The 57,671-nt window shown below is 32.1% G+C and carries 47 protein-coding genes, 1 tRNA gene, 1 rRNA gene and 1 pseudogene; 33 read left to right on the top strand and 17 right to left on the bottom strand.

The features are described from left to right. Nucleotides 1-169 precede the first annotated feature (169 nt). The 10 genes from AC8GF4_RS06015 to AC8GF4_RS05970 all read left to right on the top strand — a co-directional run bounded on the left by AC8GF4_RS06015 (nt 170) and on the right by AC8GF4_RS05970 (nt 15,542). Nucleotides 170-1,189, top strand: coding sequence for a LacI family DNA-binding transcriptional regulator (locus tag AC8GF4_RS06015; RefSeq protein ID WP_506593343.1), 1,020 nt, complete (start codon nt 170-172; stop codon nt 1,187-1,189). Nucleotides 1,190-1,933: 744 nt separating this feature from the next. Beyond that, nucleotides 1,934-3,268, top strand: a complete 1,335-nt coding sequence (locus tag AC8GF4_RS06010) for an MFS transporter (RefSeq protein WP_506593342.1) — start codon at nt 1,934-1,936, stop codon at nt 3,266-3,268. Between the two features lie 14 nt (nt 3,269-3,282). After that, nucleotides 3,283-3,942, top strand: coding sequence for a beta-phosphoglucomutase (gene pgmB, locus AC8GF4_RS06005; protein WP_506593341.1), 660 nt, complete (start codon nt 3,283-3,285; stop codon nt 3,940-3,942). Nucleotides 3,943-4,028: 86 nt separating this feature from the next. After that, entirely contained in the window at nt 4,029-6,335 is a 2,307-nt protein-coding gene (mdxK, locus tag AC8GF4_RS06000) for a maltose phosphorylase MdxK (RefSeq protein ID WP_506593339.1), read from the top strand. Between the two features lie 187 nt (nt 6,336-6,522). Then, nucleotides 6,523-8,361, top strand: a complete 1,839-nt coding sequence (locus AC8GF4_RS05995; protein WP_506593338.1) for a glycoside hydrolase family 13 protein — start codon at nt 6,523-6,525, stop codon at nt 8,359-8,361. Nucleotides 8,362-8,454: 93 nt separating this feature from the next. After that, the gene (locus AC8GF4_RS05990) at nt 8,455-8,856 is read left to right on the top strand and encodes a GxxExxY protein (protein ID WP_506593390.1); all 402 of its coding nucleotides are present in this window, start codon (nt 8,455-8,457) and stop codon (nt 8,854-8,856) included. 232 nt (nt 8,857-9,088) lie between these two features. Continuing rightward, the gene (locus tag AC8GF4_RS05985) at nt 9,089-11,476 is read left to right on the top strand and encodes a glycoside hydrolase family 31 protein (protein ID WP_506593337.1); all 2,388 of its coding nucleotides are present in this window, start codon (nt 9,089-9,091) and stop codon (nt 11,474-11,476) included. 1 nt (nt 11,477) lies between these two features. Further along, entirely contained in the window at nt 11,478-13,145 is a 1,668-nt protein-coding gene (locus tag AC8GF4_RS05980; protein WP_506593336.1) for an alpha-amylase family glycosyl hydrolase, read from the top strand. A 206-nt stretch (nt 13,146-13,351) separates the two neighbouring features. Beyond that, entirely contained in the window at nt 13,352-14,038 is a 687-nt protein-coding gene (locus AC8GF4_RS05975) for a glycerophosphodiester phosphodiesterase (RefSeq protein ID WP_506593334.1), read from the top strand. A gap of 295 nt (nt 14,039-14,333) precedes the next feature. Further along, the gene (locus AC8GF4_RS05970) at nt 14,334-15,542 is read left to right on the top strand and encodes a BaiN/RdsA family NAD(P)/FAD-dependent oxidoreductase (protein ID WP_506593389.1); all 1,209 of its coding nucleotides are present in this window, start codon (nt 14,334-14,336) and stop codon (nt 15,540-15,542) included. 234 nt (nt 15,543-15,776) lie between these two features. On the opposite strand, the gene AC8GF4_RS05965 is transcribed toward AC8GF4_RS05970, so the two are convergent. The 4 genes from AC8GF4_RS05965 to AC8GF4_RS05950 all read right to left on the bottom strand — a co-directional run bounded on the left by AC8GF4_RS05965 (nt 15,777) and on the right by AC8GF4_RS05950 (nt 18,284). Next, entirely contained in the window at nt 15,777-16,226 is a 450-nt protein-coding gene (locus tag AC8GF4_RS05965) for a peptidase associated/transthyretin-like domain-containing protein (protein WP_506593333.1), read from the bottom strand. 21 nt (nt 16,227-16,247) lie between these two features. After that, the gene (locus AC8GF4_RS05960) at nt 16,248-16,946 is read right to left on the bottom strand and encodes a hypothetical protein (RefSeq protein WP_506593332.1); all 699 of its coding nucleotides are present in this window, start codon (nt 16,944-16,946) and stop codon (nt 16,248-16,250) included. Between the two features lie 19 nt (nt 16,947-16,965). Then, nucleotides 16,966-17,685: a hypothetical protein gene (locus AC8GF4_RS05955; protein ID WP_506593331.1), complete on the bottom strand. Its 720-nt coding sequence runs from the start codon at nt 17,683-17,685 to the stop codon at nt 16,966-16,968. A gap of 161 nt (nt 17,686-17,846) precedes the next feature. Next, nucleotides 17,847-18,284 carry a hypothetical protein gene (locus AC8GF4_RS05950; RefSeq protein ID WP_506593330.1) on the bottom strand — a complete coding sequence of 146 codons (438 nt, stop codon included), beginning with the start codon at nt 18,282-18,284 and terminating at the stop codon, nt 17,847-17,849. Between the two features lie 769 nt (nt 18,285-19,053). Here AC8GF4_RS05950 and AC8GF4_RS05945 point away from each other — a divergent pair. The 3 genes and pseudogenes from AC8GF4_RS05945 to AC8GF4_RS05935 all read left to right on the top strand — a co-directional run. Continuing rightward, nucleotides 19,054-19,194, top strand: a pseudogene (locus AC8GF4_RS05945) (NAD(P)/FAD-dependent oxidoreductase); the annotation flags it as partial. A gap of 89 nt (nt 19,195-19,283) precedes the next feature. Next, nucleotides 19,284-20,033: a BamP family beta-assembly machinery protein gene (locus tag AC8GF4_RS05940; protein ID WP_506593329.1), complete on the top strand. Its 750-nt coding sequence runs from the start codon at nt 19,284-19,286 to the stop codon at nt 20,031-20,033. Nucleotides 20,034-20,042: 9 nt separating this feature from the next. After that, a complete protein-coding gene (locus tag AC8GF4_RS05935; protein WP_506593328.1) occupies nt 20,043-20,792 on the top strand; it encodes a BamP family beta-assembly machinery protein in 750 nt (249 codons plus the stop codon). Between the two features lie 58 nt (nt 20,793-20,850). On the opposite strand, the gene AC8GF4_RS05930 is transcribed toward AC8GF4_RS05935, so the two are convergent. After that, nucleotides 20,851-21,327: a TspO/MBR family protein gene (locus AC8GF4_RS05930; RefSeq protein WP_506593327.1), complete on the bottom strand. Its 477-nt coding sequence runs from the start codon at nt 21,325-21,327 to the stop codon at nt 20,851-20,853. Nucleotides 21,328-21,437: 110 nt separating this feature from the next. Between AC8GF4_RS05930 and AC8GF4_RS05925 the strand changes: the two genes are divergently transcribed. The 8 genes from AC8GF4_RS05925 (at nt 21,438) to AC8GF4_RS05890 (ending at nt 30,619) form a co-directional block, all read left to right on the top strand. Continuing rightward, nucleotides 21,438-22,520 carry a diphosphomevalonate decarboxylase gene (locus AC8GF4_RS05925; RefSeq protein ID WP_506593325.1) on the top strand — a complete coding sequence of 361 codons (1,083 nt, stop codon included), beginning with the start codon at nt 21,438-21,440 and terminating at the stop codon, nt 22,518-22,520. 40 nt (nt 22,521-22,560) lie between these two features. After that, nucleotides 22,561-22,755, top strand: a complete 195-nt coding sequence (locus AC8GF4_RS05920; protein ID WP_506593324.1) for a hypothetical protein — start codon at nt 22,561-22,563, stop codon at nt 22,753-22,755. Nucleotides 22,756-22,806: 51 nt separating this feature from the next. Continuing rightward, nucleotides 22,807-23,745, top strand: coding sequence for a mevalonate kinase family protein (locus AC8GF4_RS05915; RefSeq protein WP_506593322.1), 939 nt, complete (start codon nt 22,807-22,809; stop codon nt 23,743-23,745). 51 nt (nt 23,746-23,796) lie between these two features. Continuing rightward, nucleotides 23,797-24,756: a geranylgeranylglycerol-phosphate geranylgeranyltransferase gene (locus tag AC8GF4_RS05910; protein WP_506593321.1), complete on the top strand. Its 960-nt coding sequence runs from the start codon at nt 23,797-23,799 to the stop codon at nt 24,754-24,756. Between the two features lie 140 nt (nt 24,757-24,896). Next, a complete protein-coding gene (locus tag AC8GF4_RS05905; RefSeq protein ID WP_506593320.1) occupies nt 24,897-25,802 on the top strand; it encodes a pseudouridine synthase in 906 nt (301 codons plus the stop codon). A gap of 75 nt (nt 25,803-25,877) precedes the next feature. Then, entirely contained in the window at nt 25,878-26,240 is a 363-nt protein-coding gene (locus tag AC8GF4_RS05900; RefSeq protein ID WP_506593319.1) for a nuclear transport factor 2 family protein, read from the top strand. Between the two features lie 70 nt (nt 26,241-26,310). Further along, a complete protein-coding gene (locus AC8GF4_RS05895; RefSeq protein ID WP_506593318.1) occupies nt 26,311-28,074 on the top strand; it encodes a DUF885 domain-containing protein in 1,764 nt (587 codons plus the stop codon). A gap of 286 nt (nt 28,075-28,360) precedes the next feature. Beyond that, nucleotides 28,361-30,619, top strand: a complete 2,259-nt coding sequence (locus tag AC8GF4_RS05890) for a glycoside hydrolase family 3 N-terminal domain-containing protein (protein ID WP_506593317.1) — start codon at nt 28,361-28,363, stop codon at nt 30,617-30,619. A gap of 81 nt (nt 30,620-30,700) precedes the next feature. Here AC8GF4_RS05890 and AC8GF4_RS05885 read toward each other — a convergent pair whose 3' ends face one another. The 3 genes from AC8GF4_RS05885 to AC8GF4_RS05875 form a co-directional block, all read right to left on the bottom strand. Beyond that, entirely contained in the window at nt 30,701-31,309 is a 609-nt protein-coding gene (locus AC8GF4_RS05885) for a DUF937 domain-containing protein (protein WP_506593316.1), read from the bottom strand. Between the two features lie 211 nt (nt 31,310-31,520). After that, nucleotides 31,521-31,946: a response regulator gene (locus tag AC8GF4_RS05880; protein WP_506593315.1), complete on the bottom strand. Its 426-nt coding sequence runs from the start codon at nt 31,944-31,946 to the stop codon at nt 31,521-31,523. Nucleotides 31,947-32,052: 106 nt separating this feature from the next. Next, nucleotides 32,053-32,125: transfer RNA gene (locus AC8GF4_RS05875), tRNA-Phe, on the bottom strand. A 99-nt stretch (nt 32,126-32,224) separates the two neighbouring features. Between AC8GF4_RS05875 and AC8GF4_RS05870 the strand changes: the two genes are divergently transcribed. From AC8GF4_RS05870 to AC8GF4_RS05845, 6 genes are all read left to right on the top strand, one after another. Continuing rightward, complete coding sequence (locus AC8GF4_RS05870) at nt 32,225-32,959, top strand: type III pantothenate kinase (RefSeq protein WP_506593313.1); 735 nt, start codon at nt 32,225-32,227, stop codon at nt 32,957-32,959. After that, nucleotides 32,952-34,202, top strand: coding sequence for a BamG family beta-barrel-assembly machinery protein (gene bamG, locus AC8GF4_RS05865; RefSeq protein ID WP_506593312.1), 1,251 nt, complete (start codon nt 32,952-32,954; stop codon nt 34,200-34,202). Before AC8GF4_RS05870 ends, bamG begins: the two co-directional genes overlap by 8 nt. A gap of 39 nt (nt 34,203-34,241) precedes the next feature. Beyond that, on the top strand, nt 34,242-34,796 hold the full coding sequence (lptC, locus tag AC8GF4_RS05860; protein ID WP_506593311.1) for an LPS export ABC transporter periplasmic protein LptC: 555 nt from the start codon (nt 34,242-34,244) through the stop codon (nt 34,794-34,796). Between the two features lie 13 nt (nt 34,797-34,809). Beyond that, nucleotides 34,810-35,001 carry a hypothetical protein gene (locus tag AC8GF4_RS05855; RefSeq protein ID WP_506593310.1) on the top strand — a complete coding sequence of 64 codons (192 nt, stop codon included), beginning with the start codon at nt 34,810-34,812 and terminating at the stop codon, nt 34,999-35,001. Between the two features lie 2 nt (nt 35,002-35,003). After that, nucleotides 35,004-36,263, top strand: a complete 1,260-nt coding sequence (locus AC8GF4_RS05850) for a hemolysin family protein (protein ID WP_506593309.1) — start codon at nt 35,004-35,006, stop codon at nt 36,261-36,263. A gap of 110 nt (nt 36,264-36,373) precedes the next feature. Continuing rightward, nucleotides 36,374-38,473: a peptidylprolyl isomerase gene (locus AC8GF4_RS05845; protein ID WP_506593307.1), complete on the top strand. Its 2,100-nt coding sequence runs from the start codon at nt 36,374-36,376 to the stop codon at nt 38,471-38,473. A gap of 92 nt (nt 38,474-38,565) precedes the next feature. Here AC8GF4_RS05845 and AC8GF4_RS05840 read toward each other — a convergent pair whose 3' ends face one another. Together AC8GF4_RS05840 and AC8GF4_RS05835 are read right to left on the bottom strand one after the other, a co-directional pair. Further along, nucleotides 38,566-39,477 carry a GYDIA family GHMP kinase gene (locus AC8GF4_RS05840; RefSeq protein WP_506593306.1) on the bottom strand — a complete coding sequence of 304 codons (912 nt, stop codon included), beginning with the start codon at nt 39,475-39,477 and terminating at the stop codon, nt 38,566-38,568. A 60-nt stretch (nt 39,478-39,537) separates the two neighbouring features. Then, complete coding sequence (locus tag AC8GF4_RS05835) at nt 39,538-40,854, bottom strand: hydroxymethylglutaryl-CoA reductase, degradative (RefSeq protein WP_506593305.1); 1,317 nt, start codon at nt 40,852-40,854, stop codon at nt 39,538-39,540. A gap of 335 nt (nt 40,855-41,189) precedes the next feature. Between AC8GF4_RS05835 and AC8GF4_RS05830 the strand changes: the two genes are divergently transcribed. The 5 genes from AC8GF4_RS05830 to AC8GF4_RS05810 all read left to right on the top strand — a co-directional run bounded on the left by AC8GF4_RS05830 (nt 41,190) and on the right by AC8GF4_RS05810 (nt 48,901). Continuing rightward, nucleotides 41,190-43,361, top strand: a complete 2,172-nt coding sequence (locus tag AC8GF4_RS05830; RefSeq protein ID WP_506593304.1) for a S9 family peptidase — start codon at nt 41,190-41,192, stop codon at nt 43,359-43,361. 38 nt (nt 43,362-43,399) lie between these two features. Further along, nucleotides 43,400-45,091, top strand: a complete 1,692-nt coding sequence (locus AC8GF4_RS05825; protein WP_506593303.1) for a peptide MFS transporter — start codon at nt 43,400-43,402, stop codon at nt 45,089-45,091. A gap of 69 nt (nt 45,092-45,160) precedes the next feature. Beyond that, nucleotides 45,161-46,819 carry a peptide MFS transporter gene (locus AC8GF4_RS05820; protein ID WP_506593302.1) on the top strand — a complete coding sequence of 553 codons (1,659 nt, stop codon included), beginning with the start codon at nt 45,161-45,163 and terminating at the stop codon, nt 46,817-46,819. 17 nt (nt 46,820-46,836) lie between these two features. Then, complete coding sequence (locus tag AC8GF4_RS05815) at nt 46,837-48,321, top strand: peptide MFS transporter (RefSeq protein WP_506593301.1); 1,485 nt, start codon at nt 46,837-46,839, stop codon at nt 48,319-48,321. Nucleotides 48,322-48,415: 94 nt separating this feature from the next. Then, nucleotides 48,416-48,901, top strand: coding sequence for a thioredoxin family protein (locus AC8GF4_RS05810; protein WP_506593300.1), 486 nt, complete (start codon nt 48,416-48,418; stop codon nt 48,899-48,901). Between the two features lie 9 nt (nt 48,902-48,910). On the opposite strand, the gene AC8GF4_RS05805 is transcribed toward AC8GF4_RS05810, so the two are convergent. From AC8GF4_RS05805 to surE, 4 genes are all read right to left on the bottom strand, one after another. Then, entirely contained in the window at nt 48,911-50,947 is a 2,037-nt protein-coding gene (locus AC8GF4_RS05805; protein WP_506593299.1) for a ComEC/Rec2 family competence protein, read from the bottom strand. A 209-nt stretch (nt 50,948-51,156) separates the two neighbouring features. Beyond that, the gene (gene lpxB, locus AC8GF4_RS05800) at nt 51,157-52,269 is read right to left on the bottom strand and encodes a lipid-A-disaccharide synthase (RefSeq protein WP_506593298.1); all 1,113 of its coding nucleotides are present in this window, start codon (nt 52,267-52,269) and stop codon (nt 51,157-51,159) included. A gap of 132 nt (nt 52,270-52,401) precedes the next feature. Continuing rightward, nucleotides 52,402-52,674, bottom strand: a complete 273-nt coding sequence (locus AC8GF4_RS05795; protein WP_506593297.1) for a hypothetical protein — start codon at nt 52,672-52,674, stop codon at nt 52,402-52,404. After that, nucleotides 52,667-53,446, bottom strand: coding sequence for a 5'/3'-nucleotidase SurE (gene surE / locus AC8GF4_RS05790; RefSeq protein ID WP_506593296.1), 780 nt, complete (start codon nt 53,444-53,446; stop codon nt 52,667-52,669). The genes AC8GF4_RS05795 and surE overlap by 8 nt, the downstream gene beginning before the upstream one ends. Nucleotides 53,447-53,657: 211 nt before the next feature. Between surE and AC8GF4_RS05785 the strand changes: the two genes are divergently transcribed. Beyond that, nucleotides 53,658-55,832: a carboxy terminal-processing peptidase gene (locus AC8GF4_RS05785; protein ID WP_506593295.1), complete on the top strand. Its 2,175-nt coding sequence runs from the start codon at nt 53,658-53,660 to the stop codon at nt 55,830-55,832. Between the two features lie 73 nt (nt 55,833-55,905). On the opposite strand, the gene AC8GF4_RS05780 is transcribed toward AC8GF4_RS05785, so the two are convergent. The 3 genes from AC8GF4_RS05780 to rrf form a co-directional block, all read right to left on the bottom strand. Beyond that, entirely contained in the window at nt 55,906-56,520 is a 615-nt protein-coding gene (locus AC8GF4_RS05780; protein ID WP_506593294.1) for a deoxynucleoside kinase, read from the bottom strand. A gap of 229 nt (nt 56,521-56,749) precedes the next feature. After that, the gene (locus AC8GF4_RS05775) at nt 56,750-57,154 is read right to left on the bottom strand and encodes a T9SS type A sorting domain-containing protein (RefSeq protein ID WP_506593292.1); all 405 of its coding nucleotides are present in this window, start codon (nt 57,152-57,154) and stop codon (nt 56,750-56,752) included. Nucleotides 57,155-57,483: 329 nt separating this feature from the next. After that, nucleotides 57,484-57,593 (bottom strand): 5S ribosomal RNA (gene rrf, locus AC8GF4_RS05770). Nucleotides 57,594-57,671 lie beyond the last annotated feature (78 nt).

Genomic DNA, 57,671 nt, shown 5'->3' with positions numbered 1-57,671 from the left:
GGATTTATTAACACGCCCGACATGACATAAATCAAACCGGGTTACGAAAACGTGATAGTGTTGAAAACTTTGCTTTTTATATTTATTTTTATGGGAATAATTACAATAAATAAAAAATTATGTTACCTTTATTATGAATTAATTAGATTAAGAATCTAGGAATGCCACTATGAAGAAAAAAATTACTTTAAAACAAATTGCCAAAGAGCTTGACGTTTCCATCTCAACTGTCTCTAAATCATTACGTAACAGCCCTGAAATAGGAGAAGAAACAAGACTCAAAGTTCAAGCTTTTGCCAAATTCTATCATTACAAACCAAATAACATAGCACTAAGTCTTAAAAACAGAAAAACAAAAACAATAGGTATAATTATCCCAGAAATTGTTCATCATTTTTTCTCCACTGTTATTAATGGAATAGAACAAATTGCCAATGAAAACGGCTATAGTGTAGTCATCTGTTTATCCGACGATTCTTTTGACAAAGAGGTACTTAATATGGAATTATTAGCCAATGGAAGTATCGATGGATTTATTATGTCTCTGTCTAAAGAGACCCAATTCAAAGGTGATTTTCATCATATTACCGAAGTTATCAATCAAGGAATGCCAGTAGTTATGTTTGACCGAGTTACCAACGAGGTACTTTGTGACAAAGTAATTATTGACGATAAAATGGCAGCCTACGAAGCCGTACAAAGCTTAATAGACAAAGGCAGAAAGAAAATTGCACTTGTAACTACTGTTGATTATGTAAGTGTTGGCAAATTAAGAACCGATGGCTATACCAAAGCTTTACTAGACAATGGGTTGTTATTCGATGAGAGCTTAATTATAAAAATTGAAGACATTGATACTTGCGAAATCATTATAGGAAAACTACTAGAAGACAAAGCAATCGATGCTGTTTTGGCCGTAAATGAAATTTTTGCAGTTACTTGTATTAAAACTGCCAATAAAATAGGATTGAACGTACCCAAAGATTTAGCCGTTATTGCTTTTACAGACGGAATGATTTCCAAATACTCTACTCCTACTATTACTACGGTAAGTCAAAGCGGTGTAAAAATGGGCAACAGAGCCGCCAAAATCATTATAGACAGATTGGAATCTGAAGATGATGACGAAGAAAACTACAGTACTGAAGTTATCGAAACATATCTTGTAGAAAGAGAATCTACAGATTAATTTTTTTACAAATTAACACTACTTAAGAGTTCAATTTTAGGATAAAATATCTAATATTATCTTGAACCATTTGTATTAAAATTTCAGAAAAATAATTCTTTTTTGTTTCGTTTTTTTTTAATGAAATCTATTTGAAACTGAAAAGTAAAACTATAAAGTAAAAACTTGCATTAAAAAAAAACAAAACTGGAGGCGTAATACCCATCCAGTTTTTTTTTACAAAACAATTTGTACAATCAAGAAAAATTATCCTATTAAACATGTATTTAATTAATAACTACAACCTTGTAGTTACAAAAATTGATTTTTTTTAGATTTTAATAAAAAATAACTCAATTTAATTTTATACATTTACTTCCCGTTTATGGCTTTTCTTTTACTTCGAAAACAAGATGAGTTTTTTTAAAACGATTATGTATTTGTAACAGTTTGTTAAAATACGACAATATCAAATAATTAAGATTCATAAAATAGCAAGAAATTTTAGTGAATTTCAAAACTGAATAGTAGATTATAACGAAAACGAAATGTCGCTTTTAGATTATATCCTAAACTATTTAAATTACGATACATTTAAATTATTTAAAAAGTTTTTTTTAGAGATGTAAATTATTTTATTTATAAAATAGTACAGAGCTGAAAAATACTTGTCAATAAGCGTGTATAATCAAATTCATTTTATAAAATCTGAAACTAGTTGATAAGCATCGTGTTTATCAAGCTTAATTACATAAATAAGTAATAATGGAAAAACCGAAATTAAGTTTTTGGCAAATTTGGAATTTAAGCTTTGGATTCTTAGGAGTTCAAATTGGCTATTCATTGCAAAATGGAAATACAAGTAGAATTTTAGAAGCACTAGGAGCAGATGTTCATAGTATCGGTTATTTTTGGTTGGCTGCCCCATTAGCTGGATTAGTTGTACAACCTATTATTGGCCTTTCAAGTGATAAAACTTGGACCAAATTAGGGCGTCGTATTCCTTTTATCTTTTTTGGAGCGATTGTGTCTGCGTTAGCAATGTTTTTTATGCCAAATGCAGAATATTTTACTTTCTTGTTACCTCCTTTAGTTTTTGGAGCTGTAATGTTGTTGCTGATGGACACATCCTTTAATGTTACTATGCAACCTTTTCGGGCTTTAGTTGGAGATATGGTTAACGATGACCAACGCAATTTGGGGTATTCTCTTCAAAGTGCACTTATCAATTTCGGAGCCGTTTTTGGATCTTTATTACCTTGGATTCTTGTAAAAATTGGAATGTCGAATGTGCCTGCAGCAGGAGAAAAAGTAGCCGAATCGGTTATTTGGTCTTTTTATATAGGAGGTGCAATTTTGTTGGGAACTGTACTTTGGACCGTTTTTAGAACCAAAGAATATGCACCAAAAGAACATGCTGAATACAATAAAATTGACTTAAATGCCTCTGATATTAAGGAAAAAACTAGCATTTTTAAATTAATTGGAGATGCCCCTAAAATATTTTGGCAATTAGGAGTTGTTCAATTTTTTTCATGGTTTGCTTTGTTTTTGATGTGGGTTTACACAACAAGAGCCATTGCCGATCAAATCTGGGGAAATGGAGTTGCACTAGATGCAAAATCAATTGGATTTAACGAAGCAGGAGATTGGACAGGAGTAATGTTTGCTTTTTACAGTGGAGTTGCTGCACTATTCTCTTTACTGATTCCAACAATCGCAAAAGCAATTGGAAGAAAAAAAACCTACAGTTTTTCACTCCTTTTAGGAGGATTAGGATTGATTTCAATGTTTGTAGTTGAAGACAAAAACATGTTATTACTTTCCATTTCTGGAGTGGGACTAGCTTGGGCTGCAATATTAGCTATGCCATATGCCATGTTATCTGGTTCTTTACCCGCAGATAAAATGGGAGTATATATGGGATTGTTTAATGCAACAATAACAATACCGCAAATAGCAGCAGGTGTATTAGGTAGTACTTTGATTGCTCTTTTTGGAGGTAATCCAATGGCGATTATTGTAATAGCAGGTGCATCATTTTTAATAGCTGGAACTGCTGTGTTTTTTGTAAAAGAGAAAATAGAAACGATTAAATAATAAAGAAGAATATAATGGAAAAGAGAAAAGGGTTTATTTTTGATTTGGACGGTGTCATTGTAGATACGGCCAAATACCATTTTTTAGCATGGAAAAAAATTGCCGCTTCATTGGGCATAGATTTCACATTAGAACATAATGAATTATTAAAAGGTGTGAGTCGAGTTCGATCTTTAGATATAATATTAGAATTAGGTAAAGTAGAAGCTTCTCAAGAAGATAAAGACAAATGGTTAATTCAAAAAAATGAAGATTATCTCTCTTATTTAGTAGATATGAACGAAACAGAAATACTTCCTGGAGTAATGACTGTTTTAAAATTTTTGAAAAAAAACAATCAACCTATTGCTTTGGGATCTGCCAGTAAAAACGCTAGACCAATACTAGAAAAAACAGGTACTTTAGCTTACTTTGATGCCATCGTAGACGGAAATGACGTTGTCAATGCAAAGCCAGACCCAGAAGTTTTTCTTCATGCAGCACGATTATTAAACGTAGCCAATGAAGATGCAATCGTCTTTGAAGACTCGGTAGCAGGTGTACAAGCAGCCAATATAGCCAAAATGTTAAGTATTGGAGTTGGAGAAGAATCAACCCTTCATGAAGCAGAATATATTTTTAAAGATTTCACTCAAATAAGTCCCACTTTTTTAGAATTATTAATAAACAATTAAAACAAAAAGATAAGGTGAATGAGGAATGAAGCAAAGAGGTGTTTTATTCTTGAACTTCAAACCTTACTCCTTAAATTTAAATAAAAATGAATCAAGATTATATTAAACCAGACAATTGGTCTATCATTGAAGAAGGATTTGATAGAGAAAGCGTAAAATCATCTGAAAGTCTTTTTAGCATTGGAAACGGTGCAATGGGACAAAGAGCCAATTTTGAAGAAAATTATACAGGTGAAACTTTTCAAGGAAGTTATATTGCAGGAATTTATTATCCAGACAAAACGAAAGTAGGATGGTGGAAAAATGGATACCCTGAATATTTTGCTAAAGTATTGAATGCACCAAACTGGATCGGAATTAACATCGAAATTAACGGTGAAGATTTTGATTTAAACACCTGTACTGAAGTTGCAAATTTTCGCCGTGAATTGAATATGAAAGAAGGTTGGTACCATCGTTCTTTTCAAGCCACTTTGAAAAATGGAACTCAAGTCGCAGTTGATATTCGTCGCTTTCTTTCTATAAATTTAGATGAAGTGGGTGTTATCAACTATGAAATTACACCATTAAATAAAGATGCAAAAATAATATACAAACCTTATATTGATGCTGGTGTAACCAATGAAGATGCCAACTGGGAAGAAAAATTCTGGGAGCCTATAGATGTTAGGAAATCAGGAAATGAAGCTTTTGTAACGGCTCAAACCTTCAAAACGCATTTCAAAGTGACTACTTTCATGCAAAATACCATATTTGCAAAAGGAGAAAAACAAAATCTTTCTCCAACTTCTGTAGATACTATCGCTGATAAAATTTTATTTTATTACGATGTAATTGTTGCCAAAGGCGAAAAATCAAGTATTCAAAAAATTGGTGGTTACACGGTTTCATTAAACCATGCTGATACTATTGTTGCTGCAGAAAACACAATTCAAGTAGCATTAGCAAAAGGATACGATCAATTATTGCAAGATCAAATTGATGCCTGGGCAAAAATATGGGAAATGTCAGATATCACTATCGACGGAGATGTAAAAGCACAACAAGGAATTCGTTTCAATATTTTCCAATTGAATCAAACCTATTTAGGGAAAGATTCTCGTTTGAATATTGGTCCAAAAGGATTCACAGGAGAGAAATACGGAGGATCAACTTACTGGGACACAGAAGCGTATTGTATTCCATTTTATATGGCTACAAAAGACCAACAAGTAGCTCGTAATTTGTTGACGTATCGTTACAATCAATTGGACAAGGCTATTGAAAATGCGGAGAAAAACTTAGGTTTTAAAAACGGAGCTGCTTTATATCCAATGGTTACAATGAACGGTGAGGAATGTCATAACGAATGGGAAATCACTCATGAAGAAATTCATAGAAATGGAGCTATTGCTTTTGCGATTTTCAACTACTATCGTTTTACAGGTGATTACTCTTATATTCCTGAAAAAGGATTGGAAGTATTAATTGGTATTGCTCGTTTTTGGCACCAAAGAGCTTCGTTTTCTAAAAACAAAAATCAGTATATGATTTTGGGAGTAACTGGGCCAAACGAATATGAAAATAATATCAATAATAATTTTTACACCAATTATATTGCTAAATGGTGTATCGATTATGCATACGAGCAAATTCAAAAAGTTTCTTTAGAATATCCTTCGGACCATAAACGTATTATGGAAAAAGTGAAATTATCTGAAACAGAATTGACAGAGTGGAATAAAGTAGCAGGTAATATGTATTTTCCAAAATCGGAAGAGATGGGTATTTACTTGCAACAAGACGGCTTCTTGGACAAAGATTTGGTTCCGGTAAAAGATTTAGATCGTTCACAAAGACCAATTAACCAGAAATGGTCATGGGATCGTGTTTTACGCTCTCCATATATTAAACAAGCCGATGTTTTGCAATGCTTCTACTTTTTTGAAGATCATTTTTCTAAAGAACAATTGGAACGTAATTTCGATTTCTACGAATCATTTACAGTGCATGAAAGTTCTCTTTCTCCATGTGTACACTCGATTCAAGCTGCATTGTTAGACAAAATGGATATGGCATATGCGTTTTATTTAAGAACGTCTCGTTTGGATCTTGATGATTATAATAAAGAAGTAGAGGAAGGCTGTCACATTACATCAATGGCAGGAACTTGGATGAGTATTGTGGAAGGATTTGGAGGTATGAGAGTAAAAGGAGACACCCTTCACTTCTCCCCAAAAATTCCAAAAGAGTGGACTGGCTATTCCTTTAAAATTAATTTCAGAAATCAAATTTTGAAAATTGCAGTTGATCATAAAGAAACCAAATTATCCCTTGAAGGCACTAATGAATTAACCGTTTTCGTAAATGGAACAGCTGTTTTAGTGCAACCAATTGGTTTAACTACAGTATAACTTTAAAAACAAAACCATATAAGGTCATATAAGCTCATTTAAGTTTTTCTTACATTTTCTTATATGGCCTTATTTTGTTAAAAGAACTAGGTTTAAACTTTAGATTTTAAAAATCAAACTATAAAAAGTTATTTAAGTTCTTCTTACATTTTCTTAAAAGCCTTATATGGTTAAAAAAAAAGATTCCATGAGAAAAATAATCTTCCTTTTCTTTTTTATCTCGACATCAATTTTCGCTCAAATTGACAGAGTCGAACCTCCTTTTTGGTATGCCGGAATGCACAACCCTGAGTTACAAATTATGTTTTACGGCAAAAATATTGCCCAAAATGAAGTGACAGTATCCAATGCTATTGTTATAAAAGAAGTCAAAAAAACAGAGAATCCAAATTACCTTTTCGTTACTATTGACACTAAAAACACAACGGCACAAGATTTTATCTTTTCATTTTCGAATGATAAAAAAGTCGTGTTCACGAAAAAATATAGCTTAAAGCAAAGAAGGGAAAATTCGGCTCAACGCAAAAGTTATGATGCTTCTGATTTGATTTATTTAATTATGTCCGATCGTTTTGCCAATGGTAATCCTAAAAATGACAGCGAAAAATCGGTTGTTGAAAAAGGAAACAGGGCACTTCCCGGCGGGAGACACGGTGGAGATATTGCGGGAATGATTCAACATTTGGATTACATTAAAGAATTGGGAGCTACAGCACTTTGGCCAACACCACTTTGCGAAGACAACGACAAAGCCTACTCCTACCATACTTATGGACAATCAGATGTTTATAAAATTGATCCACGTTTTGGGACCAATGAAGAGTATGTACAACTTTCGGCAGAATTGCACAAACGCGACATGAAACTAATCATGGACTACGTAACAAACCATTGGGGAGCCGAACATTGGATGATGAATGATTTACCTACCTATGAATGGATACATCAATTCCCAGGATATGCGCAAACCAATTACAAAATGACCACTCAGTTTGACACCAATGCGTCTCAAATTGACGCCAAAATGTGTATGGATGGATGGTTTGTAAAATCCATGCCCGATTTGAATCAATCGAATCCATTGGTGAATACCTATTTGAAACAAAACGCTATTTGGTGGATTGAATATGCTAATTTAGATGGTTTTCGTGTAGATACCTATTCCTATTGTGACAAGAAAGGAATCGCCGAATGGACCAAAGCAATTACAGATGAATATCCTAGTTTTAATATCGTAGGTGAAGTTTGGATGCACGCCCAAGCCCAAATGGCATATTGGCAAAAAGACAGCAAAATTGCGGCTATAGAAAATTACAATTCGTATTTACCATCGGTTATGGATTTTACATTGACAGATGCTTTAGCAAAAGTATTCAATGAAGACAATGGTAAGTGGAATGAGGGTATGATTAATGTTTACGAGAATTTTACCAATGACTTTTTATATCCAAATATCAATAGCATTATGACTTTCGTGGAGAATCATGATACAAATCGTTTCAATGAAATTTATAAAAATGAGTTGCCGAAATATAAAATGGCCATGACATTGTTGGCAACCGTTCGCGGAATTCCTCAAATTTATTATGGATCCGAAATTGGAATGGCTGGGAACAAAGATAAAAATGGAGATGCGGCTATTCGTCAGGATTTTCCAGGCGGTTGGGAAGGTGACAAGAATAATGCTTTCGCTAAAGCAGGGAGAACTCCCGAACAACAAAAGTACTTTGATTTTTCATCTCAATTATTTACTTGGAGAAAATCAAATGATGCGGTACATTTTGGAAAAATGAAACATTATATCCCAGAAAACAACGTGTATGTATATTTCAGATATACAGACTCGAAATCGGTTATGGTCGTCATCAATAATAATAAAGATTCTAAAACTTTTCCAACGAACCGTTTTCAAGAAAGTATTTTAAATTACAAAACAGGAAGCGACGTGCTTTCTGGAAAAATTATTGATTTGAAAAATGACATTACTATCGAAGGAAAATCGGTTCTGCTTTTGGAATTGAAGTGAAAAAATAAAAAATTTAAACCATTAAGGAATTAAGTTTATTAAGAAAAAGTGTAAATTGATAAGCTTAATTTTTAATGATTTAATAAAAATAAAATAACCAAAAAAGAAGTGACTCAATTGTCTTATGAAATTACTGGGTATGCAATAAAAGTGCATAAAGAACTAGGGCCAGGATTACTGGAAAGTGTTTATGAAAAATGCTTGAAATATGAGTTAGAAACTAATGGTTATTCTGTAAGACAGCAATTATCTGTTCCTATCCAGTATTATGATTTAGAAATTGATGCAGATTTAAGATTAGACTTGTTGGTAAATGACACAATAATTTTAGAGTTGAAAACAGTTGAAGCAATTTTGCCAATTCACGAGGCGCAATTACTAACTTATATGAAGTTATTAGAGATTCCTCAAGGTTTATTAATCAATTTTTACACTTTAAATATTTCTAAATCATTAAAACCTTTTGTTAATAAATTTTTCACCAGGCTAGATTAAAAATCAGCTATTGAATCTCAAAATAATTGAATAAACCATTAAGTCAATAAGTTTAATTAATAAAAACTTTGCCCTTTTATGTATCAAATTACAAACAAAGCTTAATAAACTTAATGCCTTAATGGTTCAAAAAAAAAAAAAATAGGTGAAAAAAAATTTACCATTATAAGTCATCAAATTACAAGCAAAGCTTAATAATCTTAATGTCTTAATGGTTCAAAAAAAAACAGTCATGAAAAAAATAATTCTATTCCTTTTAATTTCAAGTATTTCATTTGCACAAAATGCAAACAGAAAATTTGAAAGTTATAAAGTAGTCAAAAACAACTTAGAGATTAAAACCTCCGATGGCGTTTATTATATCAAACCGTATTCAGATAAAATAATTGAAACTACTTTTTTGCCAATTGGAGAAAACTTAAATTTCAATTCGCATGCAGTTGTTTTAACTCCTGAAAAAGTAGCTTTTAAAATAAAGCAAACTCAAAACGAATTAGTATATTCCTCTAATGGGATTTCGGTTTCTATTGTAAAAAGTCCTTTTCAAATTAGCTATTTGTACAAAAACAAACCGTTAATTTCTGAAAAAAATGGATATGCAAAAAGAGAGAATGCTAGCAAAGAAAATCCAAAAGAAACTTTGGAGTTTAATCTTGAAGCAACCGAAGCGCTTTATGGCGCAGGAGCTCGTGCTTTGGGAATGAACCGTCGAGGAAATCGTTTGGAATTGTACAACCAAGCCGATTATGGATATGGAACGCATTCGAAAAAAATGAATTTCTCGATTCCTTTAGTACTATCATCCAAAATTTATGCGGTACATTTTGATAACGGAGCCATAGGTTGGTTGGATTTGGACAGTAAAAAAGACAATACGTTGGTTTATGAAACCATTTCTGGCCGAAAAACATATCAAGTAATTGCTGGTGACACATGGGCTGATTTGACTTTGAATTACACTTCATTAACTGGTAAACAACCGCTTGTTCCTCGTTGGGCTTTAGGAAATTTCTCCAGTCGATTTGGATACCATTCTCAAGACGAAGTAACCAAAACAATTGACAAATACATCAAAGACGAAATTCCTGTAGATGCCATAATTCTGGATTTGTATTGGTTTGGAAAAACCGTTCAAGGTACTATGGGGAATTTAGAATGGGACAAAGACAATTTCTCTGATCCTAAGAAAATGATAACCGATTTGAACAGCAAAGGAGTTAAAACCATTTTAATCACGGAACCTTTTATTCTAACTACTTCAAGCAAATGGCAAGAAGCAGTGGATAAAAAAGTACTAGCTACAGATCAAGTAGGAAATCCGTTTAAATATGATTTTTATTTTGGAAATACAGGATTAGTAGATGTTTTTAAACCCGAAGGTAAAACCTGGTTTTGGAATATTTACAAAAACTTAATCAACCAAGGAGTTGGTGGATGGTGGGGCGATTTGGGTGAACCAGAAGTATTCCCTTCCGCCGCATTTACAGCCCAAGGACCTGCCGATGAAGTGCATAATATTTATGGTCATAATTGGGCAAAAATGATTCGTGATGGATACAAAACTGATTTTCCAACGGTGCGCCCATTTATTCTAATGCGTGCTGGATATTCTGGATCTCAAAACTACGGGATGATTCCATGGTCTGGAGATGTGAGCCGTTCTTGGGAAGGATTACAATCGCAACCCGAAATTGCATTGCAGATGGGAATGCAGGGAATGGCGTATATGCACTCCGATTTAGGCGGATTTGCAGGCGATTATTTTGACAATGAACTGTATATTCGTTGGTTGCAATACGGTGTTTTTCAACCCGTTTACCGTCCGCATGCGCAGGAAGACGTGCCTTCGGAGCCTGTTTACAAAGACATTATAACCAAAGCAAAAGTAAAAAAACAAATAGAATTGCGTTATCAAATGTTGCCATACAACTATACTTTGGCATTTGAAAACAACAACAAAGGTTTACCATTGATGCGTCCCTTATTTTTTGAAGAACCAACAAACGAAAAGTTGTTGAATTCTTGTGATTCGTATTTATGGGGGAATGATTTCTTGGTAACTCCAATTACAAAATCGGGCGTTACAAACACATCGATTTATTTTCCAAAAAATAATAATTGGTATGATTTTTATACTGGAGCAAAACAAGAGGCAGGAACAACGGCAAACATAGCAGTATCGGCAGATAACATCCCAGTTTTTGTTCGTGGTGGCGCTTTTATTCCGATGATAAAAACGATTCAAAATACATCTAAATACGCATTAGCCAATTTTGATTTGCATTTTTATCATGACGAAAAAGCAACTTCAAGTACTGGAAAATTATACAATGACGATGGCGTTACTCCAAATGATTTTGAAAAAGGAGCTTATGAAATACTCAATTTTTCGAGTAATTCAACCAATAAATTGATTACGGTTAAAATTAATACGGTTACAGGTAAATCTTTTATAAGCGAAGATAAAAACATTACTTTTTTAGTTCATAATATCGCAGGAAAACCAAGTAAAGTGACTGTAAACGGTGTAAATGTAGATTTTAAAACAAATGGAAACATTCTTGAAATTCCCGTTGTATTGAAAAAAGGATTGGATAACGAAATTAAAATACAATTATAAAATGAAAAGTAGAAATATAGTATTAGCCCTATTTTTATTAGCAGTAACCACTTTTGTTAGTGCCCAAGAAAAAAAAGAATCTAAAGCAAAAACCGAAAAAACGCCTTTCGTTTGGGAAGGTGCCAACTTGTATTTTTTGATGACCGATCGTTTTGCCAATGGCGATAAATCGAATGATTTAAATTATAACAGAACCAAAACTACTGGAAAATTGAGAGGTTTTGAAGGTGGAGACATCAAAGGAATCACTCAAAAAGTAGACGAAGGTTATTTTACCAAATTAGGAATCAATGTGATTTGGTTTACACCTGTTGTCGAACAAATTCACGATGGCGTTGATGAAGGAACGGGTTTGAGTTATGGATTTCACGGATATTGGGCAAGAGACTGGACAGCATTGGATAAAAATTTTGGAACCAAAAAAGACTTGTCCGAGTTGGTAAAAAAAGCACATGCCAAAGGAATCCGAATTATGCTTGACGGTGTAATCAATCATACGGGACCAGTTACAGAAGTAGATACGGTTTGGCCAGAAGGCTGGGTTCGCACAGAGCCTAAATGCCAATACAGCAATTTCGAAAACACAACTGCCTGTACATTGGTGGCGAATTTACCTGATGTAAAAACGGAAAGCAAAGTAGAAGTCAGCCTCCCTCCTTTTTTGATCGAAAAATGGAAAAAAGAAGGACGATACGAAAAAGAAGTAGCTTCATTGGGTGCTTTTTTCAAAAGAACGGGCTACCCTAGAACACCAAAATATTACATCATAAAATGGTTGACCGATTACATCGCAGAATTCGGAATTGACGGTTACAGAGCCGATACCGTAAAACATACAGATGAAAGTGTTTGGGCTGATTTTAAAACACAATGCGATTATACCTTTGCAGATTGGAAAAAAAACAATCCAACCAAAGTATTAGACAACAATCCATTTTACACCGTTGCCGAAGTGTACAATTACAACATAAGTTCCGGACAAATTTTTGATTTTGGAGACAGAAAGGTAAATTATTACGAAAATGGTTTTACGGCAATGATCAATTTTGAATTCAAAAGTGATGCTCAAAAAGACTATGCTTTTATGTTTCAAAAATATTCGGATTTGTTGAATAATCAATTGAAAAGTTTTAGTGTTTTAAATTATTTATCATCGCATGATGATGGAGGTCCATTTGATGCCAAGAGAGAAAAAAGTATCGAAAGTGGTACTAAACTACTTTTGACTCCAGGAATTGCACAAGTGTATTACGGTGATGAATCTGCACGATCTTTGGTGGTTGAAGGAACTCAAGGTGATGCCACATTGCGTTCGTTTATGAATTGGGATACTGTAAAAACCAATGCAAAGACTCAAAAAGTGCTGTTGCATTGGCAAAAATTAGGTCAATTTAGAAAAAACCATCCATCAGTTGGAGCTGGTGTGAATATTGAAATTTCGGCAAAACCGTATGTTTGTTCCAGAACTTTTACAAGAGGGAATTACACAGATACCGTTGTAATAGGCTTAGATTTAGCTAAAGGAAAAAAAGAAATTCCAGTAGGTACTACATTCAAAGATGGAGCCAAAATAAAAGATGCCTATTCTGGTAAAATGGCAACAGTTTTGAATGGTAAAGTTACCGTTGACAGTGAATTTGATATTGTTTTGTTGGAATTAAAGAAATAATTTTTGAAGCAGAAAGACTAGGCTTCTTTGGAAATATCGTCCCGCTTTCCGTTACAATCTTTTGTGCCGAACACCTGCACAAAAGGATTTTCACTTCAATCGGGGCTAAAGGGTTAGTATTTTGCTTTTTTGCAATTATAGAACACAGCAAAAGATTTTTAATTGCCTCCAGCTTTAGCTGGAGGTTTTTTTATATTTGTAGCACTATGAACAAAATACTCAAAATAGGACATCGCGGCGCCAAAGGATACGAACCCGAAAACACCTTGGTTTCTTTTGAAAAAGCAATACAAATGGGCGCTGACGGCATCGAACTGGATGTGCATCTAAGCGTAGACGGACATTTGATAGTGATTCACGATGAAACTGTAGACAGAACAACCAACGGTAAAGGTGTTGTGAACCAATTGACAGTACAAGAATTAAAGGCATTTCGAATCAATGATACCTATGAAATTCCAACATTGGAGGAAGTTTTGGACTTGGTCAATCAAAGATGTTTTGTCAATATTGAGTTAAAAAACCAAGATACAGCCGAGCAAGTGGTTCAACTGATCGAGCATTACATTTCTGTCAAAAATTGGACTCACGCTCACTTTACTGTTTCCAGCTTTGATTGGAATGCGTTGCAACAAATTCGATTTTTAAACGATGAAATTAGGATTGGCGTTCTAACCGAAACCGATTTGGACTTTGCTATTTCTTTTGCCAGATTTATGAAAGCCGAAGCCTTACATCCCGATTTTCAATTATTGACCAATGAATATACCGCTAAAATTCAAGAGAAAGGAATTCTGGTTTTCCCTTGGACAGTAAATAAAATCGAGGATATTCAAAGAATAAAATCTTTTCATGTAAATGGAATTATTACAGATTTTTTGGATAGGATTTAAAACGATGATTCTGCACGAAGCTGTGTGAGTGAAAATTTCGACACGAATTTCACGAATTTACACGAATTCTTTTCAAAAATATAATTGCACAAATAGCATTGGAGTCAATATGTTTGTGCCAAAGGCAGAAAAAATTCGTGTAATTTTATTTTTTAGGCGCACAAAAATTAGTGAAAATTAGTGTAATTCGTGTCAACTTTTTTTGACAGGCGTTTGCCCAGCTATAAATGAAAAAATCTTCGGTTCTCCCTTCAAAAACCTACCTTTGCATTTCAACATATTTCCTTTTACAATCATGAATCAAAACTTTGACATAATAATAGTAGGCGGTGGTGCTGCAGGTTTTTTTACGGCCATCAATATTGTGGAGAAAAACCCAAAAATGAAAGTTGCCATACTCGAAAGAGGAGCCGAAGTATTGGGAAAAGTACGTGTTTCTGGAGGCGGACGCTGCAATGTAACTCATGCTTGCTTTGAACCCAATGAATTGGTGAAATTTTACCCACGTGGCGAAAAAGAATTGCGTGGTCCTTTTCATCAATTTTGTTCGGGAGATACTATCGAATGGTTCGAGAAACACGGTGTAGAACTCAAGATTGAAGAGGATGGACGAATGTTTCCTGTTTCAAATTCTTCGCAGACTATAATTGATTGTTTCATAAAAGCGACTCAAAAGCTCGGAATTGCGGTTCTCACAGGTCAAAGTGTTCAGTCCATTTTCAAAAAAGACAATTTCTGGAAAGTGGAAACGCAAAACGAAAACTACATTGCAGAAAAATTAGTTCTTGCCACAGGAAGTAACCCTAAAATCTGGGAAATGCTCCAACAACAAGGTCACGCGATTGTAAGCCCTGTCCCTTCCCTATTTACTTTTAATATAAAAGATTCCCGAATCAAAGAATTACCTGGTGTGGCGGCTCAAGTTACTGTAAAAGTCAAAGACACGAAGTTAACCTCAACAGGACCATTGTTAATCACGCATTGGGGAATGAGTGGTCCAGCTATTCTGAAATTATCGGCTTGGGGAGCGCGAACTTTATTCGATAAAAACTATCAGTTTACTATTTTTGTGAATTGGCTAAACGATATGGATGCCGAAGATGCTGAAAAAGTGCTAAAAACGGTAAAACAAGAACACGCCAAAAAAGCCGTTTCCAAAAAATCTCCTTTTGACTTTCCAAACCGTTTATGGGAAAGTTTAGTTCTGGCATCAAATATTGAAGTCGAAACCAAATGGGCGGATTTTTCTAAAATCCAATTGCAAAATTTATTGAGTCAGTTGACAAACTGTACTTTTCAAGTCAATGGCAAAAGCACATTCAAAGAAGAGTTTGTAACTGCAGGCGGAATCGATTTAAAAGAAATCAACTTCAAAACTATGGAAAGCAAACTACATGAAAACCTTTATTTTGCAGGCGAAATTGTAAATATTGATGCCATTACTGGCGGATTTAATTTCCAGAATGCTTGGACAAGCGGATTTATTGTGGCGAATACTATTTAGGAATCTGTCTTTTAAAAACATCTTTAAATTGATTACAATAAGCGTTCAACTAAACGTAAATCCTCGGTAACAATATCAGGCACTGCTGATATTTCCTGCTGAAAAGCAATATGTTTTTTGTAAGGGATTTTTAGATTGTTTTGATGAAGTAACTTTAATTGGTAGTGTTAAAAAAAGTGTGTAAAAATCACTTGTAATTTTTACACACGTTTTCGAGTACTCCTATATCTGGTATTAGTTCCTATTAACTCCATCGGGTGGGCAATCAATAAATGGCCTATCATCTTCAGCTAAATAAAAATCAATTTTAACTTCATTTTTATTATAGATATCAATAAAATTAGTTTCGACTGTTTTATATCCTAAAGAAATAACCTTTATAAAAAAATATTCATTCTTCAAGTTTTGAGTTTTAAAAGAGTATTCTCCTTGAGATGAAGTTTGAATTTTAACACAACCAACAGTCAGTAGTACAGGAGGATTTATCGGCTTGCCAGTTTTAATATCAAAGACTGTACCCTTAATAGTGACTTCGTCTGAATTAATTTTAGATTTTGCTCTGATTACATTGACCTTATACCCACCTTTATTAGCGGTTGGTATTAACTCGTTTTTAATGGAAGAACATCCACAAAAAACTAATAAGTAGCTGAATAAAAGTAAAATATAGATGTATTTTTTCATGATAAATTAATATAACCCTATTCACATGGAACCGTCATAGCCTGTATAGGCTACAACCCACTTATTTTGTTTTTTCTTCATAATCACTATATATTCATTTGCACTATGTGAATTAAACATATCGCTCTTAAAAAAAGTAAAAATTAGATATTTTTTGCTGCTGTAGTAAATGGGATCTGAAAATGCATAAATCTTATGAAGCGAACTGTCCATATCCATATATTGTAAAAAAGCATTTTCCCAAGAACCATTTGGAATATCTACAAAAACTAAATTTTTTGTTTTTCTAAAATCATTTTCTTTCCAATATTTATTTACAAAGGTCTTTCCTTTTTCAGGAAGTACTTTGTTCTCGTATGTCCTTTTCATTGTTTCCCAATCTTTCTTACTATAGAAATCTTTAATGGACTTTGTATTACCTAAGGAGTCAATAGCAAGTATATAATCCGTTTTTAAAATGTAAATAGTTCTATTTGGACTTACTTTATCTCGTATGATCATTTTTTTCTCGGTTGAGAATTCTTCAACGGTTTCTAAATAATCATTGACAGCATTAAATTTGTCTTTTTCTGTCTGTGAAAATACGTTATTTGATACTGTTACAATGAATAATATTAATAAAACAAGGAATATTTTTCTTTTCATATGTAGATAATATTTATTTTTAATGGAATATGGTATCGTCAGATCTTCATTGGTGTTTTTGGCAACTATTGCCATGACGATTTCATAACTTAAATTATTTACAAGGTTTTCCTACTGGAGATTCAGAACCGATGGTGCCTCCTCTCTGTTCACAGCTATACCTATTTTTTATTCTGGTATAACCAGCGCTTCCTTCGGGAAATTCTTTTTTAAAAGCAGCAGTTTCTAGCAGTCCGCTCCATGCTAAATCTTTGTATACTTGATATGGTGTTGTAAAATTTCCATCATATTCTTGTAGAGCAGTAGCAATAATGTCAACGTATTTAGTCGCCATTGCCTCGTGTTGAGCAGCTTCAGTACCTCCGGGATAATCTTTAACTACATAAGCTTGATATAACATAGGAAGACCATCAAAAGGCATATTTGTAGGGTATGTAGCATAATTATCTACAAGGTTATGGAAATAGGCATGTGTTATTTCATGTAATAATGCAAATGCTCTAAATAATTTAGTTGCGCCTGTGTAGTCAGGACTAACTGTTATTGAATAATCATATTTTGAAATTTTAACAGTTTCGGCATAGTTGTCACCTTTTGTTTTCCCCATCTGCATAGTCACATTAGGTCCATTATTGACACCCAGTGTTTCTAATATCTTGGCTATATCAGATTGTTTGGCATTTTTCAACTTTTCGAGAACTTCTTTTAGGCAAGGATTTAAGTCTTTATCCACAATTATTTTCTCTAAGTTTTGATACATTAGATTTTTATAATAAGCATAATAAGCAATCCCCATTGATGCATAATTATTCATAGATTGTGGTCTAACAAAGTCATAATTCAACATCGTAATATAATTACCACCATAAGGTGGCGCAACATAAGTATTTTTAATAATAACCTCATTTAATTTTATAGGGTCCGGATCAGTTGCGTAAGGAGAGGGATTGTATGATCCTGTAATAGTTCCTTTATTTATTCAAAACCACTAAGTACCCTGCCATCTATATCCGTGGAGTAAACATCCCCTGTAAAATTACCATCATCTATAGGCCTCCTACTAGTCATAGTAATATTCTTTTCAGGAATATGGTGAAACAAAATAGTTTGCAATTCTCCATTTATTTCTATTTGTAAAAATTCCGTTTCTACACCCTCAAATTTAGTGGTTGCGCTTGCTATGTTTAATTTAGCATCTGTATTTGTTATATCAACTTGTTCTAATGATTCAACATCAATTTCCAAACCAATGTCATTTGAAACTCTTTTAGTAAGGCGATCATTATTTAATTTTTTTAAAAAGTTAAGCGTATTTTCTAGTGGTACTGTTTTTAAGTTATCCGGTTGAGAGCCTAAAGGATCTGTTATAATAGTATCATCATGAGATTCATCACTACAACTAAATAAAAACAAAGATGTTACTAGGATAAGACTAATTTCTAATAAGGATTTTTGGAAACTTTTTCATGTATAAGAAATTAAATTTTTAGTGTAAATAGTGTTTTTTCTTTTCGTGTAAGTTTTTGCATAATGGATGATTGTACTTTCATTGTTCTGTTTTTTTTTAATTAATGCTTTTTAACTCAATGAAATTTCAAGACAATCATTAATTCAATCTACCATGTGCACTTGGCTTACTATAAAACTAATGTACGAATATTTTTCAAAAATAATATTAAATATTAGTTTTTGCAGTCTTTTATTTAAATAATTTATGTAAATAAAAATATAATTCTTATTTTTTATGAAGAAGGTCAATTGTGATAAAGCAAAAATTTTATCAAACAAGTGCGTTGAAAAGATTTTTTCGCAATAAAGAAGAGTAGATTTACTTAGAAAATATCTCAATCACAATATAGTCGTAGAGAAAACGGAGTTACTAAAATATTCAAAAAAGAATGAGATAAAATGGCAAAAAAATTTTATACTACTTGAGAAGAAATTTACAAACCATAAGATGGTATTTATATAATCAATAAACAAAATGCCAGTGGAGATTATTCGGGCAGTTATAATCATTTTGGAAGTAAAAATCAATATGTCTTTGAAAAAATGAAAAAAATAATTATAAACTAGAAGAAGGAATAAAAAAGAAGAGAAAAATATAACAGATTTACAACAAGAAATAATTCTTTTAAGAAAGAACCAAAGTACTTAGTATTTTTCAAACCAATCTTTATAAATCAACTTCAAAACCATGGAAAGCAAACTACATGAAAACCTTTATATTGCAGGTGAAATTGCAAATATTGATGCCATTACCGGTGGATTTAATTTCCAAAATGCTTGGACAAGTGGGTTTATTGTAGCGAGTGCTGTTTAGCAAAGGAATAAATTAACAAAAATTTACGGCTATTCTAAGTTTTCTTTAAGGACGATTGAGATAAATTTACTTTCAATAAATTCTTACTTATGAAAGTAAAATTACTTCTTGTTTTCTCTTTATTTACCTCTCAATTCAGTTTTTCGCAAAACCAAGAATTACTTCAAGGAAAAGTTATCAATCAAAACCTTCCTATTAAGGGAGTTGCTATTATTAATTTTAATACTAAAGCTCAAACAAGTACTGATAAGTTTGGTAATTTTTCTATAGCAGCAAAAAAAAATGATTTACTCGTTTTTATTTCAAAAAACTATGAACTAAAAAAGTTACTTGTAAACGAAAAACTGTATGATGAAAAAGGATTGACTGTTTATTTGAACCTAAAACCAGAAGAGCTAGAAGAAGTAGTGATTACAAAAATGTCTTCCCTGAAATTGAGCGGGACTAAAGGCTACGAACAAGGAAAAGTGGACGAAATAACTTTGGATAAAGCTGCAAGTAAACCAAGAACTGGAGTTTACGATGGAACTATAGAAAACGGTGCCGATATCAATCGAATATTTGGAATGGTTTTGGGACTGTTTATAAAAGACAAAGAACCACCCAAAGACAAAGGGCCTGAAATTGAATTTGCAACATTAGCCAAAAACACCTGCAATCAAAAATTCTACCTTGAAACTTTAAAATTAAAACCAGAAGAAATAGATCTTTTTCTTCAGTTTTGTGATACTGATCCAAAATCCAAAAAACTAATTGAAAACACTAATGTTCTTAGCATGATGGATTTTTTGACAATCAAAAAAATTGAATTTAAAAAATTAAAAGAAGTTGTAAAATAGTAACATAACATGAACGTAAAAATACTTTTAATACTATCCTTTTTGGTTTGCCAATTTAGTTTTTCACAATCAGAAAAGCTTCTTAAAGGAGTAGTTTCATCAGAGAATTTCTTATTGAAAAATGTGGATATCATCAATAAAACAACCAAAAAAAGCACTACTACAAATGAAAAAGGCGAATTTGTAATTGAAGCTAAAGTCAATGACAGTTTACTTATTTATGCAAAAGATTACAATTTAAATAGGCTGAGAGTATCGCCAAAACTGCTTGAACTTAATAATCTGCAGATTATAATGCTTAAAAATGTCGAAGAATTAGAGGAAGTCGTAATTGAAAAAAAGCAAAATTTAAAACTAAGCAAAGACAAAAAATACGAACAAAGTAAACGAGATGAGTATGCGACAGAAAAATTTGACAATAGAGAGGGATATCAAAAGATGAGAAAGGGTACGTTTGTCAATGGGTTAAATTTTGTTACAATTCGCAAAAAGCTTAAAGATTTATTGTCAAAAGAAAAAGAACCAGAAAAAGTAACTTTGCCAGAAATTGAATTTGCAACATTGGCCAAAAACACCTGCGATCAAAAATTTTTTACGGAAAGCCTAAAATTAAAACCAGATGAAATAGAACTTTTTCTGCAATATTGTGATGTCGATCCGAAGTCAAAAATATTAAATTCGAGTTCAAACGAACTTAGTATAATGGATTTTTTAATCGTTAAAAACGCGGAGTATAGAAAGAAACCAACATCAAAGTAATTTGTTTTAGCTAAGTCCCAAAAGATTACTGTTTATTATGGCTAAAAACTGTTTTTCTCTATCGATTCAACCACCAAATATTCCCATTCAAAACTGCAGCAAAACTGACCCAAAGCAAATATGGAATAAACAAATAACCTGAAATTTTGTTGATTTTGGAAAATTGAATATACGTTTCATAAATCATTAACCACAATATAATGATTTCAAGACCCGCCAACATTGGGTTTTTTAATCCAAAAAACAGATACGACCACAAGGCATTTAATGCCAATTGAATAGCAAAAAACAACAATGCTTTTTTTACGATTTCTTTCTCGAAATCAATTCTGTTCCAAACCAATCCTGCAGCAATTCCCATCATGATATAAAGAGTACTCCAAACTGGCGCAAAAATCCAATTTGGTGGATTGAAACTTGGTTTGATTAAAGTGGGATACCAAGTGGTTATTGCCGAACGGGTAACCATTCCAGAAAAATAACCAACAACAAGACAAGTTGCAACAATTGCTAAAATTCGAGTAATCTTATTCATTTATGTTTTTTTTGAGAAGTCAAAAGTACTTAAAAACTTTCTAAAGATTATACAAAATAGGAAAACCTCATTTTGGTTAAAAAAAGTATCTTTGCTCAAATTTTTCATTTATGATTGCAGCTGCCGATTTTATTCCTAAGCCCTATACAAATAGTTTAAACCAAGGAAGTTTTACTTGGAGTGCACCCAGTAACATTGCTTTGGTAAAATATTGGGGCAAAAAAGACAACCAAATTCCAGCCAATCCATCGGTTAGTTTTACGTTGAACAATTGTAAAACGATTACAACTTTGGCTTTTGCCAAAAAACAAAACGATGGCGATTTCTCTTTCGATTTGCTTTTTGAAGGAAAACCCAAAGAAGATTTTAAACCAAAAATTCAAAAATTCTTGGAAAGGATTGAAGTTTACTTGCCTTTTTTGAAAGAGTATCATTTTACGATTGATACGCAAAATACATTTCCACACAGCTCTGGAATAGCTTCTTCGGCATCGGGAATGGCAGCTTTGGCAATGAATTTTATGAGTTTGGAAAAAGCGTTACATCCTGAAATGACCGAAGAATATTTCTATAGTAAAGCATCATTTTTGGCGCGATTAGGATCAGGAAGTGCTTGTAGAAGCGTAAAAGGACAAGTAGTAGTTTGGGGAAATCAAGCCAATATAAAAGGGAGTACAGATCTGTATGGAGTTGAATATCCATATGCGATTCATGATATTTTCAAAAATTTTCAAGACACCATTTTGCTCGTTGACAAAGGTGAAAAGCAAGTTTCGAGTACCGTAGGACATGATTTGATGCACGATCATCCTTTTGCCGAAAGACGATTTGCTCAAGCGCATGAAAATTTAGACAAACTGATTCCTGTTTTTGAAAACGGAAATCTAGATGAATTTATAACCATTGTAGAAAGTGAAGCTTTGACTTTGCATGCGATGATGATGACTTCGTTACCGTATTTCATTTTGATGAAACCGAATACTTTACAAATAATTAATGCAATTTGGAAATTCAGAAATGAGACCCAAATTCCAGTTTGTTTTACTTTGGATGCAGGTGCGAATGTGCATGTTTTGTATCCAAATGCGGTTAAAGAAAAAGTGTTGCAATTTATTAAAGCAGAATTAGTTGGCTATTGCCAAAATGCTCAGTACCTTTGCGACGAGATTGGAAATGGCGCATTGTTGAGTTAATTCATTTTTTTCTTATCTTTATTTTCTAAATGCTACAATCATGGATTTGAATGCGGAGAAATTAAGACTAATTAAGAAGATTTTAAAAACAAAGGATGTTTCAATTCTAAAAAAAATTCGCTTGGTTTTTGAAAATAAAGAAAAAGAGCTTTGGAAGGAATTAACTCCCGAACAGCAAGAAGAAATAAACATAGGCATACAAAATGAAAATCGGTCGGATGTAGTCGATTTTTAAAATTAATACAATACACTAATTACCAACCCCAAATTGATAATTTTACAAAATATGAAAGGACCTTTATTTTACTCAAAAATATTACTTTTTGGAGAATACGGAATTATTCGTGATTCCAAAGGATTATCAATTCCTTATAACTTTTACAATGGCGCACTGAAGAAAGAGCTAAATCCTTCTGAAGATGCCATAAAATCCAACGGTCATTTGAAACGTTTTGTAGTCTATTTGGAAACCCTTCAAAATGAACAACCTGATTTGGTCACTTTTGATTTAGAGACTTTAAAGAATGATGTTGAAACAGGAATGTATTTTGATTCCAGTATTCCTCAGGGATACGGAGTAGGCAGCAGCGGAGCATTGGTAGCTGCTATTTATGATAAATATGCTCAAGATAAAATCACAGTTTTAGAAAATTTAACTAGAGAAAAATTACTGACTTTAAAAACAATTTTTTCTCAAATGGAAAGTTTTTTTCACGGAAAAAGTTCAGGATTAGATCCCTTAAACAGTTATTTGAGCATACCTATCTTAATTAATTCTAAAGACAATATTGAAGCAACTGGTATTCCAACTCAAAGTTTTGATGGAAAAGGAGCTGTATTTTTATTAGATTCTGGCATTGTTGGGGAAACCGCTCCAATGGTGAATATTTTTATGGAAAACCTTAAAGACAAAGGGTTTCGTACTATGCTTAAAAATCAGTTTATAAAATACACTGATGCTTGTGTGGAAAATTTCTTGGGAGGCGACATGAAATCTTTATTTGAAAACACGAAACACTTGTCAAAAGTGGTTTTAAACAATTTTAAACCGATGATCCCAGAACAATTTCATGGTATTTGGCAAGCTGGAATTGATTCAAATGATTACTATTTAAAACTCTGCGGTTCTGGCGGTGGTGGTTATATTTTAGGTTTTACAGAAGATCTTGAAAAAGCTAAAGCTTCATTGAAAGATTTCAAACTAGAAGTAGTTTATCAATTTTAATTCACATTTTTTATATTCGAAATTAAAACTCATAAACCTTAAACCCATTCCATGTCAAGCAGGCAGAATAAACTTTTTCTATTAAAAATGTTCAGTTTATTCTCTGTAATAAGAGGTTACAACATTCCAATTATTGCTTTAGCGCAGTATCTTTCGGCAATATTTATTTTGGCACCAGAGAAAAGAGCTTTAGCAATACTTTTAGACTTCCATCTTTTTATAATTGTTTTGGCCTCTAGTTTAACCATTGCTTCAGGATACATTATCAATAGCTTTTACGACAGTAAAAAAGACTTGATTAATCGACCAAATAAATCACATTTGGATCGTTTGGTTAGTCAAACAACAAAACTTCGAGTCTATTTTAGTCTTAATTTTTTTGTAGCGGTGATTGCTTTTTTTGTTTCATTTAGGGCAGTTTTGTTTTTTTCGGTATATATTTTCTTAATTTGGTTTTATTCTCATAAAATAAAAAAATACCCTTTGGTTGGCAATTTAATGGCAGCTCTTCTAGCAGTTTTACCTTTTTTTGGTATTTTACTTTACTTTTATTTAAAAATGCCTTTGTATGAAATAGAAAACAATAGTGGTAAACTTGCCGTTATTCTTTCTCATGCAACATTTTTGTTCCTTTTGATTTTAATACGTGAAATGATTAAAGATCTGGAAAATATAAAAGGTGATTTGGCCAATGATTACAAAACCATTCCAATTATTTATGGCGAAGAATTTTCAAAAAGAATAATAACGATTTTAACTATAATGACCATCTTCCCTGTATATTTCTTAATTGATGTATACGATGTTGGTTATATGGATATTTATTTTTACTGTTGTTTTATTGTTCTTATTTTCTTCTTACTCTATTTATGGAAATGGAACACCAAAGAACAATATGTTGTACTTCACAATGTTTTGAAATTCATAATAGTTGCTGGTGTTTTTTGTATCGTCTTAATAAACCCAAGTGTATTGTGGCACGGTAAAAAAATATTAATGGCTGTATATTAGGTATTCTCAAAAGCAAACCTCCTTTTTTAATTTTACAGACTAAATTAAAGTACATTTAATTAGATAGTTAGCTTTTTCTAATTGCCAAAAATCGTTTCTCAATGATATAAATAGTATCTTTGCACAAATTATAGAATATTATGAACAATAAGGACGGCAATAATAGAGGAAGTGGACCAAGAGCAAACAGCTCTAGACCTAGTTCAAATAAGCCAAAACCTGCGATGCAAAAAAGGGCACAAGGGCCAAAAAAAGTAAAAACAATTGTTAAAGTTGCCGATACTACTGACAAAGTAGAGAAAAAACCGAATCAAGCTCCAAAAAGACCAAAAGTAAAAGATGAGATTCGTTTGAACAAATACATCTCAAACTCTGGGACATGTTCAAGACGTGATGCCGATATTTACATTCAGTCTGGAAATGTAAAAGTAAACGGAATTCCTGTTGTAGAAATGGGATATATGGTAAAACCTGGTGATGTTGTCAATTTTGACGGAATGGTTTTGACTCCTGAGAAAAAAGTGTACATCTTATTAAACAAGCCTAAAAATTTTACTACTGCTCTTGATGAAGGTCAAGAATACAGAAATGTTTTAGAACTTGTAAAAGGTTCTACCACTTCAAAAATTGCTCCAATAGGCAGAATGGACAAAAACACAACGGGACTTTTGTTGTTTACAAATGATACCGATATGATTCGTAAATTTACTTTACCAAGTCAAAAATCATCCAAAATATATCAAGTTTCTTTAGACAAAAATTTGAAGTTTGAAGATTTAGAAAAAATAAACAAAGGACTTGTTCTTGATGGACATAGAGTTTATGTTGAAGATGTAAGTTATATTGAGGGAGAAGCAAAAAGCGAAATCGGAATACAATTAAGATCGGCAAACGTAAAAGTGGTTCGTGCTATTTTTGAAAATTTCAGTTATGACGTTTTAAGAATTGACCGTGTAGCTTTTGCAGGATTAACCAAAAAGAATTTACCAAGAGGAAATTGGAGGCTACTTACAGATCAAGAAATCATTAATCTGAAGAACGTATAATACTTCTCTCTAAAAAAAATCTCAAATCCCTTTCACTTCAAAATGTAAAGGGATTTTTTAATTAAAAAAAACCGAATGACACCAGAAAAATTACAATCTATCGCCTTTAAATGGTTTGATGCTTTTAACAATCATAGTTTGGAACAGCTACTTTCATTATATGATGAAGAAGCCGAACATTTTAGTCCAAAATTAAAAATTCGTAAACCTGAAACCCAAGGATTAGTTTCTGGAAAAGAAGCGTTACGAGCTTGGTGGCAAGATGCTTTTGATCGGTTGCCAAGTTTGCATTATAAAGTAACCTCGCTTACAGCCAATGCAGATCGAGTATTTATGGAATATATTCGAACCGTCGAAAATGAAGAAGACATGCTTGTAGCCGAAGTTCTTGTTGTTAAAGAAGATAAGATTGTAGCTTCAAGAGTCTATCACGGATAGTTTAAGATTTAATTAACAGACGAAAAATGGCCTTTTAGTTAGATTTACAACTTATTAATAAAACCCAATTATGAGAAAAACCCACATTTTTTTGTTTGCAATTGTTGTGTCAATTGTATTGACAAATTGTAAATCGAATGAAAAGAAGCAAGATTTCACGGCTTTGACTAAAAGTTATTTTGATGACAAAAATGCACTGGATCCTTTGGGCGCTACCCAAAATGGTCAATCGGCATACAATGATCAGTTGCAATTTGAAATGACGGATTCCTATAGAAAAACGCAAGCTGCTTTTTTTAATAAGTACGAAACAGCCTTAGCCAAAATAGACCAAACTACACTTTCAAAAGAAGAGAAAAACAGTTTTGAAATTATGAAATGGGAAATTCAAGTTGGGAAACTAGTATTGAAACAACCTTCAAACTTACTCCCTATCCATCAATTCTGGGGAACTCAAGTTACGATGGGGCAATACGCAGGTGGAACTAGTGCCCAACCTTTTAAAACTGAAAAAGATTATGCCAATTTCTTAAAAAGAATAGACAAGTATGCTGTTTGGATTGATTCTGCAATGGTGTATATGAAAAAAGGAATGAAAGAAGGTGCAGTTTTACCAAAAGCATTAACAGTAAAAGTGATTCCACTCTTTGCAGACATGCCAACTGCAAAAATAGAAGACAATTTATTTTATTCTTCTATAAAATTAATGCCGACTTCTTTTAGTGATGCTGTAAAAAAAGATTTGACTGCAAAATATACTACAGCAATTAATGAAAAATTGATTCCAAAGTACAAAAAAATGGCGGAGTTCTTAAAAAACGAATACCTCCCTGCTTCTAGATCAACTAGTGGAATTGGAAGTTTAACCTTTGGTACCGCACTTTATAAAGGACTCGTAAAGCAATGGACAACTACCGAAATGACGCCTGAAGAAATTCACGAAATAGGCTTAAAAGAAGTAGCAAGATTGACACTAGAAATGGAGAAGGTTAAAAATCAAGTTGGTTTTAAAGGAACTTTATTAGCCTTTTTTGATGAAGTTAGAAATAAAAAAGAGCTTAAACCATTTCATAAACCAGAAGAAGTAATTGCAAATTTTGAAAGGATTTATACCAAAATAAAACCAAACGTTGACAAGCTTTTTTCTTTGCAGCCACAATCCAAATTTGAAATTAGAAGAACAGAAGCTTTTAGAGAAAAAACAGCAAGTGCTGAGTACAATCAAGGATCCGCAGATGGAACTCGACCAGGTATTTTTTATGTTCCTGTTCCAAATGTAACAGAGTATAATGTTTATGGCGACGAAGATTTATTCTTACATGAAGCTATTCCTGGGCATCATTTTCAGATTTCATTACAACAAGAAAATGCAGCTTTACCTGATTTTCGAAAATTTGCTTGGTTTGGTGCTTATGGTGAAGGCTGGGCATTATATACCGAAAGTTTAGGGAAAGAATTAGGACTATATCAAGATCCATATCAATATTTTGGAATGTTAGGCAATGAAATGCACAGAGCAGTTCGATTGGTAGTAGATACAGGTATGCATAGCAAAGGTTGGACCAGAGAACAAGCTATTGATTATTCATTGGCTAATGAAGCTGAAAGTAGAGAAAGTATAACTACTGAAATCGAAAGATATATGGCAATTCCAGGTCAAGCTTTGTCTTATAAAATTGGGCAATTAAAAATTATGGAATTGCGTAAAAAGGCAGAAACCAAAATGGGAGCTCAATTTGACATCAAAAAATTCCATGAAAAAGTATTAGAATCTGGTGTTTTGCCATTGGCGTTATTAGAAAATAAAATTAATGAATGGATTAAAGAAAACTAGTTTATTTTTTGATTGAATTTGTTTAATTAGCATTGAATCGAGAGATGCTATAAATTTATTTAAATCCCATTTCGCTTTAAGTGAAATGGGATTTTTTTTATTTATATAATAATAAAATACTGGAAGAATCGGTTTCGTTTGCGAATAACGAAAACGTTAAAGGGATCAAAATCAAACAATTTTGTTCCATAAAAAATTGTCTCTTAATAAATATAATTACTTTTAAAAACATTAAAATTTAGCTTATTGCTAAAAAATCTAATTATAAAAGATAAATTATATAAAAATGAGATTAAAAATTACACTACTGTTATTCTGCGGTTTTCTGGCATTAGGAGTTAGAAGTCAAAATAATAAAGCTGAAATTGACAAGAAAGTAACCGAACTACTTTCAAAAATGACCATTGAAGAAAAAGTTGGTCAAATGACTCAAATTACAATTACCACATTTGACATTAAAGACAAAAAAGGCGAAATAGATTTGACAAAGCTAAACGAAGCCATACAAAAATACCATATTGGTTCTATCTTGAACTGCCCGAATCCTGGTGCTCCGACAATTAAAAGATGGAATGAAGTAATTACTACTATAAGTAATGAAGCCAACAAAACTCGATTAAAAATTCCAGTACTATATGGAATCGATGCTATACATGGTTCAAGTTATACAGCTGGTGCAACTTTGTTTCCACAACAAATAGGAATGGCAGCTACATTCAACACAGCTATTGTAAAAAGAGGCGCAGAAATTTCAGCGTATGAAACTCGTGCTTCATCAATTCCTTGGGTTTTTTCACCCGATTTGGATTTACCTAGAAACCCTTCTTGGTCAAGAATTTGGGAGTCTTTTGGAGAAGATGTGTATTTGTCTGCGCAGATGGGAGAAGCAATGGTAAAAGGTTTTGAAGGAAATGATGTTGGTTCAAAATACAATGTGGCTTCCTGTATGAAACATTATATAGGTTATGGCAGCACAACTACAGGCAAAGATAGAACGCCAAGTATAATTCCAGAAAGAGTACTCAGACAGTTTGATTTGACCATATACCAAGCCGCAATTAAAGCTGGAGCCAAAAGTGTCATGGTTAGTTCTGGCGAAATTAACGGAACACCTGTTCATGCAAGCAAATACCTGATTACAGATGTTTTGAAAAATGAATTGGGTTTTCAAGGAGTTGTTGTTACGGATTGGAAAGATATAATTTACTTGTATACTCGTCACAAAGTGGCTGAGAACAATAGAGATGCTGTAAAAATATCTGTAATGGCAGGAATTGACATGAGTATGGTTCCAGAAGATTATACTTTTTACAATGATTTATTGGATTTGGTTGCCAAAGGTGAAGTCCCAATGTCAAGAATTGACGATGCGGTAACTCGAATATTAAAAATGAAATTTGAATTGAATTTGTTTCAATCCACTGTAGCAAATTTAAAAGAGTATCCTAAATTTGGTTCACAAGAATTTATTGATGTTGCTTATACCGCTGCGTCGGAATCTATCACATTATTAAAAAACAACAATTCGGTTTTACCATTAAATAAAAATGAAAAAATTTTAGTTACAGGACCTACTTCCAATAGTATGAAATACTTAAATGGAGGTTGGTCTTATAATTGGCAAGGGGAGAATTCCGACACTTATGCGGCCGACAAAATGACTATTCTTGAGGCATTACAGTCTAAAATAGGAAAAGAAAATGTATTGTATACTCCAGGAGCAGATCTCGAAAATCATGATGATTCAGAAATTGCAAAAGCGGTTGAAATGGCCAAAGGAGTTTCTAAAATAGTTTTGTGCTTGGGTGAAAAAAATTACACCGAAACACCTGGAGACATCAGTAATTTATACCTAACAACTCCGCAAATTAAACTAGCATTGGCTTTGTCAAAATTAAACATCCCAATTGTTTTGGTTTTGAACGAAGGAAGACCCCGATTAATAAGCGATTTTGAGGACAAAATGAATGCTGTAGTACAATGTTATTTGCCAGGAAACGAAGGAGCAAGAGCACTAACCGATATATTGTATGGCGATGTAAATCCTAGTGGCCGATTGCCTTATAACTATCCTAGATATCCAAATTCATTAGAAAAATACAATCGTAAATACACGGAAAGCTTAGGAGATGAGGAGCAAAATAATGATGCTAAATATGAAAAAAGTTATTCTCCACAATTCGAATTTGGAACGGGCTTATCCTACACTACATTTGAATATTCGAATTTGAATATCGACAAAACCCAACTAAATACAACAGATGATTTAAACATAACTGTTGATATAAAAAATACAGGGAAAATAAATGGAAAAACATCAGTTTTACTATATCTATCTGACATAATAGCAAGTATAACTCCAGAGGTAAAAGCCTTAAAAAGATTTGAAAAAATTAATCTTGCCCCTGGAGAAAGTAAAAAAGTGACATTTACTTTGACCCAAAAAGATTTACAATTTGTAAACAATGACTTGAAATGGATTTCAGAAAAAGGAACTTTCAAAATTCAAGTAGATACCCTTACAAAAGAGTTTGTTTTAAATTAGGTTGAGTTGATTAGTTAAGAAAGTGATAGCAATTCTAGGATTGTTGTCACTTTTTTTATTAAAATAAATAAGTCACAATAATTACTTGAAAACTTTATCTAAGAATTGATTTATAAAATTAGATTTTACACTTGAAAAAGCATCAGTCTCATTATAGTCTTCACATACAAAATTTGAATATCCCAAAATAACTCTAATGCCTGTTGGAAGTGCTTTAATAATATTGCTTTTTTCTGAATCTAAAGTACTTTGCAAAAATTTTACTTTTTGTTTTTCATTTTTTAAATGAGACAAAGTAAGCATAACAGCAAAATTTAATAGCGCTTTGGCCGTTTCACTTTTTACACCAATTTCATTAGAAATCATTTCTGAAATTCTACTTCTTTTAATAGAAAAAATTAAATTTAAAGGTATAAATCCCTCTTCTTCGAAAGAGTAATTGATATAGGAGAGTTTTCCGTTTTCAAATTCTATAGTATTATAGAAATTAGAGTTTGAAATCGAATCAATAATTTTGTCATACAAAAAATTGGTTTTTATTATGGAATCAAGTCCAATCAATACAGTACAAATACTTGTGTCAATCGATTTTATGAGTACTATTTCATTCTCTTCAAATTTTTTACAAAATATTGAAATTAATGACGAAGATATAGTACTTCTAAGTTGACTAAGCAAAATGGGGGCCATATTTTATCTATTATCAAGTAAATGCTTTATTTGAATTGACTTTAAACAATCGGCAAAACGCATACTATTGCCGATAATCGGATAAATATATGAAAATTTTAACAAAAAACAAATAAATTCATTTTTTTATCAAATTACTTAGATAATTATTAAAAAAAAATGAAAAGTAGAAAACCGTGAAATTGAATTCAACTTTTTTTTATTTAGTAGATTATTCCAAATGTCCAGGGAAATAGTTGTTCATTATTGAAATAAGATCCTCCATTTTTAGGATTTTGTTTTGAAAACCAGATATTGCAGTAAATTTTTCAGCTTTTTGCCTGTCATCTGGGTTAACAGAACTCGTTAACATAATAATAACTACTTTTTGAGCAATCTCCATTTTTTGAAAAGCTTCTACAAATTCCCATCCATCCATAACAGGCATGTTTATATCCAGCAAAATCAACATTGGACATGGAAAAACATCATCTTCTTTTGTATATTTACCAGTATTGGTAAGATACTCTATGGCTTGCTTCCCATTGAGTACGGTTTCAATATGATCTGTTATCCCAGCCTTCTTAATAAGCATTTTACTAATGAAATTAGTGGCTTTGTCATCGTCTATAAGTAAAATGGAATTTAATTTTTTCATAGGTCTTTAATTATTTCTTCACTTCAGTTTGTAGCTTATTCTAGTAATAATACTTGATGTTTGATAGTGTCCAAAACAAAAAACCCACTCAAAGGAGTGGGTTTTGTGGTACCTCCAGGGATCGAACCAGGGACACATGGATTTTCAGTCCATTGCTCTACCATCTGAGCTAAGGTACCGTGCTTATTGCGGGTGCAAATATAATATCTTTTTTAAATTAAACAATACATTTTTAAAAAAAAATCTATTCGTACCTTAGCATTTTTAAAAAGAAAACTATGATTTTGACCATTGATATAGGCAACACAAGAATTAAAGGAGCTGTTTTTGAGGGCTATAACCCCTTAGAATATTTTATATTTTCCAAAAAAGAAATAGAAGAAAAAATTACAATTGTATTAAAAAAATACCAACAAATAACACATTTGGTTATAGCATCCGTTGGAAACATAGAAAAAGATGTGTTTTCATCCTTCAATAACAAGCTCGATGTATGGTTCATTTCTCATGAAGACACGTTTCCATTTACTAACAATTACGCTACCCCAAAAACATTAGGAATCGACCGAATGGTTTTGGCTGCAGGAGCAACATTACAATTTCAAGAAAAAAATAGGTTGATCATTGATGCAGGTACCTGTATAACTTATGATTTTATTGATCAAAACAACATATATCACGGTGGTGCTATTTCTCCAGGTTTGCGTTTGAGATATGAATCATTACATAACTACACAGAGAAACTTCCTTTATTAACTTTAGAAAATCCAAAAAATGTAATCGGGGATTCTACTGCTCAATCCATTCACTCTGGTGTTGTAAATGGATTGATATATGAAATTGAGGGTTTTGTAGATCAATACACCTCACTTTACTCAAATTTTATAATAATTTTAACGGGAGGAGACACAGAATTTTTGGCTAAACGATTTAAAAATACCATATTTGCCAATTCAAATTTTCTTTTAGAAAGTTTGAACCAAATTTTTCAATATAAAATCAAAAATGATTAAAAAAATTATTGTCACTGCTTGTTTCTTTTTTACACTAATGTCTAATGCTCAAAGTGGAACTGCATCGCCTTATTCTTTTTTCGGAATAGGTGAATCCAGATTTAAAGGAAACCTTGAAAATCGCTCTATGGCTGGACTAAACATTGAGCAAGACAGTCTTCATATTAACATTTTGAATCCTGCCAGTTTTGCGAGTGTTCGATTCACTACTTTTACCATAGGTGGAAACTATACATCAACCAGTTTAAAAACAGAAACCAAAAACGAAAAGGCACAAAGAACCGCTCTTGATTATTTGGCAGTGTCTTTGCCTTTGGGAAAAATAGGAGTAGGATTCGGTTTGATTCCCTTTACATCTGTTGGCTATAATATACAGTCTACAAGTTCTGCCCCAGAAGGAGTTAATAATATTTTGAAAGGTTCCGGAGGTTTGAATAAGGCCTTTTTCTCATTAGGATACACCGTTATCCCTAATTTAGTTGTAGGTGCAGATGTACAATATAGCTTCGGAAGAATAAACAATACAAATTTAGAATACATTTCGGGTGTAATGATCGGTTCTCAAGAAGAAAACAAAGCTGATCTAAATGGTTTTACTGCTAATTTTGGTGTAATGTATAAATATAAAATTGAGAAAAAATTAAACTTATATAGCAGCTTAACTTATACACCTCAAACCAAATTGGCTTCTACAAATACTAAAACAATATCAACAGTAAACTATAATTCCAATTTTAATGTAGCAATACTTGAAGTTGCTTCAAAAAAAGAAATTAGAACAGACTTAACGATTCCAGAAAAATTGTCTGTTGGTTTTGGTGTTGGAGAAACCAAAAAATGGTTAATTGGTACCCAAATGACTTTTCAAAATGTTGGAAAATTATCCGACGAATTCAATACAGCAGACAATGTTACTTACGGAAAATATTCAAGCTATAGTATAGGAGGGCATTATGTTCCAAACTTTAATGTTTTTTCAAAATATTATCAAAAAATAGTTTACCGAGCAGGTTTAAAATACACTAAAACCGGAACAACCATAAAATCAGTAGATATTGATGAAAAGGCCGTTACTCTAGGATTTGGTTTGCCAATTTCTGGTACTTTTTCAAATATGAATATTGGATTAGAATATGGAAAAAGAGGGACTACAACCAATGGTTTAATTCAAGAAAATTATTTCACAATGGCAATGAGTTTTTCACTTAGTGACAAATGGTTTAGACAATCAAGGATTGAATAAAAAAATATTGAATTTTAATCTTCAGTAAAATAAATCGGCATGCACTTTTTAAAAAAAAAAAATTCTTCTCTTTTTCTACTTACCTTATTGGCTATAGTAGTAATGGGTTGTGAAAGTAATTTTAAAGAAGTACAAAAAAATGATTATTCCGAATTTGTTCCAAGCGGTGACGCAGACAATGTGAATTTAAAATACACAGACTCTGGAAAAATAAAATCAATACTGATAAGTTCAAAAATGCTTGATTATGCCAATGTGGATTTTGCATTTACTGAATTTCCAAAAGGAGTAGATGTAACCATATTTGACAATAATGGCAAAAAAACTTTTATTGAATCTAATTACGCTATTTCATACAAACAAACCAACATTATAGACTTACAAGGAAAAGTAAAAATCACATCCGAAGCTGGACAAATGCTCGAAACAGAACAATTGTATTTTGATCAAAAAAACGCATGGTTTTATACAGAGAAAAAATTTAAATTGACTGATGCTAAAGGAGGTTCTACCGGACAAGGAATTGATTTCAGCAAAGACTTTAAAGTAGTGAACTCGCAACGAATTGAAGGAGAAATTGAATCTTCGGAATAAAAAATATATAATTATGAATTTTTTAAAATATACATCTTATCTCTATTTGGCTTTTGGAATCTATTTTTTGTACGAAGGATATACAAAATGGAATTCAGACGAAACTCCATTATTAAGTTTTGTCATTGCCGGTCTTGCCATTTTCATGTTTTTCTTTAGAAGAAAGTTTGCGAAAAAATTTGAAAATAGAAATAAACAATCCTAAAAATGGAAATCGGCATTATAATATTGTGTTTAATACTATGTGCCTTTTTTTCAGGAATGAAGATAGCCTTTATTTCATCGAATAAAATATATTTGGAATTAGAAAAAAAACAAAATAACTTTCTATCCAAAACCCTTGTTAAACTTACCGAAAAGCCTTCAAAATTTATTGCAGCAATGCTTATTGGTAACAATATAGCACTTGTGATTTACGGGTTCTTTATGGGTGAATTACTCTTGAATTGGCTTTTGGCTTTTCACATTAAATTTTCACATTTTTCAAGCCTGTTACTTCAAACTACACTTTCAACTTTTATTGTTTTAATTACAGCAGAGTTTTTACCTAAAGTCTTTTTTCAAATTTACGCCAATATACTTATAAAATTTTTCGCAATACCAGCGTACTTCTTTTATCGATTACTTTATTTTATATCTACTTTTCTAATTTGGATTTCTGATTTTATTTTAAGAAAATTCTTCAAAACTGAAGGTGACCAAGTACAATTATATTTCAGTAAAATAGAATTAGGAAATTACATTACAGAGCAAATGAGCACTGTTGAAGATCATGAAGAAGTAGATTCTGAGATACAAATCTTTCGAAATGCTTTAGACTTTTCTGGTGTAAAAGCGAGAGATGTAATGACTCCGAGAACAGAAATTGCGGCAATGGATGTTTTGGAATCTTTAGAAAACTTGAAAAATTTGTTTGTTGAAACTGGCTATTCTAAAATTATAATCTGTCAAAATTCATTAGACGATATCATTGGTTATGTTAATTCATTCGACTTATTTAAGAAACCTTCTACTATAAAAGAAATTGTAATACCTGTAGAATTTATCCCCGAAGCAATATACATTAAGGACGCAATGAGTTTATTGACAAAAAAAAGAAAAAGCCTTGCAGTAGTATTAGATGAATATGGCGGAACTTCTGGAATTATAACAATAGAAGATATTGTAGAAGAACTTTTTGGAGAAATAGAAGACGAACATGATTCAGACGAAGAATTGATAGAAAAAGAGTTAGAAGACAATTCTTTTATATTCTCAGCACGGTTTGATGTAGAATATCTGAATCAATACTACAAACTGGCAATACCAGAAAGTGAATCCTATGGAACACTTGGAGGTTTTATAGTAAATTATACAAAGGAAATTCCACAAAAGGGAGCGATTATTACTATCGAAAATTATCACTTTGTCATAGAAGAAGCCACAAATAAGAAGATTGAATTGGTGAAAATGACTATCAAAGACTGATTATTTTTTTTTAAATTAAAAAAAAACAAAAAAAAAACAGTAGTTCTATAATTATTAATTAGATAATTGTATTTTCGCAAACAAAATTTTAAAATAAACAATAATAAACAATGGCAGTTTTATCAAAAATCAGACAACATTCGGCTATAATGATTGGAGTTATTGCTCTAGCATTATTTTCATTTATAATACAAGATCTTTTTTCAAACGGAAGTTTTGGTAAAAGCTCAAAAGATGTTGGTAGCATCAATGGAAAAGATATCTCTTTTGAGGATTTTAGAATAAAAGTTAGCAATGTTGAGAAAAGTGGTCAAGGGATTACTGCAACTGAAGCTTCAAGAAGAGTATGGGATCAAGAAGTAACAATTGCATTACTTTCTGCTGAATTCGATAAATTAGGATTAAGAGTTGGTGAAAAACACATCTTAGACGTTCTTAAAGCAGATCAAAATATTGGGAAAAATCCAATGTTTTTAAATAGTGCAGGTATGTTTGATGAAGTAAAATTCAAAGAATATTTCAAATCAAATCCAGAGCAAGCTCAATACTTGAAAGACAGAGAAAAAGACGCCGAATTGAATGCTAAATTTCAAATCTACAATACATTAATTAAAGCTGGAATCTACACTACTGAAAGTGAAGGAAAATTTAATTATGAAATGGGAGCAAACAAAGTAAACTTTGCTTATGTTGCTGGTTTGTTTTCTACAATTAAAGATAGTGATGTAAAAATTACTGATGCTGAAATTGTTGATTTTATGAAATTGAGTCCTAAAAAATTCAAATCAGAAGAAACTCGCAAAGTTGAATACGTTTTAATTGAAGACAAAGCATCTGCTGCAGATGAAAATGAAATTAAATCAAAAATAACTGGATTATTATCTGGAAGTGTAGTGTACAATCAAGCTACAGCAAAAAATGATACAGTAGCAGGTTTCAGAACAACTTCAAATGTAATAGAATTTGTAAATTCTAATTCTGATGTCCCTTATGATTCAACTTATGTTCCTAAAAACAATTTACCGGCTTTAGATGCTGATAATTTATACAATTTAGCTCCTGGAGCTATTTATGGACCTTATGTTTTTGGAAAATACTATTGTATTTCTAAATCATTAGGTAGAAAAGCGGGAGTTAATGTTAAAGCAAGTCATATCTTAATTGGTTATGAAGGTTCTCAAACTCCAAACACAAAAGAGAAAAGAACAAAAGAAGAAGCAAAAGCAAAAGCAGAAGAAATTTTGGCTCAAGTTAATGCAAATCCTGATAGTTTCTTAATGATGGCTTTTACCAATTCTGATGATTCATCTGCTCAACAAGGCGGTGATTTAGGATATTTTGGACCAAATCAAATGGTAAAACCATTTAATGATTTCGTTTTTTCTAACGGAATAGGAAAAGTTGGTCTAGTGGAAACTCAATTTGGTTTTCATATTATCAAAATCACAGACAAACAAGACGGTATTCGTTTGGCTACTGTAGCTCAAAAAATTGAAGCTTCAGAAACTACATCTGATAAAGTATTTACTCAAGCAACAAAATTTGAAATGGATGTCGCTGACAAAGATTTTAATAAAGTTGCAAAAGATATGGCACTTACTGTTGTTCCAGGAGTAACAGTTAAAGCAATGGATGAGAATTTTGGTTCATTAGGCAATCAAAGAACTATCGTAAGATGGGCGTTTGAAAAAGACACTAAAGAAGGTGCTACAAAAAGATTTGAAGTAGCTAATTTGGGTCACGTTATAGCAAAAGTAAAATCTATTGATAATTCCGGATTAGTTCCTGTTGATCAAGTAAGACCTTATGTTGAGCCAATTCTTAAAAATAAGAAAAAAGCGGAAATGCTTAAAGCAAAAATGAATGGTTCTTCTTTGGAAGCTATAGCAAAAGCTACAGGTTCTACAGTACAACAAGCTTCAAATGTAACTTTAGAAAATCCAGTTTTAGCTGGAGGTGTAGGTCAAGAACCAAAAGTTGTTGGAAATGCATTTGCATTAACAGCCAATAAAATCTCTGCTCCTATTGAAGGAACTACAGGAGTTTATGTGGTAAAAAACATAAGCACGGTAAAAGCACCTGCTTTGAAAAGTTATGCTCCAAATGTATCTAAATTGAAAGCTCAAAGTGCTTCTGATTCAAACAGAGTAATTCCTGCTTTGAAAGAAGATGCAGACATCAAAGACAACAGAAAAGATTTTAATTACTAAACAGTAATTATTCAGTCATAAAAACCCGATACTTTAATTTGAGAAGTATCGGGTTTTTTTTGTTCAAATTGAAGATTTTACTAGTTATTTACTCAAAGAATCATTTTGTTATAAGGGATTACAGTCTCATACCCTTTAGACACAAAATAAGATGTTGGATCTTCATGTGATACAGCCAATACAAAATCCCCGCCCCAAGCACCTAAACTCTTTATTGTACCGATGAAATCAGGGAACAAAGTCTGTTTAACAGTTTTAATTTCTAGAATTGAACTTAACTCCTTCTCATGTTCATTTAATGCTTGTGAAAAAGAATTATGATCGTTTGACTTTAAAACTTTATCTGTTATTGTAGTAATTGTTTTTTTATAACGCTCCAAATTACTTTTTTTGGCATTGTATGAAGCTATAGCCTCTTTACTACTTTGTTTTTGATTGAGATACACAAAATAAATAGCACTGGTGAATATTGGGTTAAAAATCACTTTTTCAACCTTAGGTTTTCCCTTTTCTAAATGATAAACAATTGGACAGTCATTTTGTGCGCAAGCAATATCATAACCACTACCCCCAAAACTGTTTTTAAGCAACACAAAAGCATTAATTTTAAACCATTGCGCGATATTATTTATCAATGTAGAAGATGTTCCTAAACCCCATTTTCTAGGAAAAGTCAATCGTGTAGCAACAACAAATCCTTCCGATAAATCTATTTGTTTAGGATTCAATAAATATGCTTCGTGCAAGATAGCAATCAAGGTGTTTTTTACAGATTCATTTTCAAAAACACTTTTTGTTTTTATAGCATTAAACGAAATGGTTTCATCAAACCAAACACTTACATCAGCATCAAAACTAGTCCATTTAATTTCTTGATTTGTCCCTTTTTCAACAATTAGATTTTGTCCATATTTTGTCGGCAAAGCCAAAGATTTAGATCCGTCAAGAACCAAATACTCTCCTGTTATTAAAAGTTTTCCGTTGCTGTAAAATGTTTTTTTCATTATCTGAATGTAAACCCTTTTTGAGTTTGGAACTCCGAAAGGGTTAGTTTTTGCCTAAAATTATTTTCTGAGTTGTGTTATAAAATCAACTACGGCACTATGAGAAACAGTATTGTGTTTGAAACGCTTTTTAATTAAAATGCGTTCTTCATCATTGGCTTCTAACTGATTAAGAATATTATTTAAATGCATTTTCATATGACCGTCTTGAATTCCAGTTGTTGTTAAGGAACGTAAAGCAGCAAAATTTTGAGCTAAACCTGCAACGGCCACAAACTGCATTAATTCTTTCGCCGAGGGTTTTTCTAGCATTTCTAGAGACAATTTTACTAAAGGATGCAAAGAAGTCAAACCACCAACTGTACCTAATGCCAAAGGAACTTCAAGCCAAAAACTAAAGATTCCATTTTCTATTTTGGCATGAGATAAACTAGAATATTGACCCTTTCTAGAGGCATAGGCATGCACACCAGCTTCTACAGCTCGGAAATCATTTCCCGTTGCAAGCACCACTGCATCTATTCCGTTCATAATTCCCTTATTATGTGTTACTGCTCGAAAGGGCTCAACTTCTGCAATCTGAACCGCTTGTATAAATTTTTCAGCAAATTCTTGTGGATTTTCAATGTGTTTTTCAACCAATTGTTCCACTGCGCAAGAAACTTCGGCTCGAACAATACATTGAGGCACATAATTGGAAAGAATACTCATTATGACTTCTATCTGTTTCTCTTCTTCGGTAAACAAATCGTATGTATGTGCTTCTTCTTTTAAAGTTTTCGCAAACTGTTCCAAACAAGAATTGATAAAGTTAGCTCCCATACTATCTTTGGTATCAAAAGTAGCATGAAGTTGATAATAATTTGGAATTAGATTGGTTTTGTCTTTTAGAACAATATCCAAAATACCGCCACCTCTTTTTTGCATATTTTTCGTGATACTTTCAGTAGATTCAAAAAACTTGGATTTAAATTGTATAAAAAATAACGACAACTTAGACTCTTCTCCTTTATATATAAAATGTACTTGCCCGATTTTCTCAGTATTCAAAACAGTTGCTTTGAATCCTCCACGAGTGGACCAAAATTTTGCGGCTTTTGCTGCAGCAGCAACAACGGAGCTTTCTTCAATTGCCATTGGAATCGTGCTGTATTTACCATTTATCAAAAAATTTGGGGCAACACCAAGCGGTATATAAAAGTTTGAAATAGTATTTTCTATGAACTCATCATGAAGCTTCTGAATTTTTTCATCTGAATTCCAGTAATTTTTAAGGAGTGCAATAGCTTCATTTGGCGTCGAAAAATAGTGATTGGCAATCCAGTTTATTTTTTCTTCTTTGGATAATTTTGAAAATCCAGCAACAACGTTGTTCATACAGTATAAATTATAACTTTATAAACACAAAGATACGTATTAGAATGCAATCCTTTTTTTTAAAACGAATTGGTATTTTGAATTCTAATATTTTTTTATTGTCCAACTATTTCAATTCTAAGTTGAGATGAAAAACAAGAACAATAAAGCTAGTTATAATCATAAAAATTTAAATACTACAAATTTAGTAGCAACATTCATTGATATTTTCATAATTATTGAAAAACATTCAAAAGGAATGTTAAAAATAATTAATTATAACATTTAACACGGAAAAAGTGTTTTATTTATAAAATTTTCACTAAAATTGTGGCTTTTATAACTTAATCTATATTATGAAATTGAATAAGATTACTACGTTACTTCTCTTTTTGTGTTTAAACGTTTTTGGACAACAAAAAATTACAGTTGACGCAATTTTTACTGGAGTTTTTCGCACAAAAGGGATGGATGAATTGCAATCCATGAAAAATACCAATCAATACACGGTATTAAATTCTGACAGAGCAACAAGAAGTATGCAAATCGATCTTTATGATTTTGCAACCTTAAAAAAAGAGTCAAACCTAATTGACACTAAAAACTTCAAAGAACTTTCAAACGGTATTGACAGTTACACATTTGATGCTTCTGAAAAACAGTTATTAATTGCATCAAACTCAAATAAAATTTTCCGTCACTCTTTTTCAGCCGATTATTTTTTATACAATATTGGTACTAAAACCCTAACGAAACTATTTGATTTTCAGGTTCAAGAGCCTACCTTTTCTCCTGATGGATTAAAAATTGCTTATGCCAAAGAAAATAATTTATACATCTATGATGTAGCTACCAAAAAATCTACTGATGTCACTACTGATGGAAAGAAAAATTCGATTCTTAATGGTATAACTGACTGGGTTTACGAAGAAGAATTTGCTTTTGTAAGAGCATTTGACTGGAGTAAAGACAGTAAAAAGTTAGCCTATATTCGTTTTGACGAAAGTGAAGTTCCAGAATTTTCGATGTCAATTTTTCAGAAAAATTTATATCCAACCATTGAAACATTCAAATATCCAAAGGCGGGAGAGAAAAATTCGGTAGTTTCATTACACCTATATGATGCGACAAGCAACACTACCAAAAAAGTCGATTTAGGAAACTATAACGATTTTTATATCGCAAGATTACAATGGACAAACGACAACAACACATTGTCGGCACAAGTTTTAAACAGACATCAAGACAATCTTGATTTATTGTTTGTGGATGGAACTACTGCCATTGCAAAAGTGGTTTTGAATGAAAAAGACAAGGCTTATGTTGACGTAACTGATAATTTGACTTTCTTAAAAGACAATAGTTTTATTTGGACAAGCGAAAAAGACGGTTTCAACCATATTTATATTTATGACAATACTGGAAAACTTAAAAATCAAGTGACCAAAGGAAATTGGGAGGTAACTTCATACTACGGATTTGAAGAAAAAACAAAAACTGTTTTTTACCAATCCACAGAAAACGGTTCTATAAACAGAGATGTATTTCGCGTTGCATTAGACGGAAAAAATAAAGTGCGTTTGTCCATAAATACGGGAACAAATGCAGCTACTTTTAGCCCTAATTTTCAATTCTTCATCAATACTTTCTCTAGTGCTTCTCAGCCTACGACTTATACTTTAAACGAGTCTAAAACAGGCAAAGAAATACAGGTAATCGAAAATAATCAAGATCTTTCTTCAAAATTGAAGGCTTATGATTTAGCTACAAAAGAATTTTTTGTTTTAAAAACAGACAAAGGAAACGAATTGAATGCTTGGATCTTGAAACCTAAAGATTTTGATTCTTCCAAAAAATACCCGGTTTTTATGTTTCAATATTCTGGTCCCGGTTCTCAACAAGTGAATAACGATTGGAACAGTGCAGATGATTACTGGTTTATCTCGCTTACTCAACAAGGCTATATTGTAGTTTGTGTAGACGGAAGAGGAACTGGTTTCAAAGGAGCCAATTTCAAGAAAGTGACCCAAAAAGAACTAGGAAAATATGAAGTTGAAGATCAAATCGATGCTGCCAAAATTATTGGGAATTACCCATACGTTGATAAATCCAGAATTGGAATCTTTGGTTGGTCTTATGGAGGATTTATGGCATCCAATTGTATATTTCAAGGAGCCGATGTTTTTAAAATGGCAATAGCAGTTGCACCTGTAACCAACTGGCGTTTTTATGATAGCATTTATACCGAACGTTACATGCAAACTCCACAAGAGAACGCTAGCGGATATGATACTAATTCACCAATAAATCATGTGGATAAATTAAAAGGGAAGTTTCTTTTGATACATGGTTCTGCTGACGACAATGTTCATGTTCAAAATGCAATGCAAATGACCGAAGCTTTGATTCAGGCCAACAAACAATTCGATTCTCAAATCTATCCGGATAAAAATCACGGTATTTATGGAGGGAAAACAAGAATTCAATTGTATACAAAAATGACTAACTTTATCAAGGAGAATTTATAACCCAAATCAAATACCAAAACAAAACCAAAATTAAAAAAATGACAGAAACTCAATCGAAAACAGCACATCCAAAAGGACTTTGGGTATTATTTGGAACCGAAATGTGGGAACGTTTCAATTTCTATGGAATGCGAACTTTATTGGTTCTATTTCTGGTAAACTCTTTAATGATGAAAGAAGAAGATGCTTCTTTGATTTATGGAGGTTTTCTAGGACTTTGTTATTTGACACCAATGCTTGGAGGTTTTATTGCAGACCGTTATTTTGGAAATAGAAATTGTATTATGCTTGGTGGATTGATGATGGCTATTGGTCAATTATTATTATTTACAAGTGCGAGTGTTTTTGGAGAAAATATAGGATTAGCTACAACAATTATGTATTCTGGTTTAGGAATTATCATTTTTGGAAATGGTTTTTTCAAACCGAATATTTCCAGTATGGTGGGAAGTTTGTATCCAAAACAAGAAAAAAGTAAATTGGATACTGCCTTTACTATTTTCTATATGGGTATCAACTTAGGAGCCTTTTTAGGTCAATTCATTTGTCCATTGGTAGGAGATGTAAAAAGTACTGGAGGAGTTAGAGACATTCACGCTTTCAAATGGGGATTTCTTGCAGCAGCAGTAGCAATGCTTATTGGAACATTGGTGTTTTATTTCTTGAAAAATAAATATGTGGTTACTCCCGAAGGAAAACCTTTAGGAGGATTGCCTTCTAAAAATGAATCTTCAGATTACGAAGAAGGAGAAGCTCAAAGTGCTGTCTTTACATCAAAATCTTTAATGCTTTCTGTAGTTGCTTTTATTGGAATGTTTTTATTGTTTCATTTTTCAGTTGATGGTGAAAATGTAGTAAAAACAATTATTTATCCAATTATTTATGCAAGTGGTATTACTTTGGCTGGTTTGATACTCTCTGACAGCTCACTAACAAAAGTAGAAAGAGACCGAATTATTGTAATTTATATCATTTCATTCTTTATTATTTTCTTTTGGGCCGCTTTTGAACAAGCAGGATCGTCTTTGACTTTTATAGCTGACAACCAAACCAATAGAGACTTTTTTGGATGGCAAATGCCAGCTTCAATGGTGCAAATTTTTAACGGATTATTTGTTGTTGCTTTGGCAGTTCCGTTCAGTTTGCTGTGGGATAAATTAAGAGCCAATGACAAAGAACCTATTTCACCTGTAAAATTGGCTTTGGGATTATTGTTAATAGCAGTAAGTTTCTTTATGATTGCTACACAAGTAAAAGATCTTGGTTCATCAGGATTATTGGCTATTAAATGGCTAATCCTTTTGTATTTATTGAATACTTGTGCAGAATTATGTTTGTCTCCAATTGGATTGTCATTGGTTGGTAAATTATCTCCAAAACGTTTCTCTTCATTATTGTATGGCGTGTTTTTCTTATCGAATGCTTCAGGATATGCATTAGCAGGAACTCTAGGTTCTATTTTGCCTGCAACTGGGGATAAATTCATTAAAGCAAAAGAACTTGGTATCGATTTGCAAGCAGTATTGGATAAAAAAATCACTCTTACTCCAGAGCAAATACAATTATTAGATACCAATCAAATTATGGATCATAATCCTATTTTTGTAGGTTTTGAAATCCATAATTTATTTGAATTTTTTATGGTTTTTGTAATTTCTACAGGTGTTGCAGCAGTAATCTTATTTGCATTAACACCATTCTTGAAAAAAATGATGCACGGTATTCGATAATTCAAAATAAAAATTCAAAAATACCTGCTTGGTTTTCAGGCAGGTATTTTGTTTTAAACTCCAATATTTATGTGGAAATCGCACCCAAAAGCTCTTCCTTATTTGTTCCTTTCCGAAATGTGGGAACGTTTTGGGTATTATTTAATGATAGGGATTTTTACGCTGTACTTAAAAGATGTCGAATCCGGTTTTGCCATGACCGAAAAAGAAGCCTCGGATTTATACGGAACTTTTATAGCACTTGTTTTCTTGACTCCTTTTATTGGTGGTTTGGTTGCCGACAGGTATTTAGGATATAAAAAGTCGATTGTCATTGGCGGTTTAATGATGGGTGTAGGGTATCTCATGATGGGAATTCATAATTTACCCATGTTATACACTGCAATGACTTTGGTAATTGTTGGAAATGGTTTTTTTAAACCCAATATTTCGACATTATTAGGGAATTTTTACAATGATGACCAGTTTAAAGATAAAAAAGACGAAGGATACAATATTTTCTATATGGGAATTAACGTTGGAGCTTTCATTTGCAATTTTTTTGGAGCGGCTCTAAAAATTCTTTTCGGTTGGCAAGAAGCTTTTATGGCTGCTGGTGTCGGAATGTTTATAGGTGTGATTGTGTTTTTGATGGGCACCAAACATTACGGCGATAAAACCGAGAAAAAAGGGGTGCAAGAAGGAGATATGCCTTTTTATAAAATTGTGCTTTTTATCTTGTTACCTTCTGTAATTTTCGGAATTATAGGATGGTTATTAAAAGGAGTTAGTTCGGATATCAATCTAGACAGTTCTGTTTTTGGTTCAGATAGTACCGATGCTTTTGTTTTTGCTTGTATTCCTATAATTTTTTTTTATGGAAGTCTTTACTTTAAAGCAAAGCAAGATGAGAAACGACCAATAGGTGCCTTGCTTTCTATTTTTGCTGTCGTGATTTTATTTTGGGCCGTTTTTAAATTAAACGGATCGGCTTTAAATAATTGGGGGGATAAATATACCGATCGTGAATTGACAGGAATGTCGCAACAAATTGGGTCAAAATTGGTTCTTACTGATACCTTGACGTATGCTAAAGATTCGGTTGCCTTGTATGATGCCGCTTTTCGAATTCAAAAAAAAGAGGGCAAAGTAATCAAAGTGGTGGATTATCCATTGTATTTTAGAAATATAGCTCCCGATAAATTGCCCAAAGAAAACAGTAAAATATTTACGTGGTCTGCCAATTTAAGCCAATCCATTAATCCTGGTTGGGTTATAATATTAACTCCATTAATTGTGGCTTTTTTCACCTTCCTAAGAAATCGAAAAAAAGAACCTACTACACCTACTAAGATTGCCTTTGGATTACTGATTTCAGCTTTATCTGTTTTGGTAATGGTTGCTGCGATTCATATTGGGAACAACGGCACCGAAAAAGTGTCGGTTTGGTGGTTGGTAGCCAATTATGGAGTCATAACCATTGGAGAATTATTCTTGAGTCCCATGGGATTGTCTGTGGTATCAAAATTAAGCCCCAAGAATATTACTGCTTTAATGATGGGTGGTTGGTTTTTGTCAACATCTATTGGAAATAAATTAAGTGGAGTATTGGCTAGTATGTGGGACAGTTATGACAATAAAGCCAACTTTTTTTGGGTGAATTTTACCCTTTTGATGTTTGCAACCTTGCTGATGTTTGCCCTGGTCAAAAATCTCAATAAGGTAATGAAAGAAAAAGGAATTAATTAATACAATGTTATAAAAAAATGGAACAAATTTTAAGTTTAGAACAAATACAAAATTTTAAAGGGAAATATCCAAAACAATTGTGGTATTTGTTTACTGTTGAAATGTGGGAACGGTTTTGCTTTTATGGAATGCGCGGTGTATTAACCTTTTTTATGGTTGACCAACTATTGCTAAAAGATGAGGCAGCTAATTTACAATACGGAGCTATTCAGGCATTTGTTTATGCCTTTACTTTTATTGGGGGTATATTTGCAGATAAAGTTTTAGGTTTTAAGAAATCATTATTTTTTGGAGGAATCGTAATGATTTTGGGGAATTTACTTATCTCTTTTGCTCCACAGCATTTATTTTATTATGGCTTAGCTTTTTCTATAATTGGTACTGGTTTTTTCAAACCCAATATTTCCTCAATGGTCGGTGAACTCTATCATGAAAGCGATCATAGAAGAGATGCAGGTTATGGAATGTTTTATGCAGGAATTAATATTGGTGGTTTTTTTGGAGGTATTCTGTGTATTTATTTAGGCAAATATTATTCTTGGCAATTGTGTTTTCTTTCAGCGGCTATTGTTATGACCTTTGGATTGCTTACTTTTTTGTTTACAAAAAAACATCTTGGTCCAATTGGGGACTCACCATTACTACATTTAGAGCCAACCAAAAGAAAATTTAGAGAGATATTGGTTTATATAGGATCATTACTAAGTATTCCTTTTATTTTTATAATGGTGAAAAATACGGATTACACTGATTATTTTATGTACACAATTGGGATAATTGCGGTTATTTATTTTACCTACGAAGTTATAAAGTTGGGAGATGTAAAATTGCAAAAAAAGATGATTGCGGCATTTACATTTATTTTCTTTTATTTAGTTTTTAATGCGATCTATGAACAAAGCGGTGGTTCATTGTCACTGTTTGCCAAGGACAATTTAAGTTATGATTTACTTGGATTTACTGTTGACCCAAATGCTGTAAATAACAGTTCTAATACTTTGTTTGTTGTTATTTTTAGTCCTTTAATAGGATTACTTTGGCTTTGGTTAGCCAAAAAGAAGATAGAGCCTAATACTTTAATTAAATTTGGAATTGGATTTTTATTTTTATCTGCTTCTTTTTATATTTTTTATTATACTAAATTTTTTGCAGATGTTAATGGGATCACTTCTTTGAATGTGTTCACATTTGCCTATTTGGTGACAACTATTGGTGAACTTTGTTTGGGGCCTATCGGAATGTCAATTATAACTAAGCTTTCGCCAAAAAGACTCTTCGGAATGATGATGGGATTGTGGTTTTTAGCAAGTGCCTTTGGTCAGTTATTTGCAGGAAAATTGGGTGCCGAAATTTCTAAATCAAATACAGGTACTACTTTAATGTCTAAGTTGCAGTCCTACACAGACGGGTATTATCAATTAGCAATTTATTCATTGGTTGCTGGTTTGATTTTGATTGCTATTTCTCCTTTAATTAAAAAATTAATGCAAGAAGTAAAATAGCCGACATTTTATAGTGCTGTTTTTGTTTAAATTTGTAAAATAGAAATCAATATATAAATCAAATATTTTCAAAATCTATAAATTTTATACCATTATGAGTAGAAATATTTTTTTAGCCGCACTATTCTTCATTGGTGTTAGCACAATGCAAGCGCAAGAGTTAAAATGGCATACAGATGTAAAAGAAGCAATTAAAGTTTCCAACAAAGAAAAAAAACCTTTAATGATGTTTTTTACAGGAAGTGATTGGTGTGGTTGGTGTATTCGTTTGCAAAATGAAGTGCTAAAAACTCCCGAATTTACAAAATGGGCCAAAAAGAATGTTGTTTTGGTAGAATTGGATTATCCTAGAAGAACGGCTCAATCTGAAGAAATTAAAAAACAAAATGCCGAATTACAACAAGCCTTTGGAATTCAAGGTTTTCCAACTGTTTATTTTGCTAAAGCAACAGCTAATAAAGAAGGAAAAGTAAATTTTGAAGGACTAGGAAGTACTGGCTATGTAGCAGGTGGGCCAACAGCTTGGTTGGCAGTTGCAGATCCTTTTGTGAAAAAACCAAAAAAAACTAAAAAAGCTTAAACCCTTTTTTTAATTCATTTTATAGAATCCCTTTTCATTCGTTGCGTGAAAAGGGATTTTTTGTTGCTTACATGATGCTTTCCAAAACTTCTGAATAGTTTTAAAATTGGATCCATCTGCAATTACAATTTTTGGTTTTATGTTTTGCAAAAAACGATCTAGATTTATTTTTGTCGACTGAGTAAGAAGTACAATATCTGGTTGAACTCTTTTTGGATATACCGTTGAACTATCCAAAATAAGTATTTTTTTTCCCTTAAAATAAACGAGATTCTGCAATCCAATTTGATGATTTAGTTGGCAAAAATTCCCGATTAGGTACGATTTAACAACTGTAATGCTTTTTGAATCTTTGGATTGTCTGTCATTTGAATATAAAGTTACTTTATCCCCTATCCGTTCTGTGATTAGAGTTTTGTTTTTTGTATCATAAATTACTAATTCGTTTTGTCTTTGTATATCCCATTTTGTTTTAATACTAGTTAATTGAAACACTATAATCACTAATAAAGTAAAAGTAAGCCTTTTGAAACTTGGCTTTTTGAACCAAAGAATAATGGCAATAATAAGTGTATATCCACTTAATAATAATGACATATTTAATGGAATGTCTTTTATGACAAACTGCTCCAATGATGCAATTGTGTTGATTATTTTATCCAAAAAATAGATACAGAATTCTAAAAATTTTGCGGGATAAAATGGCACATAATTAAAAGCTGCAAGCACCATGACAATTACACCTAGCCCCATAATAATACTTAGAAAAGGAATCACAATTAAATTGGTCACAAAAAACAAGCCTGGAAATTGATGAAAATAATAGATACTTAATGGTAATGTTCCGATTTGTGCCGCAAAAGAAACTGTAAGTATGTCCCAAATGTATTTTTGAACTTTATTTTTTGGCTTCCATAATTGATCAATTAATGGCTGCAACCAAATAATAAAAAACAAGGCTATATAACTCAATTGAAAACCAACATCAAATAAAAAGGAAGGTTGAAAAAGTAAAATCAGTAAAATAGATACCAATAGAGTATGATAAATATTGACACTTCGTCTTAAATGATTGCCAATGGCAACGAAGGAAAACATAGTTACAGATCGAACTACTGACGGGGCCAAACCAGCCAAAATTCCAAAAAGAAACAGTGCCGTAAGTGTTATGATTAGTTTAATGAAAGCTCCTTTTTTAGTATTTGAAAAAGGTTTGAGCAATAGCGTTACAAATAATAATATAAAACCAATGTGCAATCCCGAAACAGATAGAATATGAACTGCTCCTGCATATTGATAATCTTGTATGATTTCGGGATCTATATCTTGTTGCTGTCCCATAATTAAAGCAACTGCAACGTTCAATTCTTTACGATTAAAATTACTTTTTTCTAAATTTTGAATGATCCGAGTTCTCAATTGTGCAGCATAATACCAAATGTCTTGAACGGTATCTGAACTGAGTTTTATCTCATTTGAATCTGTGTACAATTGAGCGTAAATCTGTTTGTTTTCAAGATATTTTTGGTAATCAAATTGGTTTGGATTTTTTTGAGGAGTGGTTTTAAATAATATGGAATTGATTTTTAAACGACTTCCAATTGCAAAAAAGTGGTTCAATTTTCCGCTTCGAATATTAAGCAGAATTTTTCCAGTTGCTTTTTTTTGGTCTATGGAATTGAGCAATGCAATATATCGTTCATTTGAATAAGAGCTTTTTAGTTTTTCTCTCAAAGTCACTTTAAAAGTGTGATTTTTGGTAAAAATATCTTTGGTATGGATATAATTAGTTGGCTGATACAAGTCAGAATGAACCAGCTGTGTAGTTGCACCAATAGAAAAAGCAAATAGATAGGTTGCAATTCCAAAAAGCAATGAAAAGCTTTTTTTTTTCTTAGTTATAAAATACGATACACAAAAAATAAAAGAGGTTATTGCAAGAATTGTAAAAATTACGGAGGGGCTTAATTTTAGGGAATAGACGAAAAGTATTCCTGCAATAAAGGAAATTGTAATTTTGGCAAGAGGAAATTGTAATACTTTCATCAAACTAAAATACAACTATTTGTAAGAAATAAGTAGTTTTTTAGAATAATTTTGTATTTAAGACGCTGTTTTTTTGCGTAAAGGATAGAAGCTAGCTACCGAAGTAGCGCGGATAGCCTGACCGCATAATGGAAAAGAGCCGAATAAGCAGTGTCTATATTTGGCTCTTTTCATTATGGGGTTACGCCCAAAATATTATTAAGCAGCATTTATTTTATGGCTTGAACAATCAAGTGTGCTGTTTTTTTGCTTGCGCCTACTCCACCCAGTTTCTCCTCTAGTAAATCATAGTTTTCTAAAAGTGTTATTCGATAACTAGGTTCTAGGATTTTGGTTAGTTCTTCTTGAATTCGTTTGGTTGAGCAATCGTCTTGAATCAATTCGGTTACTACTTCTTTGTCCATTATAAGGTTTACAAGCGAAATATATTTCAACGTAATAATACGCTTAGCAATTTGATAAGACGCCCAACTCCCTTTGTAGCAAACTACTTCGGGAACTTTGAAAAGCGCTGTCTCGAGAGTTGCGGTACCTGAAGTCACCAATGCGGCTGTCGAATTGCGCAATAAAGCATAGGTTTTGTTGGAAACAAATTTTATGTTTTCTCCAGAAATAAATTGTTGGTAAAAAGAACGTTCCTGACTTGGTGCTCCCGCAATAACAAATTGATAATCGGGAAAATCATTAACCACACTGAGCATTACAGACAGCATTTTGCTGATTTCTTGTTTACGGCTTCCTGGCAAAATGGCAATAATTGGTTTTTCGGACAAATGATTTTCTGCTCTAAAAGTATTGGCATCAATACCCGCTTGATTGTGAATGGCATCAATCAATGGGTGTCCAACAAATTCTACTAGAAATTGATGTTTAACTTCGTAAAAGTCTTTTTCAAAAGGTAAAATCACATACATTTTGTCAATGTCGTGTTTGATTGCTGTAATTCGATTTTCTTTCCAAGCCCAAATTTGTGGAGAAATATAATAATGATTCTTATACCCTTTTTCTTTGGCCCATTTGGCAATTCTCATATTAAAACCAGGATAATCAATGTAAATAATAACATCTGGTTTGAATTGTGTAATATCGTTTTTGCAAACTTTAATGTTGTTTAAAATGGTTTTAAGGTTAAATAACACTTCAATAAAACCCATAAAAGCCAATTCCCGGTAATGTTTCACCAATGTTCCGCCTACATTTTGCATTAAATCGCCACCCCAAAAACGAATATCGGCATTTGAATCTTCTTCATAGATTGCTTTCATAAAATTGGAACCGTGTAAATCTCCTGAAGCTTCTCCTGCAATAATATAGTATTTCATTTTTAGTTTTTTTTGGTAAACAAAGATAATATTTAGACTCTAAGATTCTAAGAAAGTAAGTTGCTAAGTTAAAAACTAACAATTAAAAAAAAATTAGAATCTTAGTGTCTTAACAACATAGTAGCTTAGTTGTTACAAAAACAAAGTAATGAATGTGAGTAATATGACTGCCAAAACGACACCTCTTGCCATAAGTTCTTTATTTATTTTAAGTAAAATACCAAAAGCAACTAAATCCAATATTGAACCTAATGTAACTATTTTTCCGAGATGACCTTCATTCTTCATGGTTTGAATTACAGTTATAAAATCCGAGTGAACGATAAGTGAGATGTAAAGAAACATTCCTAAAAGGGAAGCCAAAATTCCGATGATAAATCCGATGAGTAAGTCTATTTTATGCATTCCAATCTCTTTTGGTTAAGTTTTGTATAGCGTGGTGCGCAGTTAAGTCAAATTGTACTGGAACTATAGAAACATATCCGTTTTGTAAAGCCCATTCATCTGTATCTTCACCTTTGTCTTGATTGACGAATTCTCCTGCAAGCCAATAATAGTCTTTTCCTTGTGGTGTTTTTCGTTTGTCAAATTTCTCTACCCAAAGTGCATTTGCTTGACGACAAATTTTAATTCCTTTGATTTCTTTCTCTTTTAATTTGGGAAAATTTACATTCAAAACAACGCCTTCTGGAAGTTTATTCTTTAAAACCTCAAGTGAAATCGTCTTTATAAAAGATTTAATTTGATCAAAATCGGCATTCCAGTCGTAGTCCAATAACGAAAAACCAATGGCTTGAATTCCTTCAATTCCAGCCTCGACAGCGGCACTCATGGTACCAGAATATATTACATTTATTGAAGAATTTGAACCATGGTTGATACCTGAAACACACAAATCAGGTTTTCTTTTTAGCACTTCATTTACCGCTATTTTTACACAATCAACTGGTGTACCTGAACAACTATATTCTACAATAGAATCATTTTCCTTCGATATTTTATCAAGATATAGTGTGTTATTAATGGTAATCGCATGACCCATTGCACTTTGAGGTTTGTCCGGAGCAACTACAACTACCTCTCCGATTGATGCCATTACTTCTATTAAAGCTCTAATTCCAGGAGCCGAAACACCATCATCATTGGTAATAAGTATTAAAGGCCTTTCATTTTTCATTTGAATACTGTTAAAAAAAAGAATTGTTGTTAAAATTTTTACTTGATAAACAAATGTAGTAACACAAAATCTTATATTGCAAACAAATAAAATATATTTTTAGCATAGTTTTTACTAAGATAAAAATTTCTATTTTATATCTTTAACAAAAAATTGTGCAGCTATATTAAGGATTAGCATAGTTTTTGAAGTAACTTAGTTTAAAAAATTGATGAATACTATTATTAGCTTTATGAAAAAAAATTATAAAATACTCATAGCTGTAGTATGCCTTTCGGCTACTTTATTTGCCTTTACTATTAATTCAAAAAAAACAGTAGATCCGGAAAGAGATAAATTGCTTTTGGAGCTTTTGACCTTTGTTATTGAAAAAGGGCATTATAATCCAGCCGTTATTGATGATGCCTTCTCAAAGGGAGTATACAAAGATTATATTGCTGCTTTAGATCCATCTAAACGTTTTTTCTTACAATCAGATATCAATGAATTTTCAAAATTTGAATTGGAATTAGACGATCAATTAATCAATAAAGATCTTACTTTTTTTAATCTTACATACGACCGATTGATGCTTCGAATGGAAGAAAGCAAGAACATATTTAAAGATATCTTAGGCAAACCATTTGACTATAGTGTTGATGAAGATTTTAATGTTGATTATGACAAATCCCCTTACTCTAAAAACAATGCTGAATTAAAAGAGAAATGGAGAAAACAAATTAAGTTATCTACTCTTTCATCTTTTACCGACAAGAAAAAAATGGAAGAAGATAAAAAGGCCAAAGATCCTAATTACAAAATAAAAACAGATGTAATAATTGATATTGAAACAAGAGAAAGCTCTTTGAATTCATTAAATGAGTCTTTTGGATTTATGAATGAATTAAAAAGAGACGATTGGTTTACGTTATATATCAATTCAATAATGTCTCGTTTTGACCCACACACTACCTATTTTGCTCCTGAAGAAAAAGAGCGATTTGATGTAAGTATGAGTGGTAAACTTGAAGGAATTGGCGCTAGATTACAAAAGAAAAATGATTATACCGAAATTTCAGAATTAATTTCAGGTGGGCCAGCTTGGAGAGGTAAGCAATTGGAAGCAGGCGACTTGGTTATGAAAGTAGCACAAGGAAATGGTGTACCTGTAGATGTAATAGGGATGCGTTTGGATGATGTGGTAAAAAAAATAAAAGGTCCAAAAGGTTCTGAAGTACGACTTACCGTAAAAAAAGTTGATGGAACTATTCAAATTATATCTATAATAAGAGATATTGTAGAAATTGAAGAAACCTATGCCAAATCGAGTATTGTTGATAAAAATGGTTTGAAATATGGCGTAATTTATTTGCCTAAGTTTTATATTGATTTCGAAAATAAAGACGGACGAGATGCCGGTAAAGATATTGCTCTAGAGGTTGACAGATTGAAAAAAGCTGGAGTAAATGGAATTGTTTTAGATGTGCGTGATGATGGAGGAGGTTCTTTATCAACAGTGGTAGATATTGCAGGTTTGTTTATAGAACAAGGACCAATAGTTCAAATTAAATCAGCTGGAAAGAAAAAAGAAATCCTGTATGATACAGACAAAAAAATAGAATGGGACGGTCCTTTGGTAATAATGGTTAATGAATTTTCGGCCTCCGCATCAGAAATTTTGGCTGCGGCTATCCAAGATTACAAAAGAGGAATTATAATTGGAAGCAAGCAAACTTATGGAAAAGGTACTGTACAAAATGTAATCGATTTAAATCAATTTGTTCGTAACAGTTCTGCTGGAGATTTAGGCGCTTTAAAAACTACAACACAAAAATTTTATAGAATCAATGGTGGTTCTACACAACTTGAAGGGGTAAGTAGTGATGTAGTTATGCCCGATCGATATGCTTATTTAAAAATGGGCGAACGTGATGAAGAAAACGCAATGCCTTGGGATAAAATAGATCCAGCCACATATACTATTTGGAATAATACATCAAAATTTGACCAAGCAATAGCTAATAGCAAAAAAAGAATTGAAGGAAACAGTCAATTTAAATTGATTGAAGAAAATGCTAAATGGATCGACAGCAGAAGTAACGAGAATACGTACAGCTTGAATATGGAAAAATTTAAAGTGGCTCAAAATCAAATCGAAGAGGTAGCAAAAAAATTTAAACCAATTTCAGATTATAAAAATAATCTTAAATTTTACTCTTTACCTCATGAATTAGAAGGGATGAGTAAAGATCCTGTTTTAAAAGAAAAAAGAGAAAGATGGCATGAAAGTTTAACCAAAGATATTTATGTAGAAGAAGCTTTAAATGTATTGGATGATCTTCAAACTAAATCAATTGTAAAAAGTACTATTACTGGTGACAAAAAGGGAAAATTAGTCAAATCATAAATAAATACAAAAAAGCGACTGTATTCAAATTTGACAGTCGCTTTTTTTTCAATGGGTAAAAGTATTATCTTATTTAAAACAATCCATTCAACTCTGCATCGATTCTGTTTATAATAAGACCTAAATCTTCTGGATTGTCTACAAAATTTATATTGTCTACATCAATAATCATAATTTTTCCTTTATTATAAGTATGAACCCAGGCTTCATAACGTTCATTAAGCCTGCTTAAATAATCAATGGAAATAGTGTTTTCATATTCACGACCACGTTTATGTATTTGTCCAACTAAATTAGGAATTGAACTTCTCAAATAAATTAATAAATCTGGAGGTTTTACTAAAGATTCCATTAATTCAAAAAGTGAAGAATAATTTTCAAAATCTCGATTCGTCATCAATCCCATAGCATAAAGATTAGGTGCAAATATATGAGCATCTTCATATATTGTCCTGTCTTGAATAATCTTTTTACCACTTTCTCTAAACTGCATTATTTGACGAAAACGACTATTCAAAAAATAAATTTGCAAATTAAAAGACCAACGTTCCATTTGATGATAGAAATCATCTAGATATGGATTATCAACAACTTCTTCAAAATGGGGTTCCCATTTAAAATGTTTAGCTAATAAACGTGTTAATGTAGTTTTTCCTGAACCTATATTTCCTGCGATTGCTATATGCATTTTGGCGTGGCTATTTTTAAATTTGAAGATTATTTAGGTTGTAAAAATAGATAAAAAAAAATCTTTGTATGAGAAATAAAGGAATCATTTTATAAAATATATAGCATTTTTTTATTTGATAAGTACATCATTCATAAGAAGTTTATTTCAAAGCAATCGCATTTAAACAAAAAAACAGCCCTAACAAGGACTGTTTTATAAATTTTGACTGATTTAATTCAGGAATACATTAGTTCACTGTAGCCACGTTTTGATTTTTCATTTTCAAATCACCCTTATATACTTCAGCAGTAGACTTTCTCGACAAAGAGGACACTGAATTGGATATAACTATCTCATGAGTGACTTTTTTTAAATTGGTTTCCACAACCAAGAAATAGACTCCGTCAGGAAACTCCTCTAGGCTATAGGTTTTTACAATACCAGCTTTTCCCGTTGCAACTTCAGAATAAATTTCATTATATGATTTATCATAAATTGTGACATTAGCTTGCTGAATCTCATTTACCGAAAAACTTATTTCTTTAGCTGTCCCTTTTTTTACATTTAGTAAAAAATCACCATCAATTGCATAAGTACTCATCGTAGTCATTACTACTGATACTACTAGACATAATTTTAAAATCGTTTTCATAATACGGTTGTTTTTAATTAGTAATTATTTCTACTGCTAAAGTAGGAGGATAATTCAAATCAAAACACAACAATGTTAGCCAATATAAATACTATATTAACTTTACGAAAACGATATCTGTATCAATAGGACAATTTAACAAACTTTGAAGGTAATACAGAATCATTTTAAAATTTATAAAATGGATCTTTTTCCTAAATTTATAAACTATTTACTAAAATAACGTATCAATTGAGAAAGGCTTTAAAAAGAAGGGATTCGTTTGAAGCTAAAATTTATTTTTATAACAAAAAAAATCCTATTCAAATTAATGAATAGGATTCTTTAAAGAAAGGCGACGACATACTCTCCCACATAACTGCAGTACCATCTGCGCAGGCGGGCTTAACTACTCTGTTCGGGATGGGAAGAGGTGAGCCCCGCCGCAATAACCACCTTAAGGTCGTATTGCAATGGGTAATTGACTTTTGTCAATTAACATTACATAATATCTTAACATACTGAGATAAAGAATATA

The organism is Flavobacterium rarum (SeqCode) (genome assembly GCF_965234445.1).
GTDB classification, from domain to species: Bacteria; Bacteroidota; Bacteroidia; order Flavobacteriales; family Flavobacteriaceae; genus Flavobacterium; species Flavobacterium rarum.
Note: the sequence above shows the minus strand (reverse complement) of the source record. Positions and strands in the feature narration are given on the sequence as shown.

Bases quoted from the DNA above. Each gene is read 5' to 3' on its own strand.
- surE (WP_506593296.1), bottom strand. From the start codon at position 53,446: ATGAAAAATGAAAGGCCTTTAATACTTATTACCAATGATGATGGTGTT.
- AC8GF4_RS05830 (WP_506593304.1), top strand. From the start codon at position 41,190: ATGAAATTGAATAAGATTACTACGTTACTTCTCTTTTTGTGTTTAAAC.
- pgmB (WP_506593341.1), top strand. From the start codon at position 3,283: ATGGAAAAGAGAAAAGGGTTTATTTTTGATTTGGACGGTGTCATTGTA.
- lpxB (WP_506593298.1), bottom strand. From the start codon at position 52,269: ATGAAATACTATATTATTGCAGGAGAAGCTTCAGGAGATTTACACGGT.
- AC8GF4_RS05985 (WP_506593337.1), top strand. From the start codon at position 9,089: ATGAAAAAAATAATTCTATTCCTTTTAATTTCAAGTATTTCATTTGCA.
- AC8GF4_RS05805 (WP_506593299.1), bottom strand. From the start codon at position 50,947: ATGAAAGTATTACAATTTCCTCTTGCCAAAATTACAATTTCCTTTATT.
- bamG (WP_506593312.1), top strand. From the start codon at position 32,952: ATGATTAAAAAAATTATTGTCACTGCTTGTTTCTTTTTTACACTAATG.
- AC8GF4_RS05850 (WP_506593309.1), top strand. From the start codon at position 35,004: ATGGAAATCGGCATTATAATATTGTGTTTAATACTATGTGCCTTTTTT.
- AC8GF4_RS05910 (WP_506593321.1), top strand. From the start codon at position 23,797: ATGTCAAGCAGGCAGAATAAACTTTTTCTATTAAAAATGTTCAGTTTA.
- AC8GF4_RS05965 (WP_506593333.1), bottom strand. From the start codon at position 16,226: ATGAAAAAATACATCTATATTTTACTTTTATTCAGCTACTTATTAGTT.
- AC8GF4_RS05825 (WP_506593303.1), top strand. From the start codon at position 43,400: ATGACAGAAACTCAATCGAAAACAGCACATCCAAAAGGACTTTGGGTA.
- AC8GF4_RS05915 (WP_506593322.1), top strand. From the start codon at position 22,807: ATGAAAGGACCTTTATTTTACTCAAAAATATTACTTTTTGGAGAATAC.
- AC8GF4_RS06010 (WP_506593342.1), top strand. From the start codon at position 1,934: ATGGAAAAACCGAAATTAAGTTTTTGGCAAATTTGGAATTTAAGCTTT.
- AC8GF4_RS05820 (WP_506593302.1), top strand. From the start codon at position 45,161: ATGTGGAAATCGCACCCAAAAGCTCTTCCTTATTTGTTCCTTTCCGAA.
- AC8GF4_RS05955 (WP_506593331.1), bottom strand. From the start codon at position 17,685: ATGAATAATTATGCATCAATGGGGATTGCTTATTATGCTTATTATAAA.
- AC8GF4_RS05815 (WP_506593301.1), top strand. From the start codon at position 46,837: ATGGAACAAATTTTAAGTTTAGAACAAATACAAAATTTTAAAGGGAAA.
- AC8GF4_RS05835 (WP_506593305.1), bottom strand. From the start codon at position 40,854: ATGAACAACGTTGTTGCTGGATTTTCAAAATTATCCAAAGAAGAAAAA.
- AC8GF4_RS05780 (WP_506593294.1), bottom strand. From the start codon at position 56,520: ATGCATATAGCAATCGCAGGAAATATAGGTTCAGGAAAAACTACATTA.
- AC8GF4_RS05960 (WP_506593332.1), bottom strand. From the start codon at position 16,946: ATGGCAATAGTTGCCAAAAACACCAATGAAGATCTGACGATACCATAT.
- AC8GF4_RS05895 (WP_506593318.1), top strand. From the start codon at position 26,311: ATGAGAAAAACCCACATTTTTTTGTTTGCAATTGTTGTGTCAATTGTA.
- AC8GF4_RS05995 (WP_506593338.1), top strand. From the start codon at position 6,523: ATGAGAAAAATAATCTTCCTTTTCTTTTTTATCTCGACATCAATTTTC.
- AC8GF4_RS05940 (WP_506593329.1), top strand. From the start codon at position 19,284: ATGAAAGTAAAATTACTTCTTGTTTTCTCTTTATTTACCTCTCAATTC.
- AC8GF4_RS05880 (WP_506593315.1), bottom strand. From the start codon at position 31,946: ATGAAAAAATTAAATTCCATTTTACTTATAGACGATGACAAAGCCACT.
- AC8GF4_RS05840 (WP_506593306.1), bottom strand. From the start codon at position 39,477: ATGAAAAAAACATTTTACAGCAACGGAAAACTTTTAATAACAGGAGAG.
- AC8GF4_RS05885 (WP_506593316.1), bottom strand. From the start codon at position 31,309: ATGGCCCCCATTTTGCTTAGTCAACTTAGAAGTACTATATCTTCGTCA.
- AC8GF4_RS05905 (WP_506593320.1), top strand. From the start codon at position 24,897: ATGAACAATAAGGACGGCAATAATAGAGGAAGTGGACCAAGAGCAAAC.
- AC8GF4_RS05890 (WP_506593317.1), top strand. From the start codon at position 28,361: ATGAGATTAAAAATTACACTACTGTTATTCTGCGGTTTTCTGGCATTA.
- AC8GF4_RS05975 (WP_506593334.1), top strand. From the start codon at position 13,352: ATGAACAAAATACTCAAAATAGGACATCGCGGCGCCAAAGGATACGAA.
- AC8GF4_RS05870 (WP_506593313.1), top strand. From the start codon at position 32,225: ATGATTTTGACCATTGATATAGGCAACACAAGAATTAAAGGAGCTGTT.
- AC8GF4_RS05980 (WP_506593336.1), top strand. From the start codon at position 11,478: ATGAAAAGTAGAAATATAGTATTAGCCCTATTTTTATTAGCAGTAACC.
- AC8GF4_RS06015 (WP_506593343.1), top strand. From the start codon at position 170: ATGAAGAAAAAAATTACTTTAAAACAAATTGCCAAAGAGCTTGACGTT.
- AC8GF4_RS05900 (WP_506593319.1), top strand. From the start codon at position 25,878: ATGACACCAGAAAAATTACAATCTATCGCCTTTAAATGGTTTGATGCT.
- AC8GF4_RS05925 (WP_506593325.1), top strand. From the start codon at position 21,438: ATGATTGCAGCTGCCGATTTTATTCCTAAGCCCTATACAAATAGTTTA.
- AC8GF4_RS05795 (WP_506593297.1), bottom strand. From the start codon at position 52,674: ATGCATAAAATAGACTTACTCATCGGATTTATCATCGGAATTTTGGCT.
- AC8GF4_RS05920 (WP_506593324.1), top strand. From the start codon at position 22,561: ATGGATTTGAATGCGGAGAAATTAAGACTAATTAAGAAGATTTTAAAA.
- mdxK (WP_506593339.1), top strand. From the start codon at position 4,029: ATGAATCAAGATTATATTAAACCAGACAATTGGTCTATCATTGAAGAA.
- lptC (WP_506593311.1), top strand. From the start codon at position 34,242: ATGCACTTTTTAAAAAAAAAAAATTCTTCTCTTTTTCTACTTACCTTA.
- AC8GF4_RS05810 (WP_506593300.1), top strand. From the start codon at position 48,416: ATGAGTAGAAATATTTTTTTAGCCGCACTATTCTTCATTGGTGTTAGC.
- AC8GF4_RS05845 (WP_506593307.1), top strand. From the start codon at position 36,374: ATGGCAGTTTTATCAAAAATCAGACAACATTCGGCTATAATGATTGGA.
- AC8GF4_RS05855 (WP_506593310.1), top strand. From the start codon at position 34,810: ATGAATTTTTTAAAATATACATCTTATCTCTATTTGGCTTTTGGAATC.
- AC8GF4_RS05930 (WP_506593327.1), bottom strand. From the start codon at position 21,327: ATGAATAAGATTACTCGAATTTTAGCAATTGTTGCAACTTGTCTTGTT.
- AC8GF4_RS05775 (WP_506593292.1), bottom strand. From the start codon at position 57,154: ATGAAAACGATTTTAAAATTATGTCTAGTAGTATCAGTAGTAATGACT.
- AC8GF4_RS05935 (WP_506593328.1), top strand. From the start codon at position 20,043: ATGAACGTAAAAATACTTTTAATACTATCCTTTTTGGTTTGCCAATTT.
- AC8GF4_RS05970 (WP_506593389.1), top strand. From the start codon at position 14,334: ATGAATCAAAACTTTGACATAATAATAGTAGGCGGTGGTGCTGCAGGT.
- AC8GF4_RS05785 (WP_506593295.1), top strand. From the start codon at position 53,658: ATGAATACTATTATTAGCTTTATGAAAAAAAATTATAAAATACTCATA.